This is a genomic window from Anaeromyxobacter terrae (assembly GCF_022690685.1).
Lineage (GTDB): Bacteria > Myxococcota > Myxococcia > Myxococcales > Anaeromyxobacteraceae > Anaeromyxobacter > Anaeromyxobacter terrae.
The window spans coordinates 1-56,713 of record NZ_JALCYY010000030.1; the positions used below are offsets into that span (position 1 = coordinate 1).

The 56,713-nt window shown below is 73.4% G+C and carries 48 protein-coding genes (1 of these 48 cut by a window edge); 23 read left to right on the plus strand and 25 right to left on the minus strand.

Annotated elements, in window-relative coordinates; translation table 11 throughout:
* From MNY62_RS14390 to MNY62_RS14415, 6 genes are all read left to right on the plus strand, one after another.
* Positions 1 to 1,692, plus strand: a 1,692-nt coding sequence (locus MNY62_RS14390; RefSeq protein ID WP_242344871.1) for a DUF4388 domain-containing protein, incomplete at its 5' end; no start/stop codon positions are given.
* An 11-nt stretch (positions 1,693 to 1,703) separates the two neighbouring features.
* The gene (locus MNY62_RS14395; RefSeq protein ID WP_242344872.1) at positions 1,704 to 3,620 is read left to right on the plus strand and encodes a protein kinase domain-containing protein; all 1,917 of its coding nucleotides are present in this window, start codon (positions 1,704 to 1,706) and stop codon (positions 3,618 to 3,620) included.
* A gap of 67 nt (positions 3,621 to 3,687) precedes the next feature.
* Positions 3,688 to 4,011: a hypothetical protein gene (locus tag MNY62_RS14400; protein ID WP_242344873.1), complete on the plus strand. Its 324-nt coding sequence runs from the start codon at positions 3,688 to 3,690 to the stop codon at positions 4,009 to 4,011.
* 2 nt (positions 4,012 to 4,013) lie between these two features.
* Positions 4,014 to 4,781 (plus strand): roadblock/LC7 domain-containing protein, encoded by a 768-nt coding sequence (locus tag MNY62_RS14405; protein WP_242344874.1) that lies wholly within the window; start codon positions 4,014 to 4,016, stop codon positions 4,779 to 4,781.
* Positions 4,782 to 4,832: 51 nt separating this feature from the next.
* On the plus strand, positions 4,833 to 5,750 hold the full coding sequence (locus MNY62_RS14410; protein ID WP_242344875.1) for a HAMP domain-containing protein: 918 nt from the start codon (positions 4,833 to 4,835) through the stop codon (positions 5,748 to 5,750).
* 20 nt (positions 5,751 to 5,770) lie between these two features.
* Complete coding sequence (locus tag MNY62_RS14415) at positions 5,771 to 6,415, plus strand: hypothetical protein (protein WP_242344876.1); 645 nt, start codon at positions 5,771 to 5,773, stop codon at positions 6,413 to 6,415.
* Between the two features lie 200 nt (positions 6,416 to 6,615).
* Here the strand turns inward: MNY62_RS14415 and MNY62_RS14420 are convergent, their stop codons facing one another.
* The 8 genes from MNY62_RS14420 to MNY62_RS14455 form a co-directional block, all read right to left on the minus strand.
* On the minus strand, positions 6,616 to 7,875 hold the full coding sequence (locus tag MNY62_RS14420) for a thiolase C-terminal domain-containing protein (RefSeq protein ID WP_242344877.1): 1,260 nt from the start codon (positions 7,873 to 7,875) through the stop codon (positions 6,616 to 6,618).
* Positions 7,876 to 7,931: 56 nt separating this feature from the next.
* On the minus strand, positions 7,932 to 8,714 hold the full coding sequence (locus tag MNY62_RS14425; protein WP_242344878.1) for a 3-hydroxybutyrate dehydrogenase: 783 nt from the start codon (positions 8,712 to 8,714) through the stop codon (positions 7,932 to 7,934).
* A 10-nt stretch (positions 8,715 to 8,724) separates the two neighbouring features.
* Complete coding sequence (locus MNY62_RS14430; protein WP_242344879.1) at positions 8,725 to 10,044, minus strand: MFS transporter; 1,320 nt, start codon at positions 10,042 to 10,044, stop codon at positions 8,725 to 8,727.
* A 45-nt stretch (positions 10,045 to 10,089) separates the two neighbouring features.
* Positions 10,090 to 10,737 (minus strand): CoA transferase subunit B, encoded by a 648-nt coding sequence (locus MNY62_RS14435; RefSeq protein ID WP_242344880.1) that lies wholly within the window; start codon positions 10,735 to 10,737, stop codon positions 10,090 to 10,092.
* A 12-nt stretch (positions 10,738 to 10,749) separates the two neighbouring features.
* Complete coding sequence (locus MNY62_RS14440) at positions 10,750 to 11,439, minus strand: CoA transferase subunit A (RefSeq protein WP_242344881.1); 690 nt, start codon at positions 11,437 to 11,439, stop codon at positions 10,750 to 10,752.
* A 254-nt stretch (positions 11,440 to 11,693) separates the two neighbouring features.
* The gene (locus MNY62_RS14445) at positions 11,694 to 13,187 is read right to left on the minus strand and encodes a sigma-54 interaction domain-containing protein (protein WP_242344882.1); all 1,494 of its coding nucleotides are present in this window, start codon (positions 13,185 to 13,187) and stop codon (positions 11,694 to 11,696) included.
* Between the two features lie 339 nt (positions 13,188 to 13,526).
* Entirely contained in the window at positions 13,527 to 14,933 is a 1,407-nt protein-coding gene (locus tag MNY62_RS14450; RefSeq protein WP_242344883.1) for a hypothetical protein, read from the minus strand.
* A 277-nt stretch (positions 14,934 to 15,210) separates the two neighbouring features.
* On the minus strand, positions 15,211 to 15,576 hold the full coding sequence (locus MNY62_RS14455; RefSeq protein WP_242344884.1) for a nitronate monooxygenase: 366 nt from the start codon (positions 15,574 to 15,576) through the stop codon (positions 15,211 to 15,213).
* Between the two features lie 42 nt (positions 15,577 to 15,618).
* Here MNY62_RS14455 and MNY62_RS14460 point away from each other — a divergent pair, with 42 nt between their 5' ends.
* The 4 genes from MNY62_RS14460 (at position 15,619) to MNY62_RS14475 (ending at position 18,540) form a co-directional block, all read left to right on the plus strand.
* A complete protein-coding gene (locus MNY62_RS14460; RefSeq protein ID WP_242344885.1) occupies positions 15,619 to 17,013 on the plus strand; it encodes a PP2C family protein-serine/threonine phosphatase in 1,395 nt (464 codons plus the stop codon).
* On the plus strand, positions 17,010 to 17,666 hold the full coding sequence (locus MNY62_RS14465) for a hypothetical protein (RefSeq protein ID WP_242344886.1): 657 nt from the start codon (positions 17,010 to 17,012) through the stop codon (positions 17,664 to 17,666). The genes MNY62_RS14460 and MNY62_RS14465 overlap by 4 nt, the downstream gene beginning before the upstream one ends.
* Entirely contained in the window at positions 17,663 to 18,202 is a 540-nt protein-coding gene (locus MNY62_RS14470; RefSeq protein ID WP_242344887.1) for a slr1658 superfamily regulator, read from the plus strand. Before MNY62_RS14465 ends, MNY62_RS14470 begins: the two co-directional genes overlap by 4 nt.
* A 68-nt stretch (positions 18,203 to 18,270) precedes the next feature.
* Positions 18,271 to 18,540, plus strand: coding sequence for a hypothetical protein (locus tag MNY62_RS14475; protein ID WP_242344888.1), 270 nt, complete (start codon positions 18,271 to 18,273; stop codon positions 18,538 to 18,540).
* A 31-nt stretch (positions 18,541 to 18,571) separates the two neighbouring features.
* Here MNY62_RS14475 and MNY62_RS14480 read toward each other — a convergent pair whose 3' ends face one another.
* Both MNY62_RS14480 and MNY62_RS14485 read right to left on the minus strand, forming a co-directional pair.
* Positions 18,572 to 18,778 carry a helix-turn-helix domain-containing protein gene (locus tag MNY62_RS14480; protein WP_242344889.1) on the minus strand — a complete coding sequence of 69 codons (207 nt, stop codon included), beginning with the start codon at positions 18,776 to 18,778 and terminating at the stop codon, positions 18,572 to 18,574.
* A gap of 122 nt (positions 18,779 to 18,900) precedes the next feature.
* A complete protein-coding gene (locus tag MNY62_RS14485) occupies positions 18,901 to 19,623 on the minus strand; it encodes a response regulator (protein WP_242344890.1) in 723 nt (240 codons plus the stop codon).
* Between the two features lie 94 nt (positions 19,624 to 19,717).
* On the opposite strand from MNY62_RS14485, the gene MNY62_RS14490 reads away from it, so the two are divergent.
* A complete protein-coding gene (locus MNY62_RS14490; RefSeq protein WP_242344891.1) occupies positions 19,718 to 22,192 on the plus strand; it encodes an Rv1355c family protein in 2,475 nt (824 codons plus the stop codon).
* Between the two features lie 157 nt (positions 22,193 to 22,349).
* Positions 22,350 to 23,870 carry an OmpA family protein gene (locus tag MNY62_RS14495; protein WP_242344892.1) on the plus strand — a complete coding sequence of 507 codons (1,521 nt, stop codon included), beginning with the start codon at positions 22,350 to 22,352 and terminating at the stop codon, positions 23,868 to 23,870.
* Positions 23,871 to 23,945: 75 nt separating this feature from the next.
* On the opposite strand, the gene MNY62_RS14500 is transcribed toward MNY62_RS14495, so the two are convergent.
* The 5 genes from MNY62_RS14500 to MNY62_RS14520 all read right to left on the minus strand — a co-directional run bounded on the left by MNY62_RS14500 (position 23,946) and on the right by MNY62_RS14520 (position 31,360).
* Positions 23,946 to 25,280, minus strand: a complete 1,335-nt coding sequence (locus tag MNY62_RS14500) for a sensor histidine kinase (RefSeq protein ID WP_242344893.1) — start codon at positions 25,278 to 25,280, stop codon at positions 23,946 to 23,948.
* Between the two features lie 117 nt (positions 25,281 to 25,397).
* Positions 25,398 to 27,701, minus strand: a complete 2,304-nt coding sequence (locus MNY62_RS14505; protein WP_242344894.1) for a nitric-oxide reductase large subunit — start codon at positions 27,699 to 27,701, stop codon at positions 25,398 to 25,400.
* Between the two features lie 202 nt (positions 27,702 to 27,903).
* Positions 27,904 to 29,346, minus strand: coding sequence for a DHA2 family efflux MFS transporter permease subunit (locus MNY62_RS14510; RefSeq protein WP_242344895.1), 1,443 nt, complete (start codon positions 29,344 to 29,346; stop codon positions 27,904 to 27,906).
* An 87-nt stretch (positions 29,347 to 29,433) separates the two neighbouring features.
* Positions 29,434 to 30,639: an MFS transporter gene (locus MNY62_RS14515; RefSeq protein WP_242344896.1), complete on the minus strand. Its 1,206-nt coding sequence runs from the start codon at positions 30,637 to 30,639 to the stop codon at positions 29,434 to 29,436.
* A 70-nt stretch (positions 30,640 to 30,709) separates the two neighbouring features.
* The gene (locus tag MNY62_RS14520; RefSeq protein WP_242344897.1) at positions 30,710 to 31,360 is read right to left on the minus strand and encodes an alpha/beta hydrolase; all 651 of its coding nucleotides are present in this window, start codon (positions 31,358 to 31,360) and stop codon (positions 30,710 to 30,712) included.
* A 166-nt stretch (positions 31,361 to 31,526) separates the two neighbouring features.
* On the opposite strand from MNY62_RS14520, the gene MNY62_RS14525 reads away from it, so the two are divergent.
* Complete coding sequence (locus MNY62_RS14525; protein ID WP_242344898.1) at positions 31,527 to 32,555, plus strand: SDR family NAD(P)-dependent oxidoreductase; 1,029 nt, start codon at positions 31,527 to 31,529, stop codon at positions 32,553 to 32,555.
* 105 nt (positions 32,556 to 32,660) lie between these two features.
* On the opposite strand, the gene MNY62_RS14530 is transcribed toward MNY62_RS14525, so the two are convergent.
* The gene (locus tag MNY62_RS14530) at positions 32,661 to 33,920 is read right to left on the minus strand and encodes an OmpP1/FadL family transporter (RefSeq protein ID WP_242344899.1); all 1,260 of its coding nucleotides are present in this window, start codon (positions 33,918 to 33,920) and stop codon (positions 32,661 to 32,663) included.
* 20 nt (positions 33,921 to 33,940) lie between these two features.
* Positions 33,941 to 36,883, minus strand: a complete 2,943-nt coding sequence (locus MNY62_RS14535) for an alpha/beta hydrolase (RefSeq protein WP_242344900.1) — start codon at positions 36,881 to 36,883, stop codon at positions 33,941 to 33,943.
* A gap of 351 nt (positions 36,884 to 37,234) precedes the next feature.
* On the opposite strand from MNY62_RS14535, the gene MNY62_RS14540 reads away from it, so the two are divergent.
* Positions 37,235 to 38,521 carry a hypothetical protein gene (locus tag MNY62_RS14540; RefSeq protein WP_242344901.1) on the plus strand — a complete coding sequence of 429 codons (1,287 nt, stop codon included), beginning with the start codon at positions 37,235 to 37,237 and terminating at the stop codon, positions 38,519 to 38,521.
* A 54-nt stretch (positions 38,522 to 38,575) separates the two neighbouring features.
* On the opposite strand, the gene MNY62_RS14545 is transcribed toward MNY62_RS14540, so the two are convergent.
* From MNY62_RS14545 to MNY62_RS14565, 5 genes are all read right to left on the minus strand, one after another.
* Positions 38,576 to 39,901, minus strand: a complete 1,326-nt coding sequence (locus tag MNY62_RS14545; RefSeq protein ID WP_242344902.1) for a phenylacetate--CoA ligase family protein — start codon at positions 39,899 to 39,901, stop codon at positions 38,576 to 38,578.
* A gap of 10 nt (positions 39,902 to 39,911) precedes the next feature.
* Complete coding sequence (locus MNY62_RS14550) at positions 39,912 to 40,349, minus strand: ACT domain-containing protein (RefSeq protein ID WP_242344903.1); 438 nt, start codon at positions 40,347 to 40,349, stop codon at positions 39,912 to 39,914.
* Positions 40,350 to 40,359: 10 nt separating this feature from the next.
* Positions 40,360 to 41,685 carry a phenylacetate--CoA ligase family protein gene (locus MNY62_RS14555; protein WP_242344904.1) on the minus strand — a complete coding sequence of 442 codons (1,326 nt, stop codon included), beginning with the start codon at positions 41,683 to 41,685 and terminating at the stop codon, positions 40,360 to 40,362.
* A 67-nt stretch (positions 41,686 to 41,752) separates the two neighbouring features.
* Positions 41,753 to 42,244, minus strand: coding sequence for an indolepyruvate oxidoreductase subunit beta (locus MNY62_RS14560; RefSeq protein ID WP_242344905.1), 492 nt, complete (start codon positions 42,242 to 42,244; stop codon positions 41,753 to 41,755).
* Positions 42,237 to 43,856, minus strand: coding sequence for a thiamine pyrophosphate-dependent enzyme (locus tag MNY62_RS14565; protein WP_242344906.1), 1,620 nt, complete (start codon positions 43,854 to 43,856; stop codon positions 42,237 to 42,239). Before MNY62_RS14565 ends, MNY62_RS14560 begins: the two co-directional genes overlap by 8 nt.
* 127 nt (positions 43,857 to 43,983) lie before the next feature.
* Here MNY62_RS14565 and MNY62_RS14570 point away from each other — a divergent pair, with 127 nt between their 5' ends.
* Together MNY62_RS14570 and buk are read left to right on the plus strand one after the other, a co-directional pair.
* Positions 43,984 to 44,940, plus strand: a complete 957-nt coding sequence (locus MNY62_RS14570) for a bifunctional enoyl-CoA hydratase/phosphate acetyltransferase (protein ID WP_242344907.1) — start codon at positions 43,984 to 43,986, stop codon at positions 44,938 to 44,940.
* Positions 44,937 to 46,052 (plus strand): butyrate kinase, encoded by a 1,116-nt coding sequence (buk, locus tag MNY62_RS14575; protein ID WP_242344908.1) that lies wholly within the window; start codon positions 44,937 to 44,939, stop codon positions 46,050 to 46,052. The genes MNY62_RS14570 and buk overlap by 4 nt, the downstream gene beginning before the upstream one ends.
* A gap of 44 nt (positions 46,053 to 46,096) precedes the next feature.
* Here buk and MNY62_RS14580 read toward each other — a convergent pair whose 3' ends face one another.
* Together MNY62_RS14580 and MNY62_RS14585 are read right to left on the minus strand one after the other, a co-directional pair.
* Positions 46,097 to 48,031, minus strand: coding sequence for an Lnb N-terminal periplasmic domain-containing protein (locus MNY62_RS14580; RefSeq protein ID WP_242344909.1), 1,935 nt, complete (start codon positions 48,029 to 48,031; stop codon positions 46,097 to 46,099).
* Between the two features lie 50 nt (positions 48,032 to 48,081).
* A complete protein-coding gene (locus MNY62_RS14585; protein WP_242333983.1) occupies positions 48,082 to 48,588 on the minus strand; it encodes a DUF3015 family protein in 507 nt (168 codons plus the stop codon).
* Positions 48,589 to 48,795: 207 nt separating this feature from the next.
* Here MNY62_RS14585 and MNY62_RS14590 point away from each other — a divergent pair, with 207 nt between their 5' ends.
* The 7 genes from MNY62_RS14590 (at position 48,796) to mltA (ending at position 56,185) form a co-directional block, all read left to right on the plus strand.
* Complete coding sequence (locus MNY62_RS14590) at positions 48,796 to 49,599, plus strand: electron transfer flavoprotein subunit beta/FixA family protein (RefSeq protein WP_242344910.1); 804 nt, start codon at positions 48,796 to 48,798, stop codon at positions 49,597 to 49,599.
* 16 nt (positions 49,600 to 49,615) lie between these two features.
* Complete coding sequence (locus MNY62_RS14595; RefSeq protein WP_242344911.1) at positions 49,616 to 50,578, plus strand: electron transfer flavoprotein subunit alpha/FixB family protein; 963 nt, start codon at positions 49,616 to 49,618, stop codon at positions 50,576 to 50,578.
* Between the two features lie 237 nt (positions 50,579 to 50,815).
* The gene (locus tag MNY62_RS14600) at positions 50,816 to 51,820 is read left to right on the plus strand and encodes an MBL fold metallo-hydrolase (protein WP_242344912.1); all 1,005 of its coding nucleotides are present in this window, start codon (positions 50,816 to 50,818) and stop codon (positions 51,818 to 51,820) included.
* 99 nt (positions 51,821 to 51,919) lie between these two features.
* Positions 51,920 to 52,675, plus strand: a complete 756-nt coding sequence (locus MNY62_RS14605; RefSeq protein WP_242344913.1) for a TerC family protein — start codon at positions 51,920 to 51,922, stop codon at positions 52,673 to 52,675.
* Between the two features lie 3 nt (positions 52,676 to 52,678).
* Positions 52,679 to 53,590, plus strand: coding sequence for a DMT family transporter (locus MNY62_RS14610; protein ID WP_242344914.1), 912 nt, complete (start codon positions 52,679 to 52,681; stop codon positions 53,588 to 53,590).
* A 162-nt stretch (positions 53,591 to 53,752) separates the two neighbouring features.
* Positions 53,753 to 54,931: a glycosyltransferase family 4 protein gene (locus tag MNY62_RS14615; protein ID WP_242344915.1), complete on the plus strand. Its 1,179-nt coding sequence runs from the start codon at positions 53,753 to 53,755 to the stop codon at positions 54,929 to 54,931.
* A gap of 66 nt (positions 54,932 to 54,997) precedes the next feature.
* Entirely contained in the window at positions 54,998 to 56,185 is a 1,188-nt protein-coding gene (mltA, locus tag MNY62_RS14620; protein ID WP_242344916.1) for a murein transglycosylase A, read from the plus strand.
* 92 nt (positions 56,186 to 56,277) lie between these two features.
* Here the strand turns inward: mltA and uraA are convergent, their stop codons facing one another.
* Positions 56,278 to 56,713, minus strand: the 3' portion of a protein-coding gene (gene uraA / locus MNY62_RS14625) for a uracil permease (RefSeq protein WP_242344917.1). 866 nt of this gene lie beyond the right edge of the window; only the last 436 of its 1,302 coding nucleotides appear in the window; the start codon falls outside the window, past its right edge; its stop codon occupies positions 56,278 to 56,280.

Here is a 56,713-nt window from a genome sequence, read left to right on the forward strand (position 1 = left end):
GGCCGGACCCCGCCGGCGCCCGGCCCGAGCGCGGCCGCGGGCGACCGCTGGGCGGCCCTGCGCCGCGCCATCGTGCGCGGCCACCTCAGCGAGGCGGTGACGCTCAAGCCGGCGCTCGGCGAGCGTCCGTCGACGCCCGCTCGCGCCGGCAGCGAGGCCGTGCAGGGCGATGAGCTCGACGGCTCCTTGCAGACTCTCCTCGACGGCGTCGGAAGCATCATGGCGGGCGACGGGGTGGGGGGCGAGCGGACCCTCCGCGCGCTCTCCGCGAGCGCGCAGCAGAACCTCTCGTTCCGATGGCTCGCCCGTTACTGGAGCGCGCGCGCCGCGCTGAAGAGCGGGAGCCTCCCCGCGGCGCGGGCCCATGTGAAGGAGGCGCTTCCCCTCGGGCGTCAGCTCGACCTGGAGGCGAGGGCGGTCACCGAGTGGGTCGCCGGCGACGTCCTCTCGCAGGACCGCGACGCGTCGCGCGCGCTCGCCTGGCTCCGCGACGCCCACGCGCTGTTCGAGCGGCTCGGGGATTCCTGGGGCCTCGCGCAGGTGTCGCTCTCCGAGGCGCGCACCCTCGCCGCGCTCGAGCGCGAGCAGGAGGCGGCCGAGGCCGCTGCCCGCGCGTCGGCCCTCGACGCCGCCTGGGACGAGCCGCCGGTCTTCCTCGCCCGCCGGGCGCTGCTCCGGGACGACGTCGCCGCAGCGGAGAAGATCCTCGAGCCCGTGAAGACCCCGGCCGCCGACCGCCTGCGCGCCGTGATGGACTCGATCCGCGGCGGCACGGTGAGCCGCGCCGACGCGAGCGAGTACCTGCGAGAGCACGACGCGCCGCCGAGCGCGCGCGCGATCCAGGCGCTGGGGCGCATCGCGAACGCGTCGCCGCGGTTCGTCCCGGCGCGCGACGCGCTCGCGTGGATGCTGCTCAAGGTCGGCAAGTACGCGGAGGCGGGCAGCGTGTTCCGCGGGCTCCTCACCCAGCCCCTCGCTCCGGGCGATCGCGCCTCGGTGATGCTCGGGCTCGGGTGCATCTCGAACGCGCAGCGGCCCTCGAAGGATCCCGCGGCGCTCCGCGCCGTGGTGACGGCGGCGTCCGCCCCGGCCCCCGCCGCGCCGTCCGCGACGCGGGAGCCGCCGCCCGTTCCTCAGCTCTCCGGGTCGTCGCTCCTCGCCCGCGGGGCGCAGGCGCCCGGCCCGCTCGACGCGGTGTTCTCCGGCCGCCTCAGCGTCTTCGCCTTCCCGGACCTGCTCGAGTTCCTCCGCAGCGCGAAGCGCACCGGGCTCCTCGTGTGCAGCAGCGCGCGCGGTGTCGCGGCACTCAGGCTGCGCGACGGCTGGATCACCGGCGGCGCCTCGCCGGGCACCCCCAGGGTGGGCGAGCTCCTCCTCCGCGCGCGGAAGATCTCGCCGCTGGCCCTGCGCGCGGTCCAGGAGGAGCCGGACCAGGTGATCGGCGACCTGCTCGTGCGCGAGGGCATCGCCGAGGCTGCGGCGGTGAAGGAGGCGCTCGAGCAGCAGATCGGGCTCGCCATCCGCGAGCTCGTCGACTGGAACGACGGCGAGTTCGCGTTCAACCGCGAGCCCGAGGGCGACGAGACCTCGACCCGGATCTCCGTCGCGCTCGATCCGCAGGCGGTGCTGCTGAACGTCTTCAAGGACATGGACGAGCAGGGCCGCCCGGTCGCCACCGGCGTGGAGCTCTAGGTCCTCGGCGCATGAACCGGACCTCCCCGACGGCCGAGCCCCGCGGTCCCGAGCAGGAGGACCTGACCCGCCTCGCGGGCGTGAAGCTCGGGAACTACCGGCTCGAGCGGCTCATCGGGCGTGGCCGGATGGGCGTCGTCTACCTCGCGAAGGACGAGGCGCTGCTCCGCCCCACCGCCATCAAGATCCTGTCGTGGAGGGTCGCGGACGCGCAGGGCCACGACCCCGTGCAGTGGTTCCTCACCGAGGCGCGCCTCGTCGCGCGGATCAACCACCCGCGCGTCGTCCAGATCTACGGCGCGGCGAGGCAGGGCGATCACTGCTACATCGCGATGGAGTACGTGGTCGGCTCCTCCGCGGAGGCCGTGATCGCGGAGCGGGGCCGGCTCGCTCCGGACGAGGCGACGGACATCCTGCTGCAGGCCGCGGCTGCGCTCGACGCCGCGCACCGCTCCGGCGTCATCCACCGCGACGTGAAGCCCGCGAACCTGCTCGTCGGGGATCGCGGCGTGACCAAGCTCGGCGACTTCGGCATGGCCCTCGGCTCGGCCGAGCTTCGGACCGGCACCGCCCACCTCCGCGTCGGTACGCCGTATTACACCGCTCCCGAGATCTGGAGCGGCGCCGCCGCGACGCCGGCCTCGGACATCTACTCGCTGGCCGCGACGTACTTCCACCTGCTCACCGGCCGCCCGCCGTACCCCGGTCCTGACGTGGCGACCGTCGAGCAGGGCCACCTCCGCGGCCGGGTGCCCGACGTCCGCGCGCTCGTGCCGACGCTGCCCGCCTCCTGCGCGGCCCTCGTCGCGCGGGCGCTCGCGAAGACGCCGCGAGAGCGCCACGCGTCCGCGCAGATCCTCCTCTGGGAGGGAAGGCGGGTGCTGCAGGACATCGTCGCGGCCGGCGCGTCGTCCCGCAGCGCAGCGCCGAAGGCGGCGCGCCCCGCGTCCTCGCCGGTGCCGCCGCCGGCCTCCTCGGCGCCACCGGCGCCCCGCCTCCTCGCCGAAGGGCTCGGGTTCATCCACCGTCCGTTCGGCGGCGGGGCGTCGGACGCCGGTCTGCGCGCGGGGGAGCCCTTTGCGGCGCTCCGGCGCCAGCTCGTCGAGGCCGTCCGGGACGAGGGCCGCCTCCTCGTCGCGCTCACCGGTGACGCCGAGGCCCGGACCGCCCTCTGCCAGGAGCTCTCGCGGGAGCTCGCCGGCGAGCGGCTCACGCTCGTCGTGGCCGCGCCGCCCTCGGCCGGGTCACGGGCCCTCCTGCAGGGCATCTGCAGGGCGGCGGGCCTGGCCGACGAGGCGTCCGAGGAGGCCTGCCTCGACGCGCTCGTCGAGCGCTTCGTGGACGAGCAGCGGCGCCTGGCGACGCCCCTCCTCGTGCTCGACGGCGTGACGGCGGAGCCCGCCTCGGCGGCGGGCCTGGCGCGCGTCCTCGAGGCCGCGCGCTGGTCGGGATCGTTCAAGGTCCTGCTCGCCGGCGCGCCGGGGCTCGTGGACGCCCTCGCGCGGGGCGGCCTCGAGCTCCCCACCGAGCGCAACCTCGAGCTCGCGGTGCCCCCCCTCGATCGCGAGGGGATCGCGGCCTACGTGCGGGCCGCCATCGAGGCGGCGCTCGCGCCCGGCGCACCCCCCATCGTCGTCTCGCCGGACGCGATGCTCCTCCTCGCGCTCCGCTCCGACGGCGTGCTCGGTCGGGTCGACTGCATCGCCGAGAACATGCTCGTGCTCGCCGCCGCGGAGCGGCGCCGCGTCCTCCGCTCCTGGCACGCATGGGTCGCGTCCGACGCGGAGCGGTGGTCCGACCGCGCCGCCGCGGCGCTGCCGCGGCCGCCGGACGTCTGGCCGCCGCCCGAGGTCATCGAGGTCATCGACGCGTGCCGGCGCGGCGCGGGCCTTCCTCCCTGGCCGCGGGGAAGGACGTCGCGAGCGTGACGACACGAATGCGAAAGACGCCGTCGCGCGGCGAGCCGGCCGGCCTTCCATCGCAAGGAGCGAGCGCATGTCGGACCTGACGCTGATCACCGGTCTCCCGGAGGTGAAGAGCGCCGTGCTCGGCGACCTCGCGGGCACCTTCTTCGACGCCGTCGAGGAGCAGGACGGGGAGGGCGTCTGTGCGGTGATGGGCTTCCTCGCGAGCCTCGTCACCCAGGTCGGCAACGAGCTCGGCCTCGGCGCCCTCGAGCGGGTGTCGCTCTCGGGCGCCGCCGAGGCTCACGCCGTGCTCCTGCGCGGCAGCTCGGTGATCGCGGCCCGCGTCGAGCGCCCCGGCGCGCTCGCCGCGGTCGAGAAGGCCTGGGACGACGCGCTCCAGGGGCGGAGGTGACCATGGACACGATCCTTCAGTCGCTCCTCGATCTCCCCGGCGTGAACGCGACGCTCGTCTTCGACGGGGACGGGCAGCTCCTCGCCCACCGCGGCCGCGCGGTCTACGACCGCGACCTGTGCCAGCAGGTGAGCGGCTGGCTCGCGAAGGCCGTCGACGCCGTCCAGCTCCAGCAGGGCGACTGGGAGTCGATGACCGCCCAGTTCGCGGACGGCAAGCTCCTCTTGCGGAGCCTGGGCCTCTCCCGTGACGGCAAGAGCCACGTCCTGGCCCTCGTCGCGGACGCCGCGCTGAACCCGTCGTTCGCGACCGTCGCGATCCGGGTGGCCATGGCCAAGCTGAAGAAGGCCCTCGACGGAGGAGGCGCCGCGTCCTCGCAGAACCTCGGCGCGCCCCCGGCGCCCCAGCCCGCCGCCTCGTCGTCCGTGCCCCCCTCCGACTCGAGGCCCGTCCTCGCCAACTCCGGCCTGAGCTGGTCGAAGATCTCGAGCACCGGCCTCTCGCGGATCGCCGTCGCCGATCCCGCCTCCGCCGCCTTCCTGTCCAGCTGCGCGAAGGAGCTCGCCCGGTACGTGGGGCCGATCGCGAAGGTGTACGTGGAGGAGAGCGTCCGACGCGTCTCCCCCGAGAACCCCTTCGCGCTCGCGGCGTCGCGAGCGCTCGTCGAGGACCTCGCCGGCCAGATCGAGGACGTGGAGGACCGCCTCAAGTTCCGCGAGACGCTCGCCGCGGGGGACCGGCTCAGGTTCCGCACGCTGGAGAAGCCCTAGTTCACTTCACCCGCAGGCGGGCCGCGGAAGAGCGGTCCGGGAGGTGAGTCGATGTCCATCGTCCGATCCGTGCGCGCGAGCCTCGCCGCGACGGTCTCGCTGAAGCTCGCGCTGCTCGCCCTGGTCCTGACCGCGGTCGCCGCGACGGTCATCACCGTCGGGCAGACGCGGCGAATGGAGGAGCTCACGCTCGAGAAGGCGCGCGTCGCCGCCTCCCTCGGCGCGCGGCAGTACGGCAACTTCTTCGACGACGCCATCGACAGCGGTCTCCTGACGGTCGCCGACGTCTTCGACCAGAGCTACACGCCCATCAAGGGATGGGAGTGGGGCGCGCACGCGAAGTACCACACGCGCTACGACGCCATGACAGATCGCGCGGTGCTCGTCTTCGAGGACAAGGTCCTCGACCAGGAGGACTTCGTCTTCGCGGTGGGCGTCGACGAGCGCGGCTACCTGCCCACCCACAACACCCGCTACCAGAAGGCGCTCACCGGCGACCCGAAGGCGGACCTCGTCGGCAACCGCTCGAAGCGCATGTTCGACGACCCGGTGGGCCTCGCCGCCGCGCGCAACGTGGAGCCCTCGCTGCTGCAGGTGTACCAGCGCGACACCGGCGAGACGATGTGGGACGTGTCCTCGCCCATCTACGTGAAGGGCAAGCACTGGGGAGGGTTCCGGGTGGGCGTGTCGATGGAGCGGATGGGCGCGCGCAAGCGCGAGCTCCTCCTGTCACTCCTCCTCGTCTTCGGCGCCTTCGCGCTCGTGACGATCGGAGCCATGTTCCTCGTCGTGCGGCAGGCGATGCGGCCCGTGGTGGCGCTCACCGAGACCGCCGATCGGATCAGCCTCGGAGAGGCGCTCGACACGCCCATCAAGTCGGACGCCATCGACGAGATCGGGAAGCTCACGAAGACCATCGATCGCCTGCGCGTCAGCATGAAGGCGGCGATGGCTCGGCTCGGCCACTAGGCGCACGAGGAGAATCGACCATGGTGCCCATGTCCCGCATGCGCTTCGCGATCCTCTCCCTCTCGCTCGCGGCCGCGTCGCCGGTCGCCGCGGGCGAGGCGCGCCCGCAGGTGATCCCGGCCACGGTGACCTCCACCGAGGGCCTCAGCTCGCAGGAGCGCGAGATGCTCGACCTCGCCGTCCGCTTCGCCGCGCGCTGCGCCGCGGTCCTGGACGGCTGGATCGACAAGGAGGTCGCGCAGGAGCGGCTGTTCAGCTTCCTCTACTACCCCGTCCCGGCGACGGATCCCCCGAAGTTCACCACCGACTGGGACCGGCTGTCGGATCGCGACATCCTCCCCATCGAGGAGAGCGTCCTCGCGAAGTCGCCGCTCATCCAGTTCGCGGTGATGGTCGATCGGAACGGCTACCTCCCCACCCACAACCAGCGCTACTCGCAGCCCCTCACCGGGAACCTGGCGAACGACCTCGTGAACAACCGCACGAAGCGGATCTTCAACGATCGGACCGGGCTCGCCGCGGCGCGGAACGAGGCGCCGTTCCTCATCCAGCGCTACCAGCGAGACACCGGCGAGACCATGGCGGACCTCTCGGTGCCGATCTTCGTCCGCGGGGTCCACTGGGGCGCGGTCCGCATCGGCTATCGCGCCGTGGAGGCGCGCTGACGGCGCGGGGACAGGCGTCGGCGGCGGGTCGCTGACGCGACGACGCCACGAAGTCGCCGTCGTGCAGACGCCGGCGCTCGCTCTCCAGCCCGCCCGCGGCGCGGCTGGAGAGCGGGTGCTCCGGTGATCGCGCCGGACGGCTCCTGCCCGCCGTGTTCGCGCCGGACGCGGCCCTGCGTCTGGGAGAGCGTTCCGCTACGTCATGCCGCTCTGCCGAGGACGCTCACGCAGTTCGTCACACCCGATCCGCCGACGTTGAAAGAGACCCCGATCTCCGGCTGCTTCCGCGTCGGGGTCGCTCCGATGGGCCGACCGCAGAGCTGCTTGTACAGGAGCGCGTGCATCGAGACGCCCGTCGCGCCCACGGGATGGCCCTTCGCCTTGAGGCCGCCGGACAGGTTCACGGCGCACCGGTCGTCACGCGTGAAGCGGCCCTCCAGGTAATCGAAGCCGGCGCGGCCGGCGCGGGACAGGCCGAGCGCCTCGGTCGTGAGGAGCTGGGCGATGCTGAAGCAGTCGTGCACCTCGGCGATGTCCACGTCCGCGACCTGGACCCTCGCCTCGGCGAAGGCGCGGCGAGCCGCCTCCCTCCCCGCCTCCAGCTCGTGCATGCCGGGTCGCGAGGAGATCGGCAGGCGTTCGTTCACGTGCCCGATGCCCATGATCTCGACCGCCGTCTTCCCTGCGCTCCTGGCGTCGTCGGTCCTCATGAGGACCACCGCGGCGGCCCCGTCCGTCACGAGCGAGCAGTCGTGCAGCCGCAGCGGCGCGGCGATGAAGGGGTTCTTCTCCGGTGGCAGGGCCAGGAGCGCCTCGGCCGTGAAGAGGCGGAGCTTGTCGCTCGGCCCACCCTTGCCGAAGTGCGCGAGCGGATTGTCCACGCCGTTGCGATAGCCGAGCGCGGCGACGGTCGCGAACATGCGCGCGAGGGCCGCGTCGTCGATGCCGTACCGGGCCTGGTAGCCCCTGGCGTAGCTCGCGAACAGCGCCGGGAAGGTCACGCCTCGCCCGCCCTCCTCGGGCCAGTACGAGCACGTGGCGAGCGCGTGCGTCACGCCCTTGGTGTCGAGGAGGTTCATCTTCTCGGCACCGACCACGAGCGCGACCTTCGCGCGACCCGCTTCGATGGCGTAGAGCGCGTTGTAGAGCGCGACCGAGCCGGACGCGCAGGCGTCCTCGCACCGGGTCATCGGCTTGAAGCGGAGCCCCGCCGGATCGATCTCGGTCGCGAGCGCGGCGAGGTGCTCCTGGTTCGCGAGGATCCCCGGCGCGCAGGCGCCGAGCCACACCCCGTCGACGTCCCGTCCCTCCATGCCGGCGTCCGCGAGCGCGCCCCTGCCGGCCTCGACCACGAGCTCGTGGATCGACTTCAGGTCGGACACCTCGCCCGTCTCCCGGTCCTTCCGGACGAGCGCGCCGAACTTCGAGTTGTAGGCCCCGACGATGCTCACCTGGCTCACGTCGCCTCCTCACGAGCTTCGGTCACTCCCGCACCCCGGCAGAGCGAGCGGAGCGGCTACTGCGCGGTCCAGCCGCCATCGACCGGGAGGGTCACGCCGGTGATCTGCGCCGCGGCCTCCGAGCAGAGGAAGACCACGACAGAGCCGAGCTGATCGACGGTCACGTACTGCCTCGACGGCTGCTTCTCCGAGAGCAGGATCCGCGCCGCCTCCTCCACGGAGACGCCGAGCGCCTGCGCCCTGGCCGCGATCTGCGGCTCGACCAGCTCGGTGCGCGTCCAGCCCGGGCCGACCGCGTTGCAGGTGATGCCCGAGCCGGCCGTCTCCAGCGCGACGACCTTGGTGAGCCCGACGAGGCCGTGCTTCGCCGCGACGTAGGCGGCCTTGTGCACGGATGCGACGAGCCCGTGCACGGAGGCGGTGTTCACGATGCGCCCCCAGCCGCGCCGCTTCATGTGCGGCAGCGCGTGCCGGGTGCTGTGGAAGGCGGCGGACAGGTTCGTCGCCAGGATGGCGTCCCACTTCTCCGCCGGGAAGTCGTCCACCGGCGCGGTGTGCTGGATCCCCGCGTTGTTGACGAGGATGTCGATCCCGCCGAGCTCCTCGACCGTCGCGTCGACGAGCTTCGCGACGAGCGCGGGGCGGGTGAGGTCGGTGCCGTCGTACCGCACCTTGACGGCGTTCTCGGCCTCGAGCACCGCCCGCGTGCGCTCGATCGCGCCGGCCTCGCCGAAACCGTTGAGCATCACGTTGCAGCCCTGCGCCGCGAGGGCGCGGGCGATCCCGAGCCCGATGCCGGAGGTGGAGCCGGTGACGAGGGCGCTCTTTCCGATGAGCATGCGATCCTCCTCACTCCTCGATGGTGCTGCGGTGCGTCTCCGCGGAGAGCGCGACGGACACCACCGTGATGAGGACGAGCACGATCATGTAGACCGCGATCGGCCACGGCTTGCCGTCGGTCCAGGCGAGCAGCCCGGTGGCGATGAGCGGCGAGAGGCCGCCCGCGAACACGGAGGCGAGCTGGTAGCCCAGCGAGGCGCCGCTGTAGCGCAGCCGCGCCGAGAAGAGCTCCGAGAAGAAGCTCGCCTGGGGGCCGTACATCGCGGCGTGGCCGAGGCAGAGCGGCAGCGCGATGGCGAGCCAGATCATGGCAGGCTGCCTCGTCGCCAGCATCGAGAAGAACGGGAACGCGAGCAGCCCGCAGGCGACCGCTCCCCAGATGTACACCGGGCGACGCCCGATCCGGTCCGACAGCGCGCCCCACAGCGGGCCGACGAAGATGTTCACGAAGGAGGCGATGAGCAGGCCGTTCAGCGCGATGACGCGGTCCACCTTGAGCTGCGTCGACACATAGGTGAGCGCGAACGTCGTGAAGACGTAGAACAGGCCGTTCTCGGCGAACCGCGCGCCCGCGGCGAGCAGGATGTTCTTCGGGTGCTTCTTCAGCACCTCGACGATCGGCATCCGGGACTCGTGCTTCTGCTGCTTCACCTTCTCGAACACAGGGGACTCGGCGACCTTCATCCGGATCCAGAGGCCCACGCCGACGAGGAGGAAGCTGAGGAGGAAGGGCACACGCCACGCCCAGGAGAGGAAGTCGCCCTCGGGCATCTTCGAGACGTAGCGGAACACGAGCGTCGAGAGCAGCAGCCCGATGTACGCCCCGATCTGCGGCCACGATCCGTAGAAGCCGCGGCGGTTCGGAGGCGCGTGCTCGACCGCCATCAGGACGGCGCCGCCCCACTCGCCGCCGAGCCCGAACCCCTGCGCGAGGCGCATCGTGACGAGCAGGATGGGGGACCACACGCCGATGCTGGAGTACGTCGGCAGCAGGCCGATGGCGGCCGTCGCGATCCCCATGATGAGGAGCGTCAGGTACAGCATGTTCTTGCGGCCGATGCGGTCCCCGTAGTGGCCGAAGACGATGCCGCCGATGGGCCTCGCGATGAAGCCGACCGCGAAGGTGGCGAACGCCGCGATGGTCCCCACGAGCGGGTCGAAGGTGGGGAAGAACAGCTTGTTGAAGACGAGCGCGGCGGCCGTGCCGTAGAGGAAGAAGTCGTACCACTCGATGGAGGTTCCGATGAGGCTCGCGAGCGCGACCTTGACGCTCTCGCGATAGGTCGACTGCGGGTGCGCTTCAACCGAGGAGACGGCGGGGACGGCCATGAGGTGCCTCCGGTCAGGGTGTTGGGGGCTTCGGTGAGGAAGACGTCAGCTGCGGAACGGCGGCGCGAGGAGGAGGGGCGGCTCGGTGGAGGCGCACACGTCCTGCGCGGTGAGGCCCGGCGCGACCTCCACGAGGACGAGGCCGCGCGGCGTGACGTCGATGACGGCCCGGTCGCTGATGATCCGCTGGACGACGCCCTTGCCCGTGAGCGGAAGGGAGCACCGGTTCAGGATCTTCGGCTGACCCTGCTTGTTGACGTGCTCCATGAGGACCACGATGCGCTTCGCGCCGTGGACGAGGTCCATCGCGCCCCCCATGCCCTTGACCAGCTTGCCGGGGATGGTCCAGTTGGCGAGATCGCCCGTTGCCGACACCTCCATCGCGCCGAGGATGGCGAGGTCGATGTGGCCGCCCCGGATCATGGCGAACGACTCCGCGCTGCTGAACACGGAGGCGCCCGGGATGACGGTGATGGTCTCCTTCCCGGCGTTGATGAGGTCGGGGTCGAGCTGGTCCTCCGTCGGGTAGGGCCCGATCCCGAGCAGCCCGTTCTCGGACTGCAGGACCACGCGCCGGCCGGGCGGGATGAAGTTCGCCACCAGCGTCGGCATGCCGATGCCGAGGTTCACGTAGTAGCCGTCCTGGATCTCCTGCGCGGCTCGCTGCGCGAGCTGCTCTCTCGTCCATCCCATGTCGCCCGCCTCCTAGGCCCGCACGGTCCTGCGCTCGATCCGCTTCTCGACGCCGGCGCTGGCGAGCACGCGCTGTACATACACGCTCGGTGTGTGCACCTGGTCCGGGTCGATGCTGCCGGTCTCGACGACCTCCTCCACCTCCGCCACGGTCACGCGGGCGGCCGTCGCCATCACGGGGTTGAAGTTCCGCGCGGTGAGCCGGTACACGAGGTTGCCGAGCCGGTCCGCGCGCCAGGCCTTGACGAGCGCGAAGTCGGCGGTGAGGCCGCGCTCGAGGAGGTAGGGCTTCCCGTCGAAGATCCGCACCTCGTGCCCGTCCTCGATCGGCGTGCCGAAGCCGGCCGGCGTGTAGAAGGCGGGGATGCCGGCGCCGCCGGCGCGGATGCGCTCGGCGAGCGTGCCCTGCGGCACGAGCTCGACCTCGATGTCGCGTGCGAGCAGCTGCCGCTCGAACTCCTTGTTCTCGCCGACGTACGACGCGACCATCTTGCGGATCTGCCGGTTGCGGAGCAGCAGCCCGAGCCCCCAGTCGTCCACGCCGCAGTTGTTCGAGATGACGGTGAGCCCGCGAACCCCCTTGTCGCGCAGCCCTTCGATGAGCCGCTGGGGGATCCCGACGATCCCGAACCCGCCGGCCAGGAGGGTGGCGCCGTCCTCGATCCCTGCCAGCGCCTTCTCGATGGAGTCGCACACGGTCATCGTTCGCTCCGCGTCGGTGAGGCCGGCTGGCTCGCCCGGACGCCGTGGTCCAGGTGCCAGCCCGGCGGACGCTATGCGGAGCAACGAACGGGCCAGGCGCGCGATCGCGCGAATGTCCTGTGGATCTCCGGGGCGGGGTCGCCGGCCCCGTGGCGCCGCTCCAGGTTCCTGGAAGCGGTGCGCAGCCGGGCCTCGCTTGCCGCGCCGCGGCAACGCTCTGGGCGGGCTCCTGCGCGGGAAATCGCGGCAGCGCGTCAGCGCGTGCGGCGCGTTCCAGCGCCGTGGACGTCGCTCCGCGAACCTGGAACGGCGACCGGCGGGTGCGCCTCTTCCGCGATGCCGTATTGCTCGATCTTGGCGTAGAGAGACGACTTGCTGATGCCGAGCCGCGCGGCGGCCGCGAGCTTGTCGCCCTCGGCGTCCTGCAGCGCGCGCCGGATGGCGTCCTGCTCCGTCCGCCGCAGGAGGACCTTGAGCGTGGGGCCCTCGTCCTCGGCGTCGGGCTCGCCCCCGACCGCCCTGGGGAGGTCGGCCCTGCAGATGGCGCGTCCCCCCTTCACATAGAGCGCCTGCTCCAGGACGTTGCGCAGCTCCCGGACGTTCCCGGGCCACCGGTATGCCTGGAGCGAGGCGGCGGCCTCGGGGTCGACCCCCTCCACCGGGATGCCGGTCTCCTTTTCCAGGCCGCGGAGCAGCGCCTCGACGAGGAGCGCGATGTCCTCCCTGCGCTCGCGGAGCGCCGGGATCTCGAGCTTCAGGACGTTGAGGCGGTAGTAGAGGTCCTGCCGGAACGTCCCCTCCGCGATGAGCGCCTCGAGGTCCTTGTTCGTGGCCGCGATGATGCGGACGTCGATCGACTCCGGCTCGACCGCCCCCACGGGCTCGATCTCCCGCTCCTGGAGGACACGCAGCAGCTTCACCTGCATCGCGAGGGGCAGCTCGCTCACCTCGTCGAGCAGGAGGGTGCCCTTGTCCGCGAGCGCGAACTTGCCCTTCTTGCCGCCGCGGTTCGCGCCGGTGAAGGCACCCGCCTTGTAGCCGAACAGCTCGGACTCGAAGAGCGTCTCCGGGATGGCGGCGCAGTTCACCTTGACGAAGGGACCGAGCGCCCGCGCGCTCTCGAGGTGGATGGCGTGCGCGAAGAGCTCCTTGCCGGTGCCGCTCTCGCCCTTGAGCAGCACGGTGGTGTCGCTCCGCGCCACCTTGCGCGCGAGCGCCTTGGCGCGCTCGAGCGCCGCGCTCGTCCCCACGATCTGCGAGAAGGAGTACTTCGCGCCGCCACGCCGGTGCAGCTCGTTCTTGTAGAACTCGAGCTCCTTCTTGAGCGCGGCGAACCGGCCGGTCATGGTGAAGAGGTCGTCGACGTCCCGGAACATGACCTTGCCCACGACCGCGACGACCTTCCCGCTCTCGAAGATCGGGATCCGGTGGCAGATCATCTCGTGGCCGCGGATCTTCTGCAGCTGCGCGATCTCGGGGACCCCGGTCTTGGCCACGATGTGCATCCGCGTGTTCTCGACCACCTCGGTGACGTGGCGGCCGATCATGTCGGCCTGGGGCAGACCGAGGAAGGTGGCGTAGGCCTCGTTCGTCTTGAGGATGTTGCCGTCCACGTCCGTGATGAGGAGCCCCTCGTACGCATGGCCGAGGGCCTCCTCGAGCATGGCGTGAGCGCGCTCCGAGGCGCCGACGCGCGCCGCCAGGCGCCTCAGCAGGCGGTGCGTGAATCCTCCGCGCCGGACCCTCATGGCGGCATTGTAAGGCAGTCGGAGCCTTCGGACGCGGGCGGCCCACCGGCGGCGCGCACGGGACCCGAAACAGCGAAGCCGGCGCACACACCCGTCCACCGCGCTTCGGATGCCGGACTCGATGAGGCAGCCCGGGAGCGCCTTCGAACCACCGACACGGAAATGTTCGAGCCCACCATGCGCCTCGTGACCACGTGAGAGGGAGCGCGCGCCGAGCTGCCAGCCGGCTGGCTGCGACCACGCCGCAGGGCTCTCGCCCTCGCGGCACGCGCATACAGGCCCGCGCGAAGAGCCCCGGCCCCCGCGCGGTGGCAGAGGCTCTTCGCGCGGCGGGGCGAGCTAGAAGGAGTAGTTCGCCGTCGCGACGAACTGGTTCCCCTCGAGAGTGACGTCCCCCGCGAACGTGGCCGGGGTCCCGGTGTAGGTCGCGTTCTTCGTGCGGAAGTTGAGCCACTCGAAGGCGACCGCGTAGGCGCCGTCGCGGTACTGCAGCATGAAGTCCGTCGTCTGATTCCGGAGGAGCTTGAACTGGGCCTTCTTCGCCTGGTCCTCGTCGAGCTTCTGCAGGCCATAGAAGCCCCAGACCGAGAGCTCCTTCGTGACGTTGTAGCCCGCCTGGCCCCACCCGCCCCACGAGTACACATCCTGTACCGCGCCCGCGGCCGGCGTGGCGCCGGGCGCGCCGGGGGTGCCGATCGCGCCGCCGGACTGGAACTGCACGAGGTTGCCGAGCACCGGGCCCGTGTTCTTCCCGTAGTAGCCGCTCGCGGCGATACTCAGCGGGCCGAACGCTCCCTTCGCGCCGACGTTGCCGGCGAGGACGTCGAGCCTGTCCGCGTTGCCGTCGGCTCCGTCGGTGCCCGCGCCGGTCAGGTCGACGCGATTCCAGTGTCCGGCCGCGAACGCGCTCAGCGCGGAGCCGCGCGAGGCGGTGACGCGCGCCTCGACGGCCGGCAGGGAGGACGCCTCACCGAGCGACACGCCGTACGGAGTGTTCGGGACGTTCACGCCGATCCCGCTGGACGCATCGTTCCACTGGCTGCGGCCGACCTCCCAGGCGAGCTCGACCTTCATGTCCGGAGCGCCGAAGGTGTGAAAGCCGAACACGCCAGGGCGGCGCCAGCCGATGTTGCCGGTCGCATACCCGAGCGGAAACGCGACGTGCGAGAGCGAGGTGGGGCCCATCGCGAAGAGGAGGTCGTTCAGCTGGCCGACGTCGATGCGGTGGTTTCCCCAGTTCAGCTCCGAGTATGCGAGGCGCATTCGGTTCAGGATCGAGACGTTGCCGAACCCGCCCGCGCCGAAGCCCTGGAAGAAGTCGATCTCGAGGACCGCCTGAGGCGTCGCGCCAGCGAGGACCACCGGGCCCTTCACGCCGAAGTTGAAGCGCGACTGGCGGACGTCGAAGCCGAGCGCGTTCTTGTCGGTCGTCGGCTGCGCGCCAGAGACGAAGAGCGCCTGCTGCCCTTCGCTGAGCCCGAGGTTCGCGTCCTGCACGTACCCGGACGCCGAGACGAAGCCGTGCAGCGTGAACGTGAACGGCGGGGCCGCCGCCGCCGGACTCGCGGGCGCGGCAGCCGGACTGGCGGGCGCGGCGGCGAGCGGTGCGGCTCGAGCCGCGGGCGCAGCGGCGAGCGGGGCCTGCTCGGAGAGCTTGGCTTCGCCTGCGCCAGGCCTCGTCTCCTGTGCCTGGGCGAGAGAGGCGAAGCAGACGAACAGTGCAACGACGATCGGCTTCGGTGTCACGAGGCGACCTCCGACGTGGGACGGGCGTAGTGGGGCAGCGAAGGGCGGTACGGACCGGGTGACGCCGTGGGCCAGGTGCCAGCCCGGCTGACGTTATGTGGAGCAACGAACGCGCCAGCCGGGGACCACCAGAATGTCCCGTGGATCGACGGGCTGGCTCGCCGCCTCGGTGCCGCCGCTCCAGGTTCCTGGAAGCGGGTGCGCGACCGCGGCTCGCTTGCCGCGCCGCGGCAACCCTCAGGCTGCGGCTCCCGGAGAGGGGAATCGCGTCAGCGCGTCAGCGCGTGCGGCGCATTCCAGCGCCGTGGACGTCGCTCCGCGAACCTGGAACGGCAGGACGGTGCGCGCCTTCCGGCGTCCCGGGCGCGATCCTCCAGGGCTCGGTCGCGGGCGAGCTCTTCACGACCTTGCCTTCGCGGGGACAGGCGGCCGGCGCGGGCGCCTCGTGCGGCGTCGCGGCGGTGCGGAGCACGACCGTGCCAGCGCCGCTCGAGCGCCTCCCCGCGAGGTGACCGCCGCCGAGCGAGCCGAGCGCTTCCGCCTCGCGCACGGCCGCGGCGAGCTCGGGCGTGCCCCGTCCGCCCGCGAGCGGCGCGAGCTCGCCGGAGCGCCGTCGTACGCACGCGACGGCCGACGGAGACACCTGCCGCGTTCGCCCACCGTGAGGCATACTACGCGGGTCCGGATGCGCTCCGAAGTCGTGCAGAACCTCCTCGTCCTCCTGGCGGGGGCGGCCCTCATCAACACCGTCTTCGCGGCGGCGCTGTGGCGCAGCACGCGCGATTCGCTGTTCCGGATGCTCTTCGTCGCGTGGGCGACGGTCATCGTGTCCGCGTTGCTCCAGAGCGCGCTCACGCACAACCACCTGATCGTCACGCTCGGCTTCGCCTCGGTCTTCATCAACAACGCCGCCTTCGCGCGCCTCCTCGCCGCGGTCGTCGAGGTCACGGTGCCGTGGCGCAGGCTCGTCCTCCTCCTCGTCGGGGGGCTCGCCTGCTCCGCCGTCGCCGCAGCGGCGGGGGGATCGTTCGTCCTCGTCTCGGCGCCGACCGCGATCGCGGTCGCCGCGCCGGCCGTGACGGTCGGAGTCAAGGTCCTCCGCGAGCGCTGGTCCACGCTCCACGCCCAGGGTCGCGCCCTCGCGCTGAGCTGTGTCCTCTTCTCGGCGCACAACCTCGACTTCGTCTTCCTGCGCGACCGGGAGTCGCTCGCGCCGGTCGGGTTCACCGTCGCGTTCCTCGTGATCTTCGCGATCTCGATCAGCGCGCCCGCGGCGTTGCTCGAGGTCGTGACCAAGCGGCAGGCGCGCCTCGCCGCCCAGCTCGAGATCGCGCGCACGCTCCAGGCGCGGCTCGCGCCGAGGGACGCCCGGCTCGACGCGCTCGAGTTCGCCTGCCACATGCGGCAGGCCGACTCGGTGGGCGGCGACTACCTGCAGCACTTCAAGATGGGGGACAGCGAGTGGTTCTTCGCGGCCGACGTCGTCGGCCACGGGTTCCACGCGGGGCTCCTCGCCCTCATGGCCCACAGCGCGCTCTCGTCGATCATCGAGGCGCGCCCCGAGGTCTCGCCGCGCGAGCTGAACCACCTCGTGAACCGGGTGCTGTGGCGGAACCTCGCCCAGCTCGACGACCGGCGCTACATGACGATCGTGGCGATCCGGCGCGACGATCGCGGCCGCCGGCTCGTCCTGAGCGGCTGCCACGCGGACCTGCTCGTGTACCGCGCCGCCTCGCGGGAGGTGCAGACGCTCGCCGTCGAGCACTTCCCGCTCGGCGTCGGCTTCACGCCGGAGCTCGCCCTCGAGCAGATCGGCGACGCCACGCTCGAGCTCGGCCCCGGCGATCTGGTGTTCGTCGCCACGGACGGGGTGTTCGAGGCGCCCCGTCTCGGGCGCCACGAGCTCGGGCTGTTCGGCGCCGAGCGCGTGGTGGAGCTGCTCTCCGCGTGCGGCGGCGAGCCGCTGGCGGAGATCCGGCGGCGGCTGGTGGAGCGGCTCGACGACTTCACCGAAGGGCGCTATGCGGACGACGTCGCGTTCTTCATGCTGCGCGCTCGCCCCGAGGGAGCCCCGGCGTGAGGCTCCGGCTCGAGATCGCCGCGCGCTCCGCCGACGTGCTGCGCTGCCGGCAGCTCGTGGGCGAGGTGTACCACCGCCGTTACGGCGTGGTGTTCTCGAGCGACACCTACGACCTCGACAGGAAGATCGAGCCCTGGCCGCACCGCTTCCTGATGGGGTTCCTGAAGGACGAGCTGGCGGCGGTGTCGGGGCTGTACCTGCGCAACACGTACGTGGAGCGCTTCGGGGGCGTGACCGACGACGAGATCGGCGCCCACCTGCGCGAGGCGGGGCTCGAGGGAAGGTACGACCCCGCCGCGAGGCGCGAGCTGACGAAGCTCGTCATCGCTCCGCGCTTGCGCAACTCGGGCCTCGGCCCGCTGTTCGTCGCGATCGCCCACGCGCGCGCGTTCGTGGAGCTCGACGCCGCCCTGCCGCCGCTCGTCACCTTCTGCGTCGTCCGATCGATGAGGCGCCTGGTCGAGCGGCACGGGATCCGGCCACGGCACCTGAAGCCGTTTCCCCACTACAAGGTCCACGAACTCTACCGGTCGGAGCGGAACCCGATGGACAGCTACCTCGTCATCCCGGAGCTCGACGTGCCGGCCGCCTTCCGCGACCTCCGCATCCCGGGGGAGCACGAGCTTTCCCCCTGGCAGGGAGACGAGCGATGAGCACCCTCACCGTCCTCGGCGCGTTCCCCGAGGCCTCCGCCCAGCCGCTCAGCGCGATCGAGATGGACCTCGTTCCGATAGACCTCGTGACCGAGTGGCGGCGATGCGGCATGATCGCCGACTTCATGGCCGATTACATGGTGCCCGGGTTCGAGCAGCGCGAGACGGCCCGCAGCGTCCTCTCGACCGTGATGAACGAGCTGGTCGAGAACGCCGCCAAGTTCAGCGCGGACACCCGGTCTCCGGCGCGCGCGTCGATCCGCCATCACGGCGAGGTCGTACACCTCGAGGTCCGGAACGAGGCGACCGAGAAGCACGTCCAGAGCCTGCGCGAGCTGCTCCCCGTCCTCGCGCACGACGAGGCGACGGCCGTGTTCCGGCAGCGGCTGCAGGATCGGCGCGGGCTCGGGCTCGCCCTGCTCGCCAGGGACTACGGAGCGACCGTGGGCGCCACCGTCCTGCCCGCCGGCCCGGATGGAAGGGTCACGGTCTGCCTGCGCGTGGTACTGAGCGCGGCGGAGGTCGAGCAGCGATGAAGTCGGAGCGGGCGGACTACTCGGTCGACGCTGGGCAGTCACCGGGGACGTGGCTGTTGCGCGGAGTGATGCGCCTCGATTCCCCCGAGGCCTACGCGCGGGCGTTCGAGCCCATCGTCGCCTCGCTGGCGAAGCTCCCTTCGATCTCCATCGACCTCTCGCAGGTCGTGTTCCTGAACAGCTCGGGGATCCGTGCGCTCGCCGACGTGCTGCTCGTCGCGCGCGAGAAGCGCTGCCAGGTCAAGCTCTTCGGGAGCGCGGCCGTCCCGTGGCAGAAGAAGCTCGCGAGCTCGCTCACGGCCCTCTTCCCCGAGATCGTGATGCGCATCGACCGCTGAACCGTCGCGCCGCCGCGGGCGGCGAGCGGGGTCACTCGAGCAGGGACGTCGGCGAGACCGCGAGGGCCTTGGCGAGGGACTCGAGCGTCTCGAGCGGCGGCGTCCGCTGCCCGCGCTCGAGCATCGAGATGTACGACACCGAGAGCCGCGCCTTCGCGGCGAGGGACTCCTGCGAGAGCTTGCGGCGGAGACGTTCGCTCTTGAGGTTCAGGGCGAACTTGTCGGCGAGACGCGGCATGGATGCTCCTGGGTAGCGGGTGCCCAGCGGATGGTTGTTGCGGAAACCGCAACATCGATTGCGCGGCCCGCACGAGCGACACTACCACTCAGCGTGCGGCTTCACCAGACCGTGCACGTACACTATTTGCGGGACCGCGCCGCGGGGAACGGGACGTCGTACCGCGCGAGCAGGCGGCGCAGCGAGAAGTAGGAGATGTCGAGCGCCTTGGCGAGACCGCGGGGGTCGCGGTCGAAGAAGCGCGTGGCGGCGAGGAGATACCGGCGCGCTGCCTCACGGAAGGGGAGAACGTCCTCGCGCGACCGGAGAGGCCAGAGCCCCGGCATCGTGCCGACGAGCTCTCCAGCGAGCTGCGCCAGCCTGCCGCGGGCCTCCTCCACGTCCGCCTCGTTCTTCTCGATCGTGTGCGTGAGTCGCCGGCGCTCGACCGCCAGATCGACGGCGTGGGCCAGCGCTGCGCTGGACTCGTCGTGGCAGTCGAAGAAGAAATCCGCGCCGGCCATCACCGCGGCCATGGCGTCCGACGCACCCGCCGCCGTCGCGTACGCCAGGATCGCGAGGCGCTCGTGCGCCTCGCGCATCTCCCGGATCGTCTCGAGCCCCGGTCCCCTGGGCAGCTCGAGGTTCACCATCGCGATGGTGGCCCCGGACGCGCGCCTCAGCGACTCGGGGCCGCTCGAGGCCGTGAGCATCCTGAACCGGCGGTGAGTGCCAGGCTCGCCCGGTCGCTCCCGCCCCAGAACCTGGGCGAGCCGCTCGCGGAGAACTCGGCGGTGGGCATCGTCCGGGGCTACGAGCAGGAGCACGTCGTCGAACGTGTCGGGATCCCTGCGGATCGCGCTCATCGCGCCTCGTCTACCACGACTGGTCCCGTCACCGGGTTCATTCGGCCGGCCGCGGCCGTAGACTGGGCCCCACACCCAATGGGAGGCACAGCCCATGCCAAGCCACCGTCAGTCGGAGCTCCTGGACCTCGGGCAGTCCCTGCGAGCACGCCCGCTCGGCTTTCCCGGGCCGGAAGGCGGGGCCCCCGATCCAGACGAGGTCCTGCGGCCCGGCACCGACGGGGACTCGGACGCGTGGCGACCGGAGGCCTTCCCCGCCGGCGACCCGGCGGCGCGCAGGCGGCTCGCCGCACGCGTCGTGGAAGAGGGCTTCACGGTCCACGACGCCCTCCGCGAGCAGCTCGTCGAGCTCCTCGAGACCCGCGAGCCGGCGCTGGAGCTCGAGCCCGACGGGCTGCGCGACCGGCTCGCCGCCCATCTCGAGGGGAGGCCGCTCGCGCACCACGGCACGTGGTTTCTCTACCCGTGGTCCCGGCGCGTGGTGCACCTGCTCCCGGAGGGCGAGTTCCGCGAGCTCCGGGCGAGCCGGAACAGGAACAAGATCTCGTCCGAGGAGCAGGAGCGGCTTCGCGCGGTCCGGCTCGGCGTCATCGGCCTGTCGGTGGGAAGCGCGAGCGCCGTCGCCCTCGCGATGGAGCAGGTGGGCGGGGAGCTCTACCTCGCGGACCACGACCGTCTCAGCCTCTCGAACCTGAACCGGCTGCGGGCCGGCGTCCACGAGATCGGGGTCCCGAAGGCGATCCTCACCGCGCGCGCCATCTCCGAGCTCGACCCGTACCTGCGCGTGCGGCCGTTCCCGGACGGGATCACGGATGCGAACATGGACCTGTTCCTCCGGCCCGGTGGGCGTCCGCTCGATCTCCTCGTGGAGGAGTGTGACGACCTCTACGTGAAGGTTCGGGTGCGGGAGGCGGCGCGCGCCCTGCGCATCCCCGTGCTCATGGAGACGAGCGACCGGGGACTCCTCGACGTCGAGCGGTTCGACCTCGAGCCCGAGCGTCCCCTCCTACATGGCCTCGTCGGGCCGATCGACGCCGAGAAGCTTCGCGGGCTCGACACCTCCGAGAAGGTGCCGATCGTGCTCCGCATCCTCGGCGAGCAGAGCATCTCGCCGCGGCTCGCCGCGTCGCTCGTCGAGGTGAAGGCGACGCTCAAGACCTGGCCGCAGCTCGCCTCGGCCGTGTCGCTCGGCGCGGCGGTCATCACCGACACCGCGCGCCGCATCGCCCTCGGGGAGCTCACGTCCTCGGGGCGGTTCTACGTGGACCTCGACGACCTCGTGCGCGACGGGGCGGGGACGGTGCAGCCCGGCACGCAGGAGCCCGCGCCCGCCCCCCTCGATCCGCTCGACGAGGCGCGCACCGCCGCGCCGGCCCCGGTCCTCGCCCCGGCGGTGGTGCGGCCGAGCGCGGCGCTCGATGCGCAGCGCGTCCGGGCGCTCGTGCGGCTCGCCACGCTCGCGCCCTCCGGTGGAAACTGCCAGCCGTGGCGGTTCTCGTGGGACGGCAGGCGCCTCCGCCTCGCCCACGACGCCGCCCGCTCGCGGTCCTTCCTCGATCATCGCGACCTCGCCAGCTGGCTCGCGTTCGGCGCCGCGGTCGAGAACCTCACGCTCGCCGCGGCGGCGACGGGTCTCGACGTCGCGGTCGACCTCGACCCGGATCCGCGCGACGGCGCGCTCGTGTGCGACCTGCGCTTCGCGGCATCACGCGCCGCCGCGCCGCCGAGCGTCTCGGCGCTCGCGGCGGCGATCCCGGATCGCGTCACGAACCGGAGGCTCGCTCCGCGCGCCCCGCTCGCCAGAGCCGCGCGCGACCTGCTCCTCCGCGTCGCGACGGACGTCCCTGGAGCGGCGCTCCACCTCGTCGAGGATCCGGAGCGGCTCGCCGAGCTCGGCGAGGTGCTCGGGCGCGGGGACCGGCTCCGCTTCCTCTCTCGCACCATGCATCGCGAGATGATGGGAGAGGTCCGGTGGACGGCCGAGGAGGCACGGAGGACCCACGACGGCCTGGACGTCGCCACGCTCGAGCTCTCCGGCGCGGATCTGGCCGGCCTCCGCGTGATGTCGTCGTGGGCCGCGATGGAGCTCGTCGGCCGCCTCGGCGGCGGGCGCGCGCTGGAGAGGCCGGCAGCGCGGGCGATCTCGGCGGCGAGCGCCGTGGGCCTCGTGTCGGTGCAGGGCCGCACGCGCGAGGCGTACTTCGCGGGCGGCCGCGCCATGCAGCGCGTCTGGCTCCAGGCGACTGCGCTCGGGCTCGCGTTCCAGCCCATGACGCCGCTCACGTACCTCTTCGCGCGGCTGGACCTCGGCGAGCCCGGGGGCCTCTCGCCAGCCGAGATCGCCACGCTACGCGAGCTGCAAGGCCGCGTCGGCGCGGTCTTCCCGGAGGCGGCAGACCGCGGGGAGCCCATGCTGTTCCGGCTCGCCGTCGCGCCCCCACCGACTGCCAGGGCGCTTCGCCGCCCCGTCGGGGAGGTACTCGAGGTGGAGCCGCGCGCGTCGGAATCGCGGGCGGGTCCGCTGCGCGCCGCGCCGGCCCGCCCCCCGTCGCATCGTCGCGCCGGGTGAGCCTCGCGCAGGCCGCCAGTTCTTCGCTGACCCGTCCTGGGTTCCGCGGCGGCAGGTCTCGCCCGATGGCGGTGACCCGCACTGCCGGAGGTGCGCACACCACCCCACGCGTAGCATCCCCTCGTCTGTTCGCTGGCTTACCAGGGGGAGCGCCATCATGAACGTCCGTCGTTTGGGAGCATTGCTCGCCGTCGCGCTCGCGGGGGACGCGGCGGCGCAGGCGGCTACCACTTTCGAGCTCGAGCGGCTCCAGCTCGATCCCGCCGCACGCGGCTCACTCGTCGTGGGGAACGGAGAGGTCGCGCCCGCCGGGACCCTTCGCGCAGTCCTCGGAGCCGAGCGCCAGCACCGATCGCTCGTGCGCCTGGGGGACGATCTCCTCGGCCGCCGGAGCGGCGATCACACCGCGGCGCTCGTCGAGGACCGCGACACGCTGCGTCTCGTGCTCGACTACGTCGTCGTCCCGCGCGTCGAGCTCTACGGGCGCGCCAACTTCATCATGAGCCAGGGGCAGGGGCTCCAGGCGGCGTCGTCGGGCTGGGGCGTCCCGTCCGTCGGCCTGCGCCTCGGAGCGCTGCAGCAGTCCTCCGGCGCGCCGTTCAACCTCGCCGTCGCCGGTGAGTTCCTCCCGTCGTGGGGCACGCGGAGCCTCTTCGCGCGGCCCGAGAACCCCGCAGGCTTCTTCCGGCTCGAGCTCGGCCGCGACATGGGGAACCACACCCTCGGCATCGAGGGCGGCTACTACCTCACGGACAAGCAGGTGGTCGGGATCCGCACGGTCGGCAAGGAGATCCGCTACGGGGTGGCGCTCGCGCGCAAGGGCATCCTCAGGCCCGAGATCTCGTACCGCGGCGCGGTGGGCGTGGACGGCGACACGGGCCCCGCCTACGGCGAGGTGCTCGCCGGGCTGCGCGTGAACGTCGGCGTGGTCGAGGTGTTCGGCCTCGGCGGCCCGGGCTTGTTCAACCGCTACGGCACGCCTCAGTGGCGCGCCCTCGTCGGCGCAGCGCTCCGCTTCGAGCCGAAGGAGAGGAAGGTCGAGGAGCCGGCGCCCGCGCCCGCCCCGCCGCCGCCTCCTCCGCCGGATCCCTGCGCGCCGGGCCAGGCGCACACGCCGGACCAGTGTCCGGACCTCGACGACGACGGCGACGGCGTCCTCAACAAGGACGACGCCTGCCCGACGGAGAAGGGCCTCCCCGAGCTGAATGGTTGCCCGGCGAAGGACTCCGACGGCGACGGCGTGCCCGATCACCTCGACAAGTGTCCGACCGAGCCGGGTCCCGCCGAGAACCAGGGCTGCCCGCGCGTGGTCGTGGAGAAGGAGGCGAAGAAGGTCGAGCTCAGGGAGAAGGTCCAGTTCGACACCGGCAAGGCGACCATCAAGCCCGAGTCGAACGGGCTCCTCGACGAGATCGCGAAGGTGCTCACCGAGCACGCGGAGATCAGCCGCGTCGTCATCGAGGGCCACTCCGACTCGACCGGCGGCGCGGCGCTCAACAAGCGGCTCTCGCAGGCGCGCGCCGACTCGGTCGTGACCGCGCTCGTGGAGCGCGGCGTCGCGAAGGAGCGGCTCTCCGCGAAGGGCTTCGGCCCGAGCCGCCCGATCGCCTCGAACGACACGCCGGAGGGGCGCGAGGCCAACCGGCGCGTGGAGATCTCGATCGCGCAGACCGAGTAGCGGCCAGCGCCGGGACGAAGAGGCCCCCGGGTCGCCGGGGGCCTCCTTTCGCTGCGCGCCGCCCGCCGCGGCGAGCTACGCCGCGGGTAGCCAGGCGCGGGTGCGCGGCAGCCGGACGGTGAAGAGGGTCGGGCGGCCCGGGCCCGACGCGACCTCCACGTGGCCGCCGTGCGCCTCGACGATGGTCCGCACGATGAACAGCCCGAGGCCGAGCCCGTCCGCGCCGGCCTGGCGGACGTCGCCGCGCTGGAACGGCTCGAAGATGGCGCGCGTCGCCTCGGGCGGGATGGGCGGCCCGTCGTTCTCCACCTCCACGCGGACGGCGTCGGTCTCGCCGGCGGCGCGCAGGCGCACCGGCGTGCCGGACGGCTGGTGCTGGAGCGCGTTCGAGACGAGGTTCGCGATCGCCTGCTGGAGCCGGTCGGGATCCCAGTCGCCGGAGAGGTTCCCGTCGCAGGAGAGCGCGATCGCGCCGGGGCCGTGCCGGAGCGTCGCCTCGTCCACCACCGGGCGGCAGACCTCGCGCATGTCCATGGCGCGCGGCGCGAGCGGGATCCCGCCCGCGTCGCGCACGCGCGTGAAGTCGAGCAGGTCGCGGATCATCCGCGCCATGCGGCGTGAGCTCGAGAGGATGCGGGCGAGCGTGCGCGCCTCGGCGGCCGGCAGCGTCCGGCGCGAGAGGAGCGTCGCGCCGGCCTCGATCGCCGAGAGCGGGGTGCGCAGGTCGTGCCCCACGATGCCGAGGATGCGGGCCTGCACCTCGAGGGCGATGCGCCGCTCGCGCTCGCGCTCCTCGTGCGCGCGCAGCGCGTGGCGGACGCTCGTTGCGGCGAACAGGAGCACCGCCGCGAGCGCCAGGTTCGCGACGAGGAACACCGCGTCGCCGAGGGCGGTCTTGCCGGACCAGGCGCGCTCGCGCTGGGCGAGGGCGTCGCCCTCGATCCCGACGAGCTCGCCGCGAGCGCGCTCCATGTCGTCGAGCAGGCCCGGATCGGTGGCGGGGTGCCAGGGGGCCCCGGTGAGGAGCGCGGCGTCGTGGGCGCGCCGCTCCTCCGCCATCGCGGCGAGCGCGGCGTCGACGCGCCCGACGAGCGTCTCGGTCGGCGCGTGCAGCGCCGGGGCCCGCTCCGCCCGCTCGGCGAGCGTCGCGAGCTCGACGCGGATCGCGGCGACGGCGCGCTCGTGACGCGCGAGCTCGGCTGCGCTCCGCACGAGCAGGTAGCCCCGGTGGCTGCTCTCCGCGTCCCGGAGGGCGGCGTCGAGCCGCTCGAGCGTGAGCACCGCGCGCGTCGACTCGGCGGCGCGGGTGGCGTTCTCCTGACGCGAGGTCGCGACCGCGAGGTACACCCCCACCGCCACCACGATGGCGAGGATGGCGGCGACGAAGCCGGTCACGGGACGAGCGGGCACGCGAGAAGGCAACCCGGCGAGCGGGCGAACTCTTCCCTCTCTTCCGGGGAGGCGACGGGGTGGGCTCTCGTCCCACGCCGGCTCTGCCCCATCCAGGCGGGGCCGGCGCCGCGCTCGCTACAGCCGCTCCGGCGCCGGATGGCCGGGCGCGGGCGCCCCGCCCGCCGCGCCCCCCGCGACGTCGGTGAAGAGCGGGCTCTCCGGCTGGGCGGCGGGGAAGGCTTGCGCCCGGGCGCGCACGCCGCGCCAGGCGAGCACGACGACGGGCAGGACGCCGCCCACGATGAACAACGCGTCGCCGGGGAGCCGCGCCCACTCGAACCAGGTCAGCGGCCGCGCCGTGAGGTACTCGATCGCGCGCGCCTCCCAGTAGCCGACCGTGACCGAGCGGTGGAGCTGCAGGACGCCGATGGGGAAGAGCGTCGCGAACACCATCCAGCCGAGGCCGAGGTTGAGCGACCAGAAGCTCACCGCCGCGAGCCGGTCGGACCAGCGCTCCTCCGGGACGAGGTAGCGGAGCCCGAACAGCGCGAGCCCCACCGCGAGCATCCCGTAGACGCCCATCATCGCCGCGTGGCCGTGGTTCGCGGTGAGGGCGGTGCCGATCTGGTAGTAGCTCACGATCGGCAGGTTGATGAGGAAGCCGAAGATCCCCGCGCCGACGAAGTTCCAGAACCCCACCGAGGCGAGGAACGCGACCGCCCAGCGGTGCGGGAACCGGACCGCGCCCGCGCGCTGCTCTCGCCCGAGGGAGAGGAAGCTCCAGGCCTCGAAGGTGAGCAGGGTGAGCGGGATGACCTCCGCCGCGGAGAAGAACGCGCCGAGCGCCATGTGCTCGGCGGGCTCGCCCGAGAAGTAGACGTGGTGCATCGTGCCGACCACGCCGCCCACCGAGTAGAGGATGATCTCGAGGTAGATGAGCCGGAGCGCGACCTTCTCCGCGACGACGCCGAGGAGCACGAACAGGTAGGCGACCACGACGGTCGTGAAGAGCTCGAGGAAGTCCTCGACCCACAGGTGCACCACCCAGAAGCGCCAGTAGTCGGTGACCGCGAAGTGGCCGCGCGGGTGGGCGAGCAGGCCGACCGCGTAGAAGGCGGGGATCGCGAGCGCGGCGAAGAAGAAGAGCCAGGGCATGTTGCCGAGGTGCTCGCGCGCGAGGCGGGGGCGCAGCGCCCGGTAGAGGATCGCCACCCAGGCGAAGAGCCCGAGGATGAGCAGCACCTGCCAGAAGCGGCCGAGCTCCAGGTACTCGAAGCCCTGGTTCCCGAACCAGATGCTCCGCGTCCAGCCGTGGATCCCGGCGAGCTCGCCGATCATGCTCCCCACCACCACCACCGCCAGCGCGCCGAGGAGCACGAACGCGAGCGCGCGCTGCCCGGGCGGCTCGCGCCCGGCGATCATGGGCGCGAGGAAGATCCCGGCGGCGAGGTAGCTCGTCGAGACCCAGAAGATCGCGAGCTGCAGGTGCCAGCTGCGCACGACGTTGAAGGGGAGCAGCGCGGCGAGGTCGACGCCGAAGAAGCTCGAGAGCTCCGCGCGGTAGTGCTGCGTCGCGCCGCCCACCAGCGTCTGCAGGAGGAAGAGCAGCGCCATGACGAGGAAGAACCAGCCGGTCGCGCGCTGCGAGGGCGTGAGCGGCACCTCCGCGGGGCGGCGGAAGGTGAGCGTCTGCGACTCGCGCCCCTGCCAGCCGAGGAACCGCCAGCGCCCGAAGGCGGCGAACAGGAGCCCGGTCCCCCCGAGGAGCGCGACGAGGGAGAGGACGCTCCAGACCACCATCGGTCCGGTCGGGGCGTTCTGGACGAGCGGCTCGGGCGGCCAGTTGTTGGTGTACGAATAATCCAGGCCCGGCCGCCGTGCGGCGGCCGCCCAGGCGCTCCACGCGAAGAACGCGGTGAGCAGCCGGACGTCCTCGGGACCCGAGACCACGTCTCGCGCGAGCCCGGTGCGCGCGCTTGGCTGGGCGAAGAAGGCGGCGAGCTCGCCCCGGTAGTGATCGAAGGCGAGGGCCTGACCCTCGGTGAAGCGCAGGGTGTCGCTCGCCGGGTCGTAGCGATTCGTCTGCAGCTCGGCCCAGGTTTTCGGGCCGCCGGCCTGCTCCGGCTCGCCGTTGCGACGGGCGACGAAGCGTCCGGCGCGCCGCAGGTAGTCGGCGGTGAAGTCCGGCCCCAGGTACCCGCCGTGGCCGAAGACCGAGCCGTACGACATGAGCCCGCGTCCCAGGAACAGCTCCTGCCCCGAGAGGATGTCGTCGCGCGAGAAGACCACCCGCCCCGCCGGATCGACGACCCGCTCCGGGATGGGCGGGGTGGCGGTGTAGGTCCGGTAGGCGAGCACCCCGAGGATGCCGAAGCCGACGAGCATGACGAGGAGCGCGGCCTGCAGCCAGCCGCGCGACACGAGGAGCTGCCTGCGCATGCGCCCTCCAGGGTTCGCGACTCGCCAAGGGTGGCGACGGCGCGAGCGCGCGACAACACGACCCTCCGTGCAGGGTTCACGCAACGTCACCGACCGGTGGGTGCTCGTGACGAGGCTGCTCGTGCGGCGGCGCCGGCCCTCGCAGGACAGGGGGGCGGGCCGCCGCAGGGGGCGCCAGAGACGCACGCGTCCGGGCCGCCGCTCACCGCGTCCGTCCGGGCGCGACACGCGGGGCGACGGCGGCCGGCCGCGCGCGGGGGCGCGCTCCTCCATGGCCGCGCTCGACGGTGGCCCAGGCGAGCGCGCCGCCCACGCCGCAGAGGGCGGCGGAGATCGCCATCGCCCGCCGGAAACCCTCGGTGAGCTGCCCGGAGGCGACGTCCGCCGGGCCGATGCCGGCGGCGAGAGGCAGCACCGCCACCGCGAGGAGGCCGGCCGCGCGCGCGACCGCGTTGTTCACGCCGGAGGCGACGCCCGCCCGCTCCGCCTCGACGGCGGAGAGCGCCGCCGCGGTGAGCGGGGCGACCGCGAGGCCGAGCCCCACCCCGAGCGTCGCGACGCCGGGGAGGACGCCGGAGAGGTAGCTCACGCCGGGCTGCGCCCGGGAGAGGAGCGCGAGCCCGACCCCCGCGACGAGCGCGCCCGCGGCCATGAGCGGGCGGTTCCCGACGCGTCCCGCGAGCCGGCCCGACCACGGCGAGAGCACGAGGATGCAGGCGGTGAGCGGGAGGAGCGCCGCGCCGGAGGCGAGCGGCGACCAGCCCAGGCCGCGCTGGAGCTGGAGCATGAGGAGGAAGGTCGCGCCGCCGAGCCCGAAGTAGAGCGCGAGCGTGGCCGCGTTCGCCCCGGTGAACTGGAGGGAGCGGAAGAGCGAGAGGGGGAGCATGGCCGAAGGGCGGCGCTCCACGAGGACGAATGCACCGAGCGCGACGAGTCCCGCGAGCGCGGCCACGGTCACCCGCGCGCCGCCGCCGCCGGTCGCCTCGATGAGCGCGTAGGTGACCGCGCCGAGCCCGAGGGCGGCGAGGACCGCGCCCGCGACGTCGAGCCGTCGCGCCACGGGCGCGCGGGACTCCGGGACGAACCGCACCGCCGCCCAGATGCCGAGCGCGGCGATCGGGAGGTTCACGAGGAAGACGGCGCGCCAGGACACGGCCTCGGCGAGCCAGCCGCCGAGGAGCGGCCCGAGCGCGGTCGTCACGCCGGAGAGGCCCGCCCAGGCCCCGATCGCGCGCCCCTGGTCCTCCGGGGCGAAGCAGCTCCGCAGGAGGGCGAGGCTGCCCGGCACGAGCAGCGCCGCGCCGACCCCCTGCACCGCCCGGAACACGACGAGCGCGCCGGCGCTCGGCGCCAGGCCGCAGAGGAGCGAGGCGACCGCGAACCAGGCGAGCCCGATGGTGAACACGCGCCGGCGCCCGTAGCGATCGCCGAGGGCGCCGCCGGGGAGGAGGAGCGCGGAGAGGGTGAGCAGGTAGCCGTCGAGCGTCCACTGCAGCGCCGAGAGGCCCGCGCCGAGCTCCCGGCCGAGGACCGGGAGGATCACGTTCACCACCGTCGAATCGAGGAACGCGAGCCCCGAGCCGAGGACCGCGACGAGGAGCACGCCCCTCCCCGCCCGGCTGCCGTAGCGCACCGCCTCCCGCACCCCGCGAACCTAAGACCGGGTCCGGGCGAGAGCCGGGCTCCTGCGGGGCCGCCTGCTTCAGGCGCGGCGCCGCTCCGGCGGAGTGGCTCAGCCGCGCTGGTAGCGGCGCAGCGCCGGCGCGACGATCGCGGTGACGATCGCGGCGCCGATGCAGAGGAGGCCGCCCGAGGCGACGGAGAGGCGCGGCCCGAACGCGCGCGCGACCGCGCCCGCCTCCACCTCGCCGAGCTGCGGCCCGCCCATGAAGAAGATCATGTTGATGGAGCCCATCCGGCCGCGGAGCGCGTCGGGGGTGAGGAGCTGCCGGAGCGTCTGGCGAATGACGGTGCTCACCGTGTCGGCGGCGCCCGCCACCGCCAGGGCGGCGAGGGAGAGCGGGAAGCTGCGCGAGGCGCCGAACACCGCGACCGCGGCGCCGTAGGCGCCGACCGCCCACAGCACCGCGCGCCCCTCCCGCCGCGGCAGGGAGCGGGTGGCGAGGAACGCGCCCGCGAGCGCCGCGCCGGCGGGCTGCGCGGCGTAGAGGAGCCCGAGGCCGCGCGGGCCGACGTGGAGGAGCTGGTCCGCGAAGATCGGCATGAGCAGCATCGAGCCGCCGAAGAACGTCGCGAAGAAGTCGAGCAGCATCGTGGTGCGGATGACCGGGGCGCGGCGCAGGAACTGGAGGCCCTCCTTCACGGCGCCGAACCCGAGCGGCGTCGCACGCGGCGACGCGCGGTGGCGCATGACGAGGAGGGCGCCGATGACCGCGAGGAACGAGGCCGCATCGAGCGCGTACAGCGTGACGACGCCGCCCCAGGCGAGGAGCAGGCCCCCGAGCGCCGGCCCCGCCACGTTCGCGACCTGCCAGCCCGTGAACGCGAGGGAGAGCGCGCCGGAGAGGTGCTCGGGCGGCACGAGGAGCGGCACGAGCGCCTGGCGCGCCGGGTTGTCGAAGGCGATGGCGGCCGCGCCGACCGCCACGAGGCCGTACAGGAGGGCGGGGGTCGCGAGCCCGAGGTGGCTCGTCACCGCGAGGGTGATGGAGACCGAGGCGAGGAGCGTCTGGGTGACGAGCATGAGGCGGCGGCGATCCACCGCGTCCGCCACCACCCCGCCGCCGAGCGCGAAGGCGATGACCGGCGCCACGCGGAAGAAGCCGAGGAGCCCGAGCGCGAGCGGCGAGCGGGTGAGCACGTAGAGCTGCCAGACGATGGCGACGTGCTGCATCTGCGTGCCGGTGGTCGAGACGACCTGGCCGAAGAGGAGGTTCCTGAAGTCGCGGGCACGGAGGGCCGCCGGGAGCGCGGGCACGCGCGGAGGAGAGCACGGGCGACCCCGACTGTCGATCCGGCGTCCCTCCCCGCCTGCGCGCGCGCCGGCGTCAGGCGCCCGCGCGCGAGACGAGCCAGGCGCCCGCGTCGGCGAGGCTCTCCTCGGAGATGGTGTGGCCGATCGGATACTCGCGGTACTCGACGCGCTCGCCGAGGAGCGGCGCGAGGAGCGACCTCGCCTCGCGGCCGCGCTGCACCGGGATGACCTCGTCCCACGTGCCGTGCAGCACGAGGGCCTCGAGCCGCGCGAGCGCCGGCGCGAGCTCCGCGCGGGAGAGGCTCTGCGGGAGCACGCGGCCGGAGTGCGCGACGAGGCCGCGCACGAGGTCGGGGCGGGCGAGGGCGAGCGCGTAGCTCATCACCGCCCCCTGCGAGAACCCGAACAGGAACACGCGCGCCGGATCCGCGCCGTAGGCCGCGCACAGCTCGGGGACGAGCTCCGCGAGCGCCTCCCGGCTCGCCTCCACCTCGGCAGGATCGAGGGTGATGGGCGTGGTCGTCCGGTCGAGCCCGTACCAGGCGAAGCCCGACGGCCGCGCGGGGTACGGCGCGCGGGCTGCCACGACGAGGAAGCGCGGGTCGAGCCACGGGGCGAGGGCGAACAGATCCCGTTCGTCGGCGCCGAGCCCGTGCAGGAGGAGCAGGAGCGGGGAGCGGTAGCGGGCAGGCGTCGGCGCGCGGACGAGGTGCTCGAGCGTCACGAGGAGACGCTAGCCCCCGTCCGCCGTCGCCGCCGTCCGGCACCAGGCCTCCGGACCCGGGCCTTCGCGGCCGCCCGCTCGTCGAGCGGGGCGGCAGGTCCAGCACCGGGTGGCGGCCGCTGCGCCCGACCGTGCGCATGCTTCCGCGTAACCGAGGAGACTCCACGTGCGGCGACTCGAGACCTGGACCGCGCTGGCCATCGCGGGCGGCGCCGCAGCGCTCGCTCTCTCGCGGCGCATCGGGCGCGTCCGCCTGCCCGGCAAGATCGCGCTCGTCACCGGCGGCTCGCGAGGCCTCGGGCTCCTCGTCGCCAGAGAGCTGGGGCGCCACGGGGTGCGCGTCGTGATCTGCGCCCGCGACGAGGAGGAGCTCGAGCGCGCGCGGGGCGGGCTGGCGGCCGAGGGCATCGACGTCACCGCGCTCCCCTGCGATGTCACGGACGAGGACGGGATCCAGGGGCTCGTCGCCGACGTCGAGCAGAACCTCGGCCCCATCGACGTGCTCGTGAACAACGCGGGCATCATCCAGGTCGGCCCGGTCGAGGCGATGAAGCTCGAGGACTACCGCCGCGCGATGGACGTGATGTTCTGGGGCGCCCTCCACGCCGCCGAGGCGGTGCTCCCCGGGATGCGCGAGCGGCGCCGCGGCACGATCGTGAACGTCACCTCGATCGGCGCCGAGGTCGGGCTCCCGCACCTCGCCCCCTACGACGCGGCCAAGTTCGCGCTGCGCGGCTGGTCCGAGGCGCTCGGGGCGGAGTCGATCCGCCACGGCGTGCGGGTGGTGACGGTCGTCCCCGGGCTCATTCGCACCGGCTCCTTCGGCCACGCGCTCGTGAAGGGGAAGCGCTACGCGGAGGCGAGCCTGTTCACGCTCGTCGCGTCGCTTCCGCTCGTCACCTCGAGCGCCGATCGCGCGGCGCGCCGCATCGTGCGGGCGATCGAGAACGACGAGCGCTTCGTGGTGGTGGGGCTCCCCGCGAAGGCGTTCCGGCTCGCGCACGCGCTCTTCCCCGGCACCGTCGTCCGCACCCTGGGGGCCGTGAACCGGCTCCTCCCGCAGGCCGAGCCGGGCGCGCGCGAGGCGATCGCGCTGCCGGGCGAGCTGTTCCGGCGCGGCCTCGCGCGGTCGATCCTGACCGCGCTCGGCGATCGCGCCGCGCGCCGCTACAACGAGGAGCCGGAGCCGGCCTGAGCGGCGGCGCAGGCGCGACACCTGGCACGGCGCGCGCCGCGCCGGACGTGCGACGGGCGGCGGTGTCGTCCACCGCCGCCCGCGCGAGCGCGACTCCGTATCCGGCTACTGCGCCTGCGCCACCGGCGAGGCCGCCCGGTGAAGGTCGGTGTTCCACGACAAGCCGGCGGACACGATCACGATGTCGGTCTGGTACTTGCCGGGGAACGGGATGGACCCCTCGGTCGTGACCTCGTCGCGTCGCCCGTAGAAGAACGCCGCGTTGGCGGCGAGGCCGCGCTTGCCGAACGCCCAGGTGAGCCCGGCCGAGCCGCCGGTCGTGTTCGAGTCCGGGAGCGTCGGCGAGTAGGTCGTCGCGCGGAGCCCCGACTGATCGCGCATCAGGCCGGCCCGAAGCGCCAGGGTCGGGCTCACCTCCCACTCCACGCCGCCGCGGATGACGTTGCCGTTCCGGTAGTCGCGCGGCACGGTGAGGGTGAGCCCCTTGTCGCCCTGGAAGGTGTCGTCGCGGTACACCACCCAGCGCGACCAGGACCACTGCAGGGTGACGAGGAGCTGCTTCAGCGGACGGTAGCCGGCGCCGAGGGTGAAGAGGTTCGGCAGCGTCACCTCGTGGGTCACGCCCTGGTCCTGCGTGGCGGGGCTCTCGAGCGAGGGCGGCACCTCGAAGTTGCCGTCGCCCTTCAGCGTGGCGTGCGCCTTGTGCTTGTAGTCGATGCCGATGGTGAGCGGGATCGACAGGACCGGCCGGATCTCGGCCGCTGCCTGGTAGGTGACCGCGCCGCCCTTCGTGTCGAGCTCGCCGAACGCGTCCGGCAAGGGCTGGATGCCCTGCTTCAGGTACTCGAAGCCGTAGTACCAGATGAGGCCGCCGCCGAGGCGGAGCTGCGGGAGGACCTCGTAGCCGGCGGTCGCGTAGGTGCCGAAGAAGCGGCGCTGCACCTCGATGATGCGGCCGCGGCCCTGCCAGTCGTCCTTCCAGAACTGGTTGCCGCCGAACGGCTGGGCGAAGCCCACGCCGACGCCGAAGCCGCGCCCGGCGAGCTTCGTGCCCCAGCCCGCGTAGGCGGCGACGGGCGTCACCGGCTTGAAGCGGGTGGTGGAGCTGCCGGTGAGGCCGCTGCCCGCGATCGCGGACCAGTCGGTCCAGATGTCGAGCATGGACCCCGCCACCGAGACGGCGGGGCCGTCGAGCTTGGAGAGCGCGGCCGGGTTCAGGGAGGCCGCGGCGGCGTCGACCTGCGCGGCCACCGCGGAGTGGGAGAGCGCGAGGTCGCGCGGGTTGACGCTGATGACCTCGTAGCCGCTCGCGAGCGCGAGCGACGGGACGAGGAGGAGGGCCGCGAGGAGGATCTTCGTGCGCATGGGTTGGGTCCTCGTCTCGTTCAGGGGAGCGCGACCGGCCCGGTGGAGGGCGAGCCGCCCGCGAGGAAGTCGGCGAGATCGGCGCGGACCTTGGCGCCGGCGGCGCTCTGCGCGCCGATGACGCCGTGCCGCTCGCCGGCGGGGAGCGTGCTCGAGGTGTAGAGCGTGAAGGGGATCCCGCCGTCCGTGTAGAGGAGCGCGTTGAAGGGGTTCGGGACCACCGGGTCGCCCTCCACCATCTGCCCGTAGACCGCGGTGCTCGCGGGCGCGAGCGGCCCGAGCGCCGTGACGAGCGCCGCGTTCGCGAGCGCGTTCGAGTCGGCCTCGGCGGCGTAGTTGAGCGGCTCGGCCGGATCGAGGATCCACTTCGCCACGATGAGGGTCTGCGCGTAGCGCGCGGCGATGGCCGGGTCGAACGCGGCGTTCGTCGAGTCCACCTTCTCGAAGGTGAAGCCGGGGATGAGCTTCGCGAACAGGTCGCCGACGCGCTGCCGGAACGCGGGGGCGTTCGTGAACACGTCGACCATCGTGCCGCCCGCGACGTCGAAGGCCGAGCGGGCGATGCGCGGGTTCGTGGCGGTGAGGCTCGTGCCGATCATGCCGCCGAGCGAGACGCCCGCGAAGTACACCTGGTCCGGGCGCACCGCGACGCCGGAGCCGGCGAGCGCGGTCTGGAGCGGGTTCGACGCCTGCTGCGGCACGCCGGCGGGCGGACGGGCCACCGCGAGGACGAGCGCGGAGTGGTCGAGGAGGTCCTCGCGGATCGCGTCGCGGATCCGGAAGAAGTTCTCCGAGATGAAGTAGTTGCCGGAGGCGGTGGGGGAGAGCCCGCTGTACTTGAGCTTCCCGCTCGTGCAGACGCCGGGGACCTTCTGGTTCGCGGCGTCGAGCGTGCAGGTCCCGCCGTCGCAGTCGGTGTCCACCGCGCACGAGGCGCGGTCGCCGTGGAACGGCGCGTCGATGGCGGCGACGACGAAGCCCTTCGCGGCGAGGTCGTTCGCGACCGCCAGCATCTGGTAGTGGCTGCCGTTCAGGCCGTGGTGGAACACGACGAGCGGCGCGCACTTGAGGAGGCTCAGCGGCGGGGTGGCGCCGCACGGCGAGGCGACGCTCGCGGGCTTCGGCACCGCGATGAGCGCCGGGATGTCCTTGCGGTTCGCGCCGATCTCGGCGGCGCCCCAGCTCGCGACCGCCGGGTTGAGCGCGCCGGTGGTGGCGTCGAGGACGTCGAGGGTGCCGATGTTCGCGGTGTGGAACTTCGCGACGTCAGGGAACGCGGCCGAGGGCAGGCCGAAGGTAGCCGGGTCGAAGTCCGCCACCGAGGAGGTGGTGAAGATCGCGGCGCTCGCGGCCGCCTCGGCGCCGTACGGCAGCGCAGTGAGGCTCGCGGACACGTCGGAGACCGACTGCGTCGAGAGCGTGTAGGCCATCACGACCTTCTGCCCATCGAGCACGAAGGTGGGCGCGACGAGCTGGACCGCGCCGCGGAGCGCCTGGAGCGAGCGGGCGTCGGTGGCGGAGATCCCGCCCACCGTGGACTGGCCGCTCGCCGCGTCGTAGAGCGGGCCCTGCAGGTCGAAGAGGATCTTGCCGAGCGTGCTGCGCTCGAGGCCGTTGTTCTGGAGGTCCTTCACGCCGTCGGTGACGACGACGAGGTAGCGGGCCTTCTGCTTGAGGGGCGGGAGGTAGAAGGTCGGCCCGCCCGGCACGGCCACCGGGATCGCCGGCTGCAGGCCGATCGCGGTCGACACGCGGGTGCCGCCCACGGTCTGGGAGAGGTTCGGCGGCTGGGTCAGGTACTCCGGGCTCCCGCCGCTGCCCACGTCCACGAGCCGCCGCGTGTCAGGCGGGGTCGTCGCGCCGGTGGGGATGAGCTCGTAGATGCGGACGGTGTCGTGGGTGATGGTGCTCGCCTGGACGGGCGCGGAGAGCGGCGCGAGCAGGAGGCTCGTCGTCGAGAACCCGTCGAGGGTCGCGAGACCGGGCGCCGCCGGCCCGAGCGAGGGGATGTTCCGCACGAAGAAGCGGGTGTTGTTCGTGCCGGGCACCGGCCGGGTCGGATCGAGCAGGAAGTCGGAGGGGAAGGGGATCTGGCCGGAGCCGGAGTCGGTGAGGACCGCGGCGCCCGTGGAGCGGGGCGCGATCTCGAAGGTGGCGATGCTCGCCACCTCGAGGTGCGGGAAGGCCGCATCGACCGCCTGGTAGGCAGGGACGATCTGCGGGTCGGGCGCGGGAGCCCAGTTCGCGCCGCCGACCGCGTTCCACTCGAGCGGCTTCCACAGCGCGCTCTGGACCGTCTGCACCAGCGCGAGCGTCGCCGGGGGGAGCCCGCCGGGCGGCTGGTTCTCGCGGTTCGACAGGTCCGCGTTCTCGAGGGTGAGCGTGATGGCGGCGTCGGGGCTGATCGCGCTGCCGTCCGTGGTCTTCACGCCGCTCGCGCCGCCGCGCGCCGCGAACACGTAGCGGCCGGGCTCGAGGCGCCGGCTGCCCGTGGCGTCGGCCTTCTTCACGACGCGGATCTCACCCGGGACCTGGCTCGCCGTCGGGAGCGGCTCGGTGTCGACCCGCACGGCCGTCCCGCCGCCGAGCTTGAACAGCGCGAACGTCTGCGGGGTCACGGTCGCGACATCCACCGTGGGCTTGGCCGCGTCCACGTACCTGCCGGTCGCGTTGTCGTAGGTCACCGCCCGGATGGGCACGGTGAGCGTCGGCGCCTGATCCGAGGGGAACCCGCCCTGGGTGATGAGCATCTGCAGGAACTGCTTGCCGGGACCGTCCGGCAGCGGCGCAGGGGCGGCCGCGCTCGCCGCGGCGAGCGCGAGGTCGTTCGGGGTCGGGATGTTGGGCGACGAATAGCTCGCGATGACGGCCGACGGAGCGGGTCCCGTCTTGTCGACCGTCTCGGTGCAGGCGGCGGATACGACCGCGAGGGCGGCCAGGATCGTGGCACGACGATGAAGCATCGGGGAGTCTCCTCGTTACTCTGACGGGGAGTAAACGGGACGGCGGGGGACGAGAGCGATCGATTTGCGCGTCAAACCGCTTGAAGTCAAGAAACAGCGAGCGACGCTTTGCGTCAGCGTAGCGCGTTCGTTGCGCAAAGAAGCGGCGCGGCGAGGGATGCGCCCCCGTCGAGGCGCAAATGATTGATTCCGCGGTCAGCGAGAGCCAGGGCGAAGATTGACCCAGGCTCGCCGTCGATCTCTCACGCAGCGCGTCGTGACCTGGCCATCCGGCGGTTGTGGAACCCGCTCGGGGCTCGCTAGCATCGCGGGCTCGTCGTCCCCCGCCCTCGCTCGCCGAAGGATCCCGACATGAAGCCCACGCTGCCGCTCCTCGCGCTCCTCGCGCTCGCCCCCGCCGCGCGCGCAGACGTTCCGCCCGGCACCCCCCCTGCCGCGCCGGCGCCCCTCGCGGCTCCGGCGCCCGCCGCGGAGAAGCTCACCCTCGACACCTCCGGCTGGCTCATCCTCAACACCTACGCGAGCTCGGGCGCGCTGAACGCGAACGACCTGCCCCGCTTCGCGCGGGCCGGCGCCAGCGACGAGGCGGCGCTCGGGATGGGCGTGCGGCAGAGCCGGCTGCGGCTCAACATCGGCATCCCGTCGGACGGGCTCCTCCTGAACGCCAAGCTGAAGGCGCTCGTGGAGCTCGACTTCATGGGCGGGAACACCCTCGGCTCGGACGACCCCTCGCTGCCGCTCGTGCGCCTGCGCCACGCGTGGGTCTCGGCCGCCTGGCCAACGCTCGGCAACCTCGCCGTGCTCGCCGGGCAGACCTGGGGCATCGTGGGCGGCCCGTACTTCGCGCAGAGCCTGTCGCACCTCGCCACCCCGCGCTTCGCGGGCGCGGGCTTCCTCTACCGGCGCGCGCCGCAGGTGCGCGTGTCCGGCGACGTCGGCGGGACCTTCGGCCTCGTCTACCAGGTGGGCGCGCTCGCGCCCATCGACCGGGCCGGCGTCACCGCCGACGCCGCCAACGGCGCGCCGGGGCCCGTCGGGGAGCGCTCGGGGGTGCCGAACGTGGAGGCGCGGCTCGCGGGCGTGTTCCGCCCGGGCGGCAAGGCCACCGCGGAGCTGGGCCTCTCGGGCCACTACGGGCGCGAGAAGTACTCCTTCGCCGCCAGCGCGGATCGGTCCGCGAAGGACGTCACGACCGACAGCCGCGCCCTCGCCCTCGACCTGAAGCTCGACCTCCCCCACGTGCAGCTCGTGGGCGGCGCGTTCACGGGCGAGAACCTCGACATCGTCTACACCGTGAACGGGAAGGGCGTGGTGGCGGATCCGGTCCTGGCGCGCGTCTCGAACGTCGAGACCCGCGGGCTGTGGGCGCAGGCGGCGGTGACCCCCGTCGCCGGGTACACCTTCCTCCTCGGCGCCGGGCGGGAGGACCCGCGCGACGCGACGCTCCCCGCCGCCAGCGCGACGTCGAGCCCGATCACGCGGAACAGCCAGCTCTCCGCCGGCGCGCTCGTGAACCTCACCTCGCGCTGGCGCCTCGGCCTCGAGGCGACGCGCTACGTGACGGACACGGCGACGACGGCCGGCAAGGACACGTACACCGCGAACCAGCTCGAGCTCTCGACGCTCCTCGCGCTGTGAGCCACGGTCCGCGATCCCCGATGCCCTGCGGTGTCGGGGATCGCGCCGGTTCGACTAGCTCCGGCCCGTGCGCCGGTGATCGAGCACCCGCTTCGCCTTGCCGGCGGAGCGCTCGAGCGTGTTCGGCGCGACGAGCTCGACCGCCATGCGCACGCCGGTCACGGCGTGGATCTCGCGGTCGATCCGGTCGTGCAGCTCCTGGAGCTGCCGCATCTCGTCGCGGAAGTCCGAGGGGCGCATCTCCACCTTGACGACCGCCTCGTCGAGCGAGCCCGGGCGCGAGACCTCGATGAGGTAGTGCGGCGCCGTCCCCTCCACGCGGAGCAGCGCCTCCTCGATCTGCGAGGGGAACACGTTCACCCCGCGGATGATGAGCATGTCGTCGGAGCGGCCCACCACGCGGCTCATCCGCACGCCGGTGCGGCCGCAGGGGCAAGGGGAGCGATCGAGGGCGGCGAGGTCGCGCGTCCGGTAGCGCAGGACCGGCATCGCTTCCTTGGTGAGCGTCGTGAAGACGAGCTCGCCCACCTCGCCGTCGGGCACGTGGGCGAGGGTGTCGGGGTCGACGCACTCGACGAGGAAGTGATCCTCCTGCACGTGCATGCCGGTGCGGTACGGGCACTCGCCCGAGACGCCCGGGCCGATGACCTCGGAGAGCCCGTAGTTGTTGAAGGCGCGGATCCCGAGCGCGTCCTCGATGGCGGCGCGCATCTCCTCGGTCCAGGGCTCGCCGCCGAAGTGGCCGAGCCTGAGCGGGAGGTCGCCCGGCCGGAAGCCCTCCGCGGCCGCCACCTCCGCGATGTGCAGCGCGTAGGACGGGGTGCAGACGAGCACCTCCGCCCCGAGGTCGCGGATGAGCATCACCTGGCGCGGGGTGTTCCCGCCGGCGGCGGGCACCACCGCCGCGCCCACCCGCTCGATCCCGTAGTGGAGGCCGAACCCGCCCGTGAAGAGGCCGTAGCCGAAGGCGACGTGGACCAGGTGGTCGGGGCGCAGCCCGCCCGCCACGAGGAAGCGCGCGACGAGGCCGGACCAGGTCTCGAGGTCGCGGCGGGTGTAGGCGACGAAGGTGGGCTTGCCGGTCGTGCCCGACGAGCCGTGGACGCGGGCGAGCTCGCCCCTCGGCACGGCGAGGAGGCCGAGCGGGTACTCCTCGCGGAGATCGTCCTTGGTGGTGAAGGGGAGCCGGCGGACGTCGTCCACCGAGCGGACCGCCTCGGCCGTGGCGCCGGCGCGGCCGAGCGCGTCGCGGTAGAAGGGGACGGCGCTCGCGCGGCGGACCGTCTCCTGCAGGCGGTGCGCCTGGAGCGCGCGGCGCTCCGGGACCGGGAGCGTCTCGGCGGGATCGTGGATGGGGCTCTCGAGCACGGGGGTCGGCACGGGCGTCCCCCTACGAGCGCGCGAAGAGCTCGTCGGGGCCGACGAGCTTCACGCCCGCCGCCTCGAGGAGCTTCGCGGCGCGGTCGGGATCCTCGAGCCGGAAGAGCAGCGTCGCGTGGAGGCCGCGCTCCCGCGCGGCGGACGCGTACATGTACTCGACGCCCACGCCGGCCTGCTCGAACGCGTCGAGGACCGCGGCGAGCCCGCCCGGCCGGTCGGGGACGTCTACGGCGAGCACCTCCGTCACGTTCACCACCACGCCCGCCGCGTCGAGCACCGCCTTCGCGCGCTCCCACTCCTTCACGACGAGGCGCAGGATGCCGAACTGCGCGGTGTCGGCGAGCGACATGGTGACGATGTCGATGCCGGCGTCGCCGAGCACCTTGCAGGGGAAGCGGAGCTGGCCGGGGCGGTTCTCGAGGAACAGCGAGAGCTGGCGGATCTTCACGGGACCCCTCCTAGACGTTGCGCCGATCGAGGACGCGCTTCGCCTTGCCCTCGCTGCGGGCGAGCGTGCGCGGCGCGACGAGCGTCACCTTCACGCGGATGCCGACGACGTGGTCGATGGCGGCCTCGAGCCTGCGCCGGAGCGCCTCGAGCGCGCCGATGACGTCGGAGAACACCTCCGGCGTCACCTCCACCTGCACCTCCATCTCGTCGAGGCCGTGCACGCGGGCGAGGACGATCTGGTAGTGCGGCAGGGTCCCCTCGACCGCGAGGAGCGCCGCCTCCACCTGCGAGGGGAACACGTTCACCCCGCGGATGATGAGCATGTCGTCGGAGCGGCGGCCGATGCGGCGGATGCGGCGCAGCGTGCGCCCGCAGGCGCACGGCTCCGGGATGAGCGAGGTGATGTCGCGCGTGCGGTAGCGGATCATCGGCATCGCCTCCTTCGACAGCGTGGTGAGGACGAGCTCGCCCTCGGCGCCGTCGGGGAGGACCTCGCCCGTCTCCGGGTCGATGATCTCCGGGTAGAAGTGGTCCTCGAAGAGGTGGAGCCCGTCGCGCCGCTCGCACTCGATGCCGACCCCCGGGCCGATGATCTCGGAGAGGCCGTACACGTCGTGGGCGCGGATGCCGGCGGCCGCCTCGATGTGGCGGCGCATCTCCTCCGTCCAGGGCTCGGCGCCGAACACGCCCACCTTGAGCCGCTCGAAGGAGATCCCCGCCTCGCGCGCGCGCTCGACCAGGTGGATCATGTACGAGGGCGTGCAGCAGATCGCGGTCGCCCCGAAGTCCTGCAGCACCATGAGCTGGCGCTCGGTGTTGCCGCCGGAGATGGGGATCACCGTCGCGCCGAGCGCCTCGGCGCCGTAGTGCGCGCCGAGCCCGCCGGTGAAGAGGCCGTAGCCGTAGGCGTTCTGGATGACGTCGCCGCGGTGGAGCCCGCAGGCGGCGAACGTGCGGACCATCACGCTCGTCCACACGCGGAGGTCGGCCTCGGTGTAGGCGACCACGATGGGCTTGCCGGTCGTGCCCGACGAGGCGTGGAGCCTCACGATCCGCTCCATCGGGCTCGCGAACAGGCCGAACGGGTAGGTGTCGCGGAGATCGGTCTTCACCGTGAAGGGCAGGCGCCCGAGGTCCTCGAGCGAGCGCACGCCGGCGGGCGAGAGGCCCCGCTCCTCCATGCGCCGCCGGAAGAGCTCGACCCGCGCGTGGGCGCGCTCGACGACCGACTGCAGCCGGCCGAGCTGGAGCCGCGCGAGCTCACGCCGCGGCAGGAAGTCGGGGGCGCTCGCGGGGTGGAAGCCCCCGGGCGCGTCGTTCCACTGGCTGCTCACCTGGAGCCGCTCCTTTCGCTCTTCCCCGGCCCCGCCGCCGCCCGCCGTGTGCGCTTCGCCTCGCGACCTACGCCCGGAGCGCCGCCGCGCGGCCGAGCCGGAACGCCTTCTCGTTCACCTCGTGCAGCCGCTCCGGGAGCGCCGCCCGGATCGCCGCGAGCCAGTGCTCCTCGGGCAGATCGAGGTGGCGGGCGAGCGCGCCGAGCAGGGCGACGTTGAGGCTCTTCCGGTTCGGGAGCGCCGCCTCGTCGACGAGGTCCGGCGGGATGAGGACGCCCTTCGGACCCAGCAGCGGGCGGGCGACGGCGAGCTCCGACGCGGACAGGACGACGAGGTAGTGCGCCTCGCCGCGCGGCACCATCGGCGAGAGCACCTCGCGCCCGAAGCGGACGTCGGAGGTGACCGAGCCGCCGCGCTGGCTCATCCCGTGGACCTCGGCCTTCTTCACGTCGCGGCCGGCGCGGAAGGCGGCGTCGGCGAGGATGTCCGAGGCCTTGATGACGCCCTGGCCGCCGAGGCCCGCGAACACGACGTTCACCACGTTCGCCCCGTCAGACATTCTCGACCTCCGGGCAGGCCGCGCAGCCGGCGGCGGCCGCGGCCTTCTCGTACTTGCGGATGTCGGCCGCGGCGAGGATGCAGGGGCGGCGCGCGACGACGACGGAGAGCTCGCGGCGCGCGAGCCGGTCCGCGAGCAGCCGCTCGAACCCGGCCGGATCGGCGATGGGATCGACGACGTCGACGTTCGTCACGCCGAGCGCGCGCGCGAGCCCCTCGATCGAGAGCTTGCCCGTGGGGGCGTGGTCGAGGGTGCGGCCGGTGCCCGGGTGCTCCTGCTGCCCGGTCATGGCGGTGGTGCCGTTGTCGAGCACGACGAGCACGTGGCCGGTGGGCGGCGGGTTGTAGACCATCTCCACGAGCCCGTTCAGGCCGGTGTGGACGAAGGTCGAGTCGCCGATGATCGACACCACCTTGCGCGCGTCCTCCTCCGGCAGGACGTGGCGGAGCCCGAGCCCGACCCCGAGCGACGCGCCCATCGCCACGCAGGTGTCCATCCCCTCGTACGGCGGGAGCACGCCGAGCGTGTAGCAGCCGATGTCGCCCGCCACGATGCAGCCGAGCTTCTTCAGGGTCGAGTAGACCGGGTGGTACGGGCAGGCCTCGCAGAGCTGGGGGGGCTTGCCCTTCGGCGCCTCCGGCTCGGGCGAGAGATCTCGCGCGAGGATGCGGCGCACGCGCGGGACGTCGAGCTCGCCGAAGCGGAACGCGGGCGCCTTCGCCTCGACGGCGATGCCCGCCGCGCGCACGGCGTCGGCGATGACCGGATCTCCCTCCTCGAGGACGACGCAGCGCTCGACCGAGGCGGCGAAGGCGCGGATCTTCTCGAGCGGGAGCGGGTGGACGAGCTTCAGCTCGAGCAGGCTCGCCCCGGGCGCCGCCTCGCGGGCGTGGCGCGCGGTGACGCCGTTCGCGACGATGCCGAGCTTCCCGTCCCCTTCGCGCCAGACGGCGAGCGGCGCGGTCTCCGCCCACGCCTGCAGGCTCTCGAGCTTCTTGCGCAGCCGGAGGTGGGCCGGGCGGGCGTAGGCCGGGATCATCACGCGGGCGGCGACGTCGCGCCGGAAGCGCGGGACCTGCGCGGGCGCGCTCCTCGAGCGGCGGACGACGATGGACTTCGAGTGGCACACCCGGGTCGTCATCCGCAGGATCACCGGGAGCTGCCAGCGCTGCGAGAGCTCGAGCGCGGCGAGCGCGAGGTCGTAGGCCTCCTGCGAGTCGGCGGGCTCGAGCATGGGCAGCCCGGCGGCGACCGCGTAGCGGCGGCTGTCCTGCTCGTTCTGCGAGGAGGCCATGCCCGGATCGTCGGCGGCGACCACCACGAGCGCACCCGAGACGCCGGTGTAGGCGGCGGTGAAGAGGGGGTCGGCGGCGACGTTCAGGCCGACGTGCTTCATGGTGACGATCGCGCGCGCGCCGGCGAAGGCCGCCCCGAGCCCGACCTCGAGGGCGACCTTCTCGTTGGGGGCCCACTGCGCCCTGCCCCTGAGCGCCGAGAACGCCTCCAGGATCTCCGTGGAGGGCGTGCCGGGGTAGCCGGTGCCGAGGTGCACCCCGCCGTCCGCGGCCGCGGCTGCCACCGCCTCGTCGCCGGAAAGAAGCCGTCGTTCCATCGGAAGCGCGTCTCCTCCTCGCGCGCGCCTCATCACGGGACGTGCAGGGCGCAGCCGTCCGGGGTAAAAGCCGGCCGGCCGGTGGCGAGATTGGGCAAAGGGACGGCATAGTACCGCGAGGCCAGCGATGATTCCCATCCCCACGCTCGAGCGGCTCGTCGCCGCCGCCCGCTCCAGAGGTCCACTTCGCGTGGCGGTGGCGGCGGCGGAGAACGAGACCGCGCTCGCGGCGGCGGCGCTCGCGCGGCGCCAGAAGATCGCGGAGATCGTGCTCGTCGGCTCACCGGCGGGGATCCGCGCGCGGCTCGCCGCCGCCGGGGAGGATCCGGCCGATTACCGGATCGAGCCGGCCGAGACCGACGCCGACGCGGCGCGGCGCGCGGTGGCGATGGTGCGCGGCGGGGAGGCGGCCGTGCTCATGAAGGGCCGCCTGCCGACGGCGGACCTCCTGCGCGCCATCCTCGACCGCGCCGACGGGCTGCGCGACGGGCGGCTCCTCTCCGACGTGCTCGTCGCCGATCATCCGCTCTCCGAGCGGCCGCGGCTGCTCGGCGTCACCGACGGCGGGGTGAACGTCGCCCCGACCCTCGCGCAGAAGAAGGAGATCGTGGAGAACGCGGTCCGGCTCTTCCACGCGCTCGGCTACGAGCGGCCCAGGGTGGCGTGCCTGTGCGCGGTCGAGACCGTGAACGAGGCGATGACCGCCACGAAGGACGCCCAGGCGCTCGCCGAGGCGAACGCCCGCGGCGAGCTCGCGGGCTGCGTCGTCTCCGGCCCGCTCGCCCTCGACAACGCGCTCAGCCCCGAGGCGGCGCGCGCGAAGGGCATCGACCACCCGGTGGCCGGCCACGCCGATCTGCTGCTCGTGCCGACCATCGAGACCGGGAACGCCCTCGGCAAGGCGTTCACCTACCTCGCCCGCCGGCACGTGGGGCACGTCATCGTCGGCGCGCGCGCGCCGGTGCTCATCCCGTCCCGCGTCGAGCGGGCGGAGGACAAGATCTTCTCGATCGCGCTCGGCGTGCTTTCGGCGGCCTCGCTCGCGTCAGGCGGCGCGGCGGCGCCCGGGGACGGACGGCCATGACGACGGACACGGTGGGCGGGGAGCCGCTCGTCCTCGCGGTGAACCCTGGCGCGGGCTCCACGAAGCTCGCGCTGTATCGCGGCGACGCGCTCGTGCGCGAGGAGAAGCTCACCCACCCCGCGCTCATGGAGCGGCCCGCCGCGCGCGTCCTCGACGAGCTCCCGGTGCGCCTCGCCGCCGCCCGGGGCCTGCTCGCCGACGCCGGCGTCGCGCGGGGCGCGCTCGCCGCGGTCGCCGGCCGCGGCGGGCTCCTGCCGCCGCTGCGCTCGGGCACCTACCTCGTGGACGGCGCCATGATCGAGGACCTCGAGCGCGCCGAGCGCGGCGAGCACGCCTCGAACCTCGGCGCGCCCATGGCGAGTGCGCTCGCCGAGGACCACGGCTGCCCGGCGTTCATCGTCGACCCGGTGTCGGTGGACGAGCTCGATCCGGTCGCCCGCGTGTCCGGCCTGTGCGGCGTCGAGCGGCGGAGCTTCTCCCACGCGCTCAACATGCGGGCGGTCGCGCGGCGCTACGCGGCGCAGACCGGCCGCGCGCTCGAGGACCTGCGGCTCGTGGTGGTCCACATGGGCACCGGCGTCTCGCTCTCCGCCCAGCGCGAGGGGCGGATGGTGGACGTCGTGAACCCGCAGGACGAGGGGCCGTTCTCCGGCGACCGCGCCGGCGGGGTGCCGTCGATGGCGCTCGTGGACCTCTGCTTCGCGGCCGGCGCGGACGAGCGCGCGCTGAAGCGGCGGCTCTTCGGCGACGGCGGCCTCTTCTCGTACCTCGGCACCCGCGACGCGCGCGAGGCGATCCGCCGCTGCGAGGCGGGCGACTCGCAGGCGTGCGTCGTGGTGGACGCCATGTGCTACCAGGTCGCGAAGGCCGTGGGCGCGCTCGCCGCCGCCCTCGAGGGCGAGCTGGACGCGGTGCTGCTCACCGGCGGGATGGCCCACCTGCCGCTCGTCGTCGAGGGCGTGCGCCGCCGCGTCGGCTGGATCGCGCCCGTGCACGTCTTCGCCGGCGAGGACGAGCTGCGCGCGCTCGCGGAGGGCGCGCTGCGCGTGGTGCGCGGGGAGGAGCGGGCGCGGCGCTACGGGCAGGCGCTGAAGGCTCTTCACTCGGCGTGATCGGTGCGGCGACGGCCGGCCGCGCGCCGGGTCGAGCGCCCGCGTCAGCGGTAGACGAGCACGCCCGCCTGCACGTCGCGCTCCTCGGGCGCCGCGCGCGCCTCGAGCGCGAGCGAGAGCGCCCTCGCGAGGTGCAGCCGGAGCGTGCCCGACACGGTCCAGGTCTGCTCGGGGACGGCGAAGGGCAGGTAGCGCCAGCGCGCCTCGGCGAGGAGCACCGCGCGCTCGCCGGCGCGGATCCGCACGAGCGCGGAGGGGCCGAGCCCGAGCCGCACGCCGGCGCCGCGGATGCCATCGAGGCGCGGGGAGCCGAGGAGCTCGGCGTCCCCGAGCGCGAGGAGGTCCACCGGGCCCGCCAGGTTCGCCGCGCCGAGGCCGCCCCCGAGCTCGATCGCGCCGGCGAGGCAGCCCGCGCAGCCGCCGTCGCGCACGGTCGTCGCGCCCACCCGCATCCGCCACGAGGGGCGCTGGTCCCAGCGCGACACCGGGTTCAAGGAGACGACCTTCACGAGCGAGACGTCGTCGAGCTCGAGCCGCTGGTGCTCCGGGTAGTAGCGCAGCCGCGTGGGGAGGAACTCGATCTGGGCGGTGGGCGGGTACCCTCTGAGCGGATCGGCGAGGTCGTGGAGCGCGAGCCGCCCGTCGAGCGCGGCGTAGCCGCCGTACGCCCGGGACGCGCCGCCCGCGAGCCCGGCGCGGAACGAGCCGTGACCCTGGTCGGGGCGGCGCACCTCGGGAGCGGGCACCTCGAGCGCCACGCTCGGCACCGGGATCTCCGCGCGCCGCTCGAGGAGCGCCTGGCGGAGCTGGGCGGCGGCGGGGTCCTCGCCCATGACGAGCTTCCGCCCGTGGCGCAGGTCGAGGAGGTCCTGGGCCGCGTCGAGCACGGCGACGCGCCGCTCTGGCGCCAGCGCATCGGGGAACGGCGCCGCCGGACGGCCGGCGAGCTCGACCGCCGTGCGGAGCTCGAGCGCGTCGAGCGCGCGGGCGCGCGCCTCGAACTGCGTGCGGATCGAGGGGCGGTAGTGGACGGCGCGGACGAGCCCGGCGTTCGCGTAGAGGGCCTTCACCGTGTCGGAGGGGAGGACGACGGCGCGGCCGACGTGCGAGAGGAGATCGAGCCGGGGCGCGGCCGCCTCGAGCGCGCCGAGCACGTGGTAGCTGCAGTTCTCGTCGAGGTACCAGTAGGCGAACCAGGTCCCGCCGAGCTCCCACAGGTGGCGCGCGAGGAGCTGGGTCTCCTCGGGCGCGAGGGCGAGGTCGTACTCCCACAGATCGCGCGACTCGAAGTCCCCGTACTGCCGGACCTTGTAGTAGTACGCGTAGTGCTTGAACTCGCCCTTGAAGAGGCCGAACAGCCCCTTCACCGCGTAGAGGATGGCGTTCGAGGTGTCGACCGTCGCGGCGTAGTCGACGCCGTAGTCGAGGAGCTCGAAGTGCTTCCCCTCGAGCGCCCCCTCCGCCTTGTCGAGCCGGAGCAGCGTGTGGCCGAACGAGGAGGACGGGTTGTTGAGGTAGTAGGAGGAGAAGACGAGCGTCACGCCCCCGGGGCGGACGCGGGCGAGGAAGTCGTCGAGCTTGGGGCAGCTGCGCGGCGGCAGGGCGGCGGGGTCGAGCCCGAGCCGCGCGGCGAGGAAGGCGACACGGGCCGGGAAGCGGCAGAAGGGATCCGCGAGCTCCTCCGCGAACGGCCCCGGCGAGAAGAGGCCCTCGATGGTGGCCTCGAGCTCGGCGGCGGGATCAATCTTGCCGGTCTTCGCGAGGAAGAACTCGCGACCGTCGACCTCGCTCCGGAGGCCGCGGAGCCCCCTCCGCCAGTGGCCGAGGCGGAGCCAGCCCGGATCCTCCGCGAGGCGCGACGCGCGGGCGCGCGCGACGAGGGGCGCGGCCTGCGCTGCGGGAGCGCCGCCCGGCGCGACGTCCGCCACGGGGCTGGCGACGAGGAGAAATAGAAGGAGCGCGGCGCCCGGGGAGGCCATCCGCGCTCCTGATTACCACGAGGGCCGTGCCGCGGCCTCGTCCGCCCCGCCTAGCTCTTGCCGCAGCCGAGGCTCTGGTCGCCGTGCAGCGTCTCGAGGATCGCGCGCGTCACGTCGTCGTTCGACGCGCTCTCGCTCGGGAAGATCGTCTTGAAGTTCTTCTGCAGCGCCGCGCCGACCTTGTGCGAGTCGCCGCAGGCGTTGATGACGGTGAGCGCGCCGATCGCCTCGCCCTCGCCGCGGGAGATGTCCTTCGCGAGCGCCTCGCGGTTCGCCTCGACGAAGTTCTTCGTGCCCATGGCGAAGAGGCCAGGGCCGCAGTTCGAGGTGCCGGTGGTGATGCCGAAGGTCTGGGTGCCGAAGAGGCCGTTCGTGGTGGCGGCGAGGATCTGCACGGCGCCCGGCGTGTCGCCGAACGCCATCGAGCCGAGGCCGCAGCCGGCCGCCCCGTACTTGCCCGTGCCCTTGATGGCGGACTCGGTCTGCGCGCGGGACTGGGCCGCGGCGGGGAAGGCGAACACGACGGCGGCGATCGCGAGTGCGAGGGAGCTGCGCATCTTCGATTCTCCTTGGAGCGAGTTTGACGGAGCGAGAACGAGCCCGCCTGGGGCCCGAGTCTCCACCTCGTAACCGCTCTCTCGCACGACCGCCTCTTTCTGGCCGCGCCCTCGTGGGGCGCAGGCGCTTGCCTTTTCGGTTGCGGCTCGATGCCGCGCTGCGCAAGATGTTGCGGCCCCGAACCGATTCGACAATCAGGTGCACGCATGCCCCTCAAGATCCTCGTGACCGCGAAGCGCGTGGAAGACCCGGAGTCGAAGATCAAGGTGAAGCCCGACGGCGCCGGGATCGTCACCGATGGGGTGAACTACAAGATGAACCCCTTCGACGAGATCGCCGTCGAGGAGGCGCTCCGCCTGAAGGAGAGGCACGGCGGCGAGGTGATCGTCGCCTCGATCGGGGGCGAGAAGTCGGCCACCGAGATCCGCGCCGCGCTGGCGATGGGCGCCGACCGCGGGATCCTCGTCCGCCACGACGGCCCGCTCGATCCGGTGGTGGTCTCCGCCCTGCTCGCGAAGGTGTTCGAGCTCGAGAAGCCGGACCTCGTCATCCTCGGCAAGCAGTCGATCGACGACGACCAGAACCAGGCCGGCCAGTACCTCGCCGCGCGGCTCGGGCTCGGGCAGGCGACCTTCGCCTCGAAGATCGAGAGCCTCGAGAGCGAGGCCGAGCAGAAGAAGGAGCCGGGCGTGAAGCTCGCCGCGGACGGCAAGTCGGTCGCGGTCGTGCGCGAGGTCGACGGCGGCGTCGAGACGCTCGAGGTCTCGCTCCCGGCGGTGGTGACGACCGACCTCCGGCTCAACAAGCCGCGCTTCGCCTCGCTGCCCGGGATCATGAAGGCGAAGAAGAAGGAGCTGAAGGAGCTCGCGGCGGCCGCGCTCGGCGTGGATCTCGCGCCGAAGGTGGTCGTGAAGAAGCTCTCCGAGCCGCCGTCGCGCAAGGGCGGCGTGAAGGTGCAGGACGTCGAGGAGCTCTGGAAGAAGCTCCACGACGAGGCGAAGGTCGTCTAGCGGCGAGGGACAGACCATGGCGAACGTCCTCATCGTGGCGGAGCAGTTCGGCGGCGCGGTCCGCAAGGCGACCCTGCACGCGATCTCGGCCGGGCGCGAGGTCGCGCGCCGCACCGGCGGGACCCTGCACCTCGCGGTGCTCGGGAAGGGGATCGGCCCCGTCGCCGAGGAGCTCTCGGGCTACGGCGCCGAGGTGCACGCCGCCGACGCGGCGGTGCTCGAGCACCCGCTCGCGGAGGCGCACGCGCCGGTCCTCGTCGAGCTCGCGCGCGCCGTGCAGGCGTCCCACGTGGGCGCGGCGGCGACCGCGTTCGGCAAGGACCTCCTCCCGCGCGTCGCGGCGCTGCTCGAGGCGGGCATGGCGACGGAGGTGCTGGGCTTCGGCGGCGAGGGCGCGGAGGTGACGTTCCGCCGGCCGATGTGGGCGGGCAACGTCCTCGCCGAGGTCGCGCTCGCGACGCCGGTGAAGGTGTTCACCGTGCGCGCGACCGAGTTCCCCGCTGCCGCGAAGGAGGGGAAGGGCGCGGTGACGGCGGCGAAGGTGAGCGTCGACGCGGGCGCGCTCAGGACCCGCTACGCCGGGTTCAAGGAGGTGAAGAGCGCGCGGCCCGAGCTCACCGAGGCGCGGATCGTGGTCGCGGGCGGGCGCGGCACGAAGGGCGACTTCAAGCCCGTCGAGGCGCTCGCCGACGAGCTCAACGCCGCGGTGGGCGCGAGCCGCGCGGCGGTGGACGCGGGCTGGGTCCCGAACGACTGGCAGGTCGGGCAGACCGGCAAGGTGGTCGCGCCGGAGCTGTACGTGGCCGCCGGCATCTCCGGGGCGATCCAGCACCTCGCCGGGATGAAGGGATCGAAGGTGATCGTCGCGGTGAACAAGGATCCCGATGCGCCGATCTTCCAGCTCGCGGACTACGGGCTCGTGGCGGATCTCTTCAAGGCGCTGCCGGAGCTCGCCGAGAAGCTGAAGAAGAGCCGCTGAACGAGCCGAGATGATTCGGAAACAGACAACGAGCGAAGCGAGCCCGCCGGGGCGGGCCCCCCCCCCCCGGGCCAGCGCCCCCGCGCGGGGGCGGGGGGCCGCGCGCGGCGGGGGGGGCCACCGCGATAGCGGCGAAGCCGCCCGCGGTGGCGCACGGGACCCGGCGAGCAGGGGTGGGGCCCCGACGAGCTCCGCTCGGCGGGGCGGGGGCGCAGCCCCCGTCAGAACAGAGGGGTGATGACGGAAGCGGATCTCGCCGGGCTCGGGGTGTATCGCATCGCGGTGCCGATCCCGTTCCCGCAGGCGGGCGGACCGGTCAACCTCTACGCGATCGAGGAGGCGGGCGGCGGGCTCGTGCTCTTCGACTCGGGCTTCGCGAGCGCCGAGGCGCACGGCGCGATCGAGGAGGGCTTCCGGCGCATCGGCCGGCGCTTCGACGAGGTCACGCGCATCGTGGTGTCCCACGGCCACGTGGACCACTACGGCGGGGCGCGCTTCATCCAGGAGCGCCACGGTGACGGACCGCCGGTGTTCGCGCACCCGGCCGATCTCCCCAAGGTGTCCGAGGGGGGCTGGCGCTGGCGCGATCAGGCGGGCGCCTACGCGGCGCACCTCGCGCGGCTCGGCGTGCCGGCGGAGGTGATCGAGGCGACCGCCGCGGCGGGGGAGAAGAGCTTCGAGCTCGCGCCGCGCGTCGCGCACGCCCACCCCATCGGCGAGGGCGAGCGGATCCGCGGTCGCCACCTCGACCTCGAGGTTCTCCACATGCCGGGGCACACCCCCGGCCTCGTCTGCCTCCACGATCGCGCGCGCCGGCTCTTCTTCTCGGACGACCACCTCCTCCAGAAGGTCTCGCCGAACCCGCTCATCGAGCTCGGCCCGAACGGCGAGGAGGGCTACTTCCGCCCGCTCCTCGCCTACCTCGACAGCGTCCGGCGGATGCACGCCCTCGAGGTGGACCTCGTGCTCCCCGGGCACGGTCCGCCGTTCTCCGGCCACCGCGCGGTCATCGACCGGCTCGTCGACTTCTACGGCAAGCGGCAGGCGAAGCTGCGCGAGCTCCTCGCGCAGGGACCGCGGACCGCCTGGGAGCTCTCCCGCGCGCTCTTCCCCTGGGCGAAGCCTCCGGACGCGTTCCTCACGATGTCGGAGACGGTCGCGAACCTCGAGCTGCTCGAGGCGCGCGGCGAGGTGGTCCGCGCGGCCGCGGGCGGCGTCCGGCGCTTCGCCCTCGCCGGCTGAGCCGGGCGCCCGAGCTCGGGCGCTCCCGCGCGCCGGCGGGAGGGGGAGCAACCGCTCTCGCTCGACAAGGGCGCCGGCATCGGGCATGGGGAGGCCGGCATGCTCGACCTGCTCACCCAGCCCGGCACCTGGATCTCGCTCGCGACCCTCGCCGCGATGGAGATCGTCCTCGGCATCGACAACGTGGTGTTCCTCACCATCCTCGCCGGCCGGCTGCCGTCGCACGAGCAGCCGCGCGCGCGGCGGCTCGGGCTCGCCTTCGCGCTCGTGACGCGGCTCGGGCTCCTCTTCGCGATCACCTGGGTGATGCGGCTCACCCGCGAGGTCTTCGCGATCGCGGGCCACGGGTTCTCCGGCCGGGACCTCATCCTCCTCGGGGGAGGGCTCTTCCTCATCGCGAAGGCGACGTTCGAGATCCACGACAAGCTCGAGGTGCAGCACGGCCCGGAGGCGGGGGCGCGGGGCGGGGCGGGGAGCTTCTGGGGGGTGATCGTCCAGATCGGCGTACTCGACATCGTCTTCTCGCTCGACTCGGTCATCACCGCCGTCGGCATGGCGCAGCACCTCTCGGTGATGGTGACCGCGATGGTGCTCGCGGTGGGCGTGATGCTCGTGTTCGCAGGGACGATCGGCGAGTTCGTCGAGCGGCACCCGACCATGAAGATGCTCGCGCTCGCCTTCCTCATCCTCATCGGCGTCATGCTCGTCGCCGAGTCGTTCGGGCGCCACGTGGAGAAGGGCTACATCTACTTCGCGATGGCCTTCTCGCTGGGGGTCGAGCTCCTCAACATGCGCATGCGGCGCGCGAAGGAGGCGCCGGTGAAGCTGCACGGCCGCTTCGAGGCGGAGGGCTAGCGCGTGGCCGACCTCGCGCTCCTCGTCCTCACGCTGTTCTGGGGCACGACCTTCCACTTCGTGAAGGGCGTGCTCTCCGTCGCCTCGCCGGCCGTGTTCCTCGCGGCGCGCTTCGGGATCGCCGCGGCGCTCCTCGCCGCCGTCGCGCTCTGGCGGCGCGACCGGGTGGGCGCGGCGTTCCTCCGCCACGGAGCCCTGCTCGGCATCTTCATGCTCGCCGGCTTCGTCCTGCAGACGGTCGGGCTCCGCCACACGACGCCCTCGCGCTCCGGGTTCCTCACCGGGCTCGCCGTGCTCATCGTCCCGTTCGTCGCCCGCTTCCTCCTCGGCCGGCGCGTGAAGGTCGCGAGCTGGGCGGGGGTCGCGCTGGCGGTCGCCGGGCTCGCGCTGCTCACCCACCCGTTCGGCGAGGCCGTCGATGCGGGGGTGCGGCTCGGCGACCTCCTCACCGCCGGCTGCGCGGTCGCGTTCGCGCTGCAGATCGTCTACACCTCCGAGTGGTCGCCCCGGCACCCGGTCGTGCCGCTCACGCTCGCCCAGATCACCGTCACCTTCCTCGGCGCCGCGGCGATGTTGCCTTTCGAGGTGCGCTACTACCGGCCCGAGGGCGCGGCGGTGTTCGCGGGGACGGTCGTCTTCACCGGCGTGTTCATGACCGCCCTCGCGTTCTTCGTGCAGAACTGGGGACAGCGGCACACCACCGCCGTGCGCGCCGCGCTCATCTTCTCGCTCGAGCCGGTCGCGGCCGCGCTCTTCAGCCACTTCTACGGCGGTGAGCCGCTCCGGCTCACCGACTGGGGCGGCGGCGCGCTCATCGTGCTCGGGGTGATCGCCGGCGAGGTGGGCGGCCTCCTCGAGGGGCGGCGCAGCGGGGTCGACCCGAAGCTCGCGGCGGCGGAGGGGCGCGCCGGCTGAGGGCGCCGCGGGCCGCGGGACCTGCCGCCGGGGAGAGTCGGCGGGAGGCCGCGCGCGGGTGCGGCGTTCCTCCACCCGTACGTGCGGGGGCCCGGCGCAGGGCTTCCCCCGTTCCCGGGCGGTCTACATCTTGTCGGGTGACCGCGAGGGCTCAAAACGCGCATGGATCGACCCGACTCGTCTCTCTCGATCGCCTACACCAACTACGGGGAACAGAGCGGCGTCACCCTGCACGTGGCGGAGGCGCTGCGGGCACGCGGCCACCGCCTTTCGTCCGTCTCGGCGCGCGGGCCGCTCGACTTGCGCCACCCGGCGACGCGCATGCCGCGCCTCACCCGCGACGTGGCCGTGCACCTGGCGCTCGCAACGGCGCGCTTCGGGAGCCAGGCGCTCACCTACCGCTGGAACACCCCCTACGCCTTCGACGTCCACTCGCGCCACCTCGGCGCCGCGCTCGCGGCGCTCGACCCTGCGCCCGACGTGGTGCTCCAGAACGGCGCGCTGTTCTCGCCCGGGCTCCCGGCGCGGCTGCCGTACGTCCTCCTCCTCGATCACACCCGGGCGCTCGCCGAGGCGGCCCCTGCCTATCCCCAGGCAGGCCTCGCCGCGCCGCCGCGCTACGGGCGGGCCTGGTTCGAGCGGGAGCGGGCCTGCTATCGAGGCGCCGCGGCCATCGCGACGTTCTCCGAGAACGTGGCCCGCTCGCTCGTCCGCGACTACGGCCTCGCGCGCGAGCGGGTCGTGGTCGTGGGCGCCGGCGCGAACGTCATGCCCGAGCGCCCGGTGCGCGCCGACGACGGGGAGACGATCCTCTTCGTCGGCCGCGAGTTCGCGCGCAAGGGAGGCACGGTCCTGCTCGACGCGTTCGAGCTCGTCCGCCGCCGCCGGCCCTCGGCCCGGCTCCTCATCGCCGGCCCGCCCGAGCCGCTCGCGCTGCCGGTCGGGGCCGAGCAGCTCGGGCCGGTGCCGTACGAGCGGCTCGAGGAGCTCTTCTCTCGCGCGACGGTGTTCACCCTGCCCACGCTGGTGGAGCCGTTCGGGATCGCCTTCCTCGACGCGATGGCGTGCGGCGTGCCGTGCGTCGGGACGGAGGTCGAGGCGGTGCCGGAGATCATCGAGGAGGGAAGGACCGGGCTCCTCGTCCCGCCCGCGGATCCGTCCGCGCTCGCCGACGCGCTCGTGGCCCTCCTCGGCGATCCGGCCCGCGCCCGCGATCTGGGCGCCGCCGGGCGCGCCCGGGTGCTGAAGCACTTCCTGTGGACCCAGGTCGGCGCGCGCCTCGACGCCGTCCTCCAGCCCGCGCGCTCCTCCGCGCGCGAGCCGTCGCGCGCCGCCTCCTGACCCCCCGGCCGGGCGGGCGAGCGAGCGGGCGGAATGGCGCCGGCCGAGCCCGGGTTATCGTGCGCGATGCGCCGCGCTCTCCGCCTCGCCCTCGTCGCCTCGCTCGCGCTCGCCGCCTGCCGCACCGTCCCGCCGCCTCCACCGCCGCAGGCGGCGACGAGCGCCGAGGGCGCGCTCGAGGAGCTCCCGGCCAGCGCGTTCCCCGCCTTCGCGGACGACCTCGACTACGCGGGCCTCGACCTCGCCCTCGAGCGCTCCCTCCAGTACTTCGCGCGCCTCGCCCAGGCCGATCCCGGCCGGACGCTCGCCTTCGGCAAGGAGCGCGTTCCGCTCGCCCGGGTGGCCGCCTCGCTGCGCCGCTTCCGCGAGCTCGTCGCCGAGAGGCCCCCGCCGGCCGCGCTGCGCGAGGCGCTCCGCCGCGAGTTCCGCGTGTTCCGCTCGGTCGGGGACGGGCGCGGGACGGTGCTCTTCACCGGCTACTACCTGCCCGAGCTCGAGGGCGCGCTCGAGCGCGGCGGCCGCTACCAGGTCCCCCTGCACCGCGCGCCGGAGGATCTCGTGCAGGTCCGCGCGCGCGACTTCCCGGCGCTCTCGGCCGACCTCATCGGCCGGGTGAAGGACGGCCGGCTCGTGCCGTACCCGACCCGCGCCGAGATCGCGGGCGGGGCGATCGCCGGCCAGCGGGCGGAGCTCGCCTACGTCACCTCCGCGGTGGACGCGTTCTTCGTCGAGATCCAGGGGAGCGGCGTCCTGCGCCTTCCGGACGGGACGAGCCGCGTCGTCACCTACGCCGGCAAGAACGGGCACCGCTACGAGGCGATCGGCGCCGAGCTCGTCCGCCGCGGCGCGATCCCGCGCGAGCAGGTCTCGATGCAGACCATCAAGGCGTGGCTCGCGGCGAACCCGGCCGAGCAGTCGCTGCTCCTCGCCACGAACCCGTCCTACGTCTTCTTCCGCTTCGCCGACGACGCCCTCGGCGCGCTCGGCGTGCCGGTCACGCCCGACCGCACCATCGCCGCCGACGCGAGGGTCTTCCCGAAGGGCGCGCTCGCGTTCGTCGAGACGGAGCGGCCGGCCGACGCCGCCGGCGGGCCGATGAAGCCGTTCGGCCGCTTCTTCCTCGATCAGGACGCGGGCGGGGCCATCAAGACCTCCGCCCGCATCGACCTGTTCTTCGGCAGCGGCGCCTACGCGGAGAGCGCGGCGGGCCGGATGAAGCAGCCCGGCCGGCTCTACTACCTGCTCTTGCGGTGAGCCTCCGATCGCCGCTGCCCGTCCCGGAACGACGAGCGCCCGGCCGCGGCTCACGCGGACCGGGCGCTCGATGAAGCGCGCGCGGGGCGCGGCTACACGTCGGCGGCTTCGCCGGCCGCCTCGCCCGCGCCCTTCTCGAGGCCGCGCGGCAGGATGAGGTTCAGGAGGATGCCGACGTACGTGGCGAGCGGCATCTCGCTGAACTCGACCGTGCCGATGTGCAGCCGCGCGCCGCCGATCCCGATGACGAGCACGACCGAGGCGATGATGAGGTTCCGCTTCTGCGAGAAGTCGATGCCCGCCTCGACGAGCATGCGGATGCCGGCGGAGGCGATGATCCCGAAGAGCAGGATGCAGATGCCGCCCATCACCTGGGTCGGGATGGTGCGGATGAGGGCGCCCACCGGCGGGAAGAAGGACATCACGATGGCGATCACCGCCGCGCCGCCGATGACCCACACGCTGAACACGCGGGTGATGGCCATGACGCCGATGTTCTCGCCGTAGGTGGTGTTGGGCGGGCCGCCC

What these genes read in the sequence shown, in the direction of transcription:
- MNY62_RS14430 (WP_242344879.1), bottom strand. Translation starts at nt 10,044, where the DNA reads ATGGCCGTCCCCGCCGTCTCCTCGGTTGAAGCGCACCCGCAGTCGACC.
- MNY62_RS14505 (WP_242344894.1), bottom strand. Translation starts at nt 27,701, where the DNA reads ATGCGCAGGCAGCTCCTCGTGTCGCGCGGCTGGCTGCAGGCCGCGCTC.
- MNY62_RS14435 (WP_242344880.1), bottom strand. Translation starts at nt 10,737, where the DNA reads ATGGGATGGACGAGAGAGCAGCTCGCGCAGCGAGCCGCGCAGGAGATC.
- MNY62_RS14445 (WP_242344882.1), bottom strand. Translation starts at nt 13,187, where the DNA reads ATGAGGGTCCGGCGCGGAGGATTCACGCACCGCCTGCTGAGGCGCCTG.
- MNY62_RS14535 (WP_242344900.1), bottom strand. Translation starts at nt 36,883, where the DNA reads ATGCTTCATCGTCGTGCCACGATCCTGGCCGCCCTCGCGGTCGTATCC.
- MNY62_RS14490 (WP_242344891.1), top strand. Translation starts at nt 19,718, where the DNA reads ATGCCAAGCCACCGTCAGTCGGAGCTCCTGGACCTCGGGCAGTCCCTG.
- MNY62_RS14585 (WP_242333983.1), bottom strand. Translation starts at nt 48,588, where the DNA reads ATGCGCAGCTCCCTCGCACTCGCGATCGCCGCCGTCGTGTTCGCCTTC.
- MNY62_RS14425 (WP_242344878.1), bottom strand. Translation starts at nt 8,714, where the DNA reads ATGCTCATCGGAAAGAGCGCCCTCGTCACCGGCTCCACCTCCGGCATC.
- MNY62_RS14415 (WP_242344876.1), top strand. Translation starts at nt 5,771, where the DNA reads ATGGTGCCCATGTCCCGCATGCGCTTCGCGATCCTCTCCCTCTCGCTC.
- MNY62_RS14530 (WP_242344899.1), bottom strand. Translation starts at nt 33,920, where the DNA reads ATGCGCACGAAGATCCTCCTCGCGGCCCTCCTCCTCGTCCCGTCGCTC.
- MNY62_RS14570 (WP_242344907.1), top strand. Translation starts at nt 43,984, where the DNA reads ATGATTCCCATCCCCACGCTCGAGCGGCTCGTCGCCGCCGCCCGCTCC.
- MNY62_RS14615 (WP_242344915.1), top strand. Translation starts at nt 53,753, where the DNA reads ATGGATCGACCCGACTCGTCTCTCTCGATCGCCTACACCAACTACGGG.
- MNY62_RS14400 (WP_242344873.1), top strand. Translation starts at nt 3,688, where the DNA reads ATGTCGGACCTGACGCTGATCACCGGTCTCCCGGAGGTGAAGAGCGCC.
- MNY62_RS14440 (WP_242344881.1), bottom strand. Translation starts at nt 11,439, where the DNA reads ATGACCGTGTGCGACTCCATCGAGAAGGCGCTGGCAGGGATCGAGGAC.
- MNY62_RS14600 (WP_242344912.1), top strand. Translation starts at nt 50,816, where the DNA reads ATGACGGAAGCGGATCTCGCCGGGCTCGGGGTGTATCGCATCGCGGTG.
- MNY62_RS14540 (WP_242344901.1), top strand. Translation starts at nt 37,235, where the DNA reads ATGAAGCCCACGCTGCCGCTCCTCGCGCTCCTCGCGCTCGCCCCCGCC.
- MNY62_RS14485 (WP_242344890.1), bottom strand. Translation starts at nt 19,623, where the DNA reads ATGAGCGCGATCCGCAGGGATCCCGACACGTTCGACGACGTGCTCCTG.
- MNY62_RS14560 (WP_242344905.1), bottom strand. Translation starts at nt 42,244, where the DNA reads ATGTCTGACGGGGCGAACGTGGTGAACGTCGTGTTCGCGGGCCTCGGC.
- MNY62_RS14595 (WP_242344911.1), top strand. Translation starts at nt 49,616, where the DNA reads ATGGCGAACGTCCTCATCGTGGCGGAGCAGTTCGGCGGCGCGGTCCGC.
- MNY62_RS14605 (WP_242344913.1), top strand. Translation starts at nt 51,920, where the DNA reads ATGCTCGACCTGCTCACCCAGCCCGGCACCTGGATCTCGCTCGCGACC.
- MNY62_RS14395 (WP_242344872.1), top strand. Translation starts at nt 1,704, where the DNA reads ATGAACCGGACCTCCCCGACGGCCGAGCCCCGCGGTCCCGAGCAGGAG.
- MNY62_RS14480 (WP_242344889.1), bottom strand. Translation starts at nt 18,778, where the DNA reads ATGCCGCGTCTCGCCGACAAGTTCGCCCTGAACCTCAAGAGCGAACGT.
- MNY62_RS14475 (WP_242344888.1), top strand. Translation starts at nt 18,271, where the DNA reads ATGCGCCTCGATTCCCCCGAGGCCTACGCGCGGGCGTTCGAGCCCATC.
- MNY62_RS14405 (WP_242344874.1), top strand. Translation starts at nt 4,014, where the DNA reads ATGGACACGATCCTTCAGTCGCTCCTCGATCTCCCCGGCGTGAACGCG.
- MNY62_RS14460 (WP_242344885.1), top strand. Translation starts at nt 15,619, where the DNA reads ATGCGCTCCGAAGTCGTGCAGAACCTCCTCGTCCTCCTGGCGGGGGCG.
- MNY62_RS14565 (WP_242344906.1), bottom strand. Translation starts at nt 43,856, where the DNA reads ATGGAACGACGGCTTCTTTCCGGCGACGAGGCGGTGGCAGCCGCGGCC.
- MNY62_RS14580 (WP_242344909.1), bottom strand. Translation starts at nt 48,031, where the DNA reads ATGGCCTCCCCGGGCGCCGCGCTCCTTCTATTTCTCCTCGTCGCCAGC.
- MNY62_RS14495 (WP_242344892.1), top strand. Translation starts at nt 22,350, where the DNA reads ATGAACGTCCGTCGTTTGGGAGCATTGCTCGCCGTCGCGCTCGCGGGG.
- MNY62_RS14410 (WP_242344875.1), top strand. Translation starts at nt 4,833, where the DNA reads ATGTCCATCGTCCGATCCGTGCGCGCGAGCCTCGCCGCGACGGTCTCG.
- mltA (WP_242344916.1), top strand. Translation starts at nt 54,998, where the DNA reads ATGCGCCGCGCTCTCCGCCTCGCCCTCGTCGCCTCGCTCGCGCTCGCC.
- MNY62_RS14590 (WP_242344910.1), top strand. Translation starts at nt 48,796, where the DNA reads ATGCCCCTCAAGATCCTCGTGACCGCGAAGCGCGTGGAAGACCCGGAG.
- buk (WP_242344908.1), top strand. Translation starts at nt 44,937, where the DNA reads ATGACGACGGACACGGTGGGCGGGGAGCCGCTCGTCCTCGCGGTGAAC.
- MNY62_RS14470 (WP_242344887.1), top strand. Translation starts at nt 17,663, where the DNA reads ATGAGCACCCTCACCGTCCTCGGCGCGTTCCCCGAGGCCTCCGCCCAG.